Here is a 57,671-nt window from a genome sequence, read left to right as displayed (position 1 = left end):
GTTACCTCCATTCGGGAGCACAGGCGCTCGATATCGGGCAGTCCCTGAGCTACGGCGTGGAACGCTTCCGCACCAACCCCGGACCGTGGCTCGGCATCATCGGCGTCGGTGTGCTCATCTACCTCGGTGCGCTCGCGATCGTCCAGATCGTGAACCCCACCTCGCCGTTGAGCGTGCTGTTCCTGTTCCTGGTCGTGCTGGTTGCACTGTGGTTGCTGCAGGCGGCGATGGTGCGTGGAGCGCTGTACGAAACAGACGGATATCCACCGGCTTTCGGGTCGTTCTTCCGTTTCGTGAACGCGGGCAACGTGTTGCTCACGGCACTGCTGGCGTTCAGCGCGACCCTGCTCGCGTCCGCGCTGTGCCTGGCGCCGGGGGTGATCGTCGGGTTCCTGTGCATGTTCTCGCTGCACTTCGTGATCGACCAGGACTACGGACCGGTCGAGGCGATCAAGGCGAGCGGCATGCTGGTGCTGGCCAACCTGTGGGCCTCGGTGCTGCTGTTCCTCACCATCATGCTCGTCACCTTCGTCGGTGTACTCGCCTGCGGGATCGGCCTGTTCGTCGCGGGGCCGGTGTGCGCCATCGCGGTCACCTACGCCTACCGGATGCTCACCGCCGGGCCGGTCGCCCGCGTCTAGTGTTCGAGCGGGGTGCGCATCCCGATCGCCCGTTTGAAGCGGCCGATCGGGCCTGATTCGTCGCCCGCACGCGGTCGCAGTTCCAGCACGAGTACACCGGCAACCACGATGCCGATCAGGTTCACCGCGAGCTGACCCGCCGACTCGAACGCCCGGTGCCACTGACCGAGCGTCGCGGCCACCACCGCATAGCCTGCCGCGGGCACGGTGGTCACCGAGATGAACACCCCGATCAGGGCGGCCGATTTCGCGGTGACCAGCGAGAGCATGCCTGCCGCCCCGGCCAGCAGGGCCACGACCAGGGAGAACGGCCCGACCTGGTAGATGAAGTCGACATTGTGCGCGTCCATCACACCTTCGATGGTGATCCAGCCCAGCCGCTCCCACAGCATGGTGGCGAACAACGTGATCGTCATCGCGACGGGAAACGCCACGGCCAACGCGATCATCGACCGCCGGGCCAGCCGCCAATTGCGGCGGACGAGCGCGACCGACAGCGCGGCCAGCGGCCCGAACTCCGGGCCGACCACCATCGCGCCGACGATGGTGACGGGCGAATTCGTCGCCACCCCGATCGAGGCGAGCAGGCACGCGATGGTCAAGAACGCGAGGAAGGTGGAGTTGAGCGAGGACTCCTCGTGGGTCTCCACGAGCAGCTGCTCCCAGACCACGGCGTCGCTCGGATCGCCGGGCGCCGCGTGGACCGCGCGGTCGGCGGCGTCGGACAGCACCGCTTCCACCGGCCCCAGCGTGATGCCACCGGTGTGGACCAGTCCGAGCGACTTCACGTCGTCGAGGATCTTGTTGGCCGCCTCGCGGGCGATGTCGGCCTGGACGAGGTCGCCGCCGGGGTCGACCGCGATGCCGGGCGCCACCGTCAGATGGGTGACGCCCGCATCGGCTTCGAGGAGACGGACCAGCTCAGCGGTCTGCTCGGGTGGACTGATTATGCGCAGATGCAGCACCGATAGCCTCCTGGTCACCGGTCCCCCACGGGACCATCCCAGAAGCTACCGGTGCCGCTTTCCGGTCGCTACTTCTGCGCCGCAACAGCTTTCGGCGCGTCGCCGCCCTTGACCTCGGGCTTGGCGTCGATGCCCGCTTCCTTGCGCTGCTGGGCGGTGATCGGCGCGGGCGCGTCGGTGAGCGGGTCGACGCCGCCACCGGTCTTCGGGAACGCGATCACCTCGCGGATCGAGTCCTCCCCGGCCAGCAGGGCGGTGATGCGGTCCCAGCCGAAGGCGATACCGCCCATGGGCGGGGCGCCGTAGGAGAAGGCGTCGAGCAGGAAGCCGAACTTCTCCTGGGCCTCGTCGTGATCGATGCCCATCACCGCGAACACCCGTTCCTGCACGTCACGGCGGTGGATACGGATGGAACCGCCGCCGATCTCGTTGCCGTTGCAGACGATGTCGTAGGCGTAGGCCAGCGCCGAACCCGGGTCGGTGTCGAAGGTGTCCATCGACTCCGGCTTGGGCGAGGTGAAGGCATGGTGCACCGCGGTCCAGGACGAATGGCCCAGGGCCACGTCGCCGCTCGCGGTGGCCTCGGCGGCCGGCTCGAACATCGGTGCGTCGACGATCCAGACGAAGGCCCAGGCGTTCGGGTCGATCAGGTCGCACTTGCGGGCGATCTCGCCGCGCGCGGCACCGAGCAGGGCACGCTGTGCCTTAGTCGGTCCGGCGGCGAAGAACACGCAGTCACCGGGCTCAGCACCCACGTGCTTGGCCAGGCCCTCGCGCTCGGCGTCGGACAGGTTCTTGGCGACCGGGCCGCCGAGAGTGCCGTCCTCGTTGATCAGGATGTACGCGAGACCCTTGGCGCCGCGCTGCTTGGCCCACTCCTGCCAGGCATCGAGCTGACGGCGCGGCTGGCTCGCGCCACCAGGCATCACCACCGCGCCCACGTACTCGGCTTGGAACACCCGGAACGGGGTCTCCTTGAAGTAGTCGGTGCACTCGGTGATCTCGATACCGAAGCGCAGGTCGGGCTTGTCGGAACCGAAGCGGCGCATCGCCTCCGCGTAGGTCATGTGCGGGATCGGGGTGACGATGTCGTGGCCGACCAGCTTCCACAGCGCGGTGAGGATGTCCTCGGCCAGCAGGATCACGTCCTCCTGGCGCACGAAGCTCATCTCGATGTCGAGCTGGGTGAACTCCGGCTGACGGTCGGCGCGGAAGTCCTCGTCGCGGTAGCAGCGCGCGATCTGGTAGTAGCGCTCGATACCGCCGACCATCAGCAGCTGCTTGAACAGCTGCGGGCTCTGCGGCAGCGCGTAGAAGCTGCCCGGCTGCAGGCGGGCGGGGACCAGGAAGTCGCGGGCGCCTTCCGGGGTGGACCGGGTGAGCGTCGGGGTCTCGACCTCGATGAACTCGTGGGCGCCGAGCACCTCGCGGGCGGCGGCGTTGACCTTGGACCGCAGGCGGATGGCGTGGCCGGGACCCTCGCGGCGCAGGTCGAGGTAGCGGTACTTGAGGCGGGCCTCGTCGCCGGGGGTCTCGTCGAGCTGGAACGGCAGCGGCGCGCTCTCGTTGAGCACGACCAGTTCGCGGACGTCGACCTCGATCTGGCCGGTCGGCAGTTCGGGGTTCTCGTTGCCGTCGGGACGCTGCTCCACCACACCGGTGATCTGCACGCAGTACTCCGCGCGCAGCTTGTGGGCCTGCTCGGCCGCCTCGCCTTCGCGGAACACCGCCTGCGCGACTCCCGAGGCGTCACGCAGATCGATGAAGATCACGCCACCGTGGTCACGCCGCCGGGCCACCCAGCCGGTGAGGGTGACGGTCTGACCGGCGTGCTCGCTTCGCAGCGAACCAGCCAAGTGGGTGCGCAGCACGGTATTCCTTTCGACGATTTTTCGCACCGTGGAGAACACCCGGCGCACGACCATCGTAGTGAGACACGATGGGCGAGGGAAAACCGATATCTTCCGCGCCGTGTCAAGCTTGTCGCGCGCCCTGCGCGACGGCTGCGCGCGCGGTGGCCAATGGTGCTGCAGGGCAGTGGACAACCGAGCGAAGGCGAGTACCGCGATGACCTTCAACGAGGGTATGCAGATCGATCCGGGCCGGGCATCCTCGGGCGGCGGACCCGGGATGGGCGGCAAGCTGGCCGTCGGTGGTGGCGCGGGTGGGCTGATCCTGCTGGTGGTCGGCCTGCTGTTCGGCGTCGACCTGACCGGGTCCGGCAACGGAACCGGCCTGTCCGGCGGTCAGTACCAGGGCGGCGATGTCACCGCCGGGACGCCTGAACACTGCAAAACCGGTGCCGATGCGAACAAGTACGTCGACTGCCGGGTGGTGCTCACCGCGCAGAGCCTGGACGCGGTGTGGGGTGCGGAACTGCCCAAGCAGACCGGTCAGCGGTACGTACGGCCCGAACTCGTCCTGTTCACGGGGGCGGTGAACACCGGGTGTGGTAACGCGACCAGCGATGTCGGCCCGTTCTACTGCCCCGCCGATCGCACCGCCTACTTCGACACCAGCTTCTTCCAGGAACTCGTCGACCGGTTCGGCGCGAGTGCCGGGCCGCTGGCGCAGGAGTACGTGGTCGCCCACGAGGTCGGCCATCACATCCAGAACCAGCTCGGCGATATCGGCCGCGCGCAGCAGGATCCGCGCGGACCCGAATCCGGTGCGGTGCGCACCGAACTGCAGGCCGACTGCTATGCGGGCATGTGGGCGCATTTCGCCGACAAGCAGAACGCGCCGGGCAGCACGCAGCCGTTCCTGAAGCCGTTGTCGGACAATGACATCCGCGACGCGCTGTCGGCCGCCAACGCTGTCGGCGACGACCGCATCCAGCGTGCGGCGGGCCGTGGCGTGAATCCGGAATCGTGGACGCACGGGTCCTCTGATCAGCGCCAGAAGTGGTTCCTCGCCGGTTACCGAAGTGGTTCGGTGCAGTCCTGCGATACCTATTCCGCCACCGACCTGAACAATCCCCCCGGGTTACGCTGACCCTCGAACCCGATCCGACACAGCGTTTTTCATCGAGGGGAAACCATGCGCCTGCCCATCATCGGTCTGCTCGTCTGCGCGCTCGCACTGCCCGGTGCGGGCGCGCTCGCCCATGCCGAACCGGCGCCGCTACCCCTGATCAGTGTCACCACCATCCCCGCCGGGTGGTCGACACGCACCGATCTGCGGCCGGTGCTGCAGGTGTTCGACGACGGCACGGCCGTGTACCGGCCCGACGCGGTGAGTAAGGACCGCAAGGCCGAGACCGCGCCGAAGGAGGAGCGGGGAAAGGTTGCCGCCGACGTGATCTCGGCCGCGCGCGAGGAGATCGAGGCGCTGCAGGAGATCGACTTCGGCATCCCTGCCGGTGAGGGCAAGGGCGCCCAGATCGTCGACCTGCTCACCGAGGATCCGGCCGAGGACGCCCACCTGGTGGTCTACTCTCCCGACGCGGCCGACGGCCTCAACCCTGAGCAGCAGGCCGCGCGCAAGCGTTTCACCGACCTCACCAAGAAGCTGGTCGACGCCTTCAAGAAGTGAGTCGACGGCCGCCCGCGGCGCCGGGCCGCGGGCGAACCTCGATCAGAACCGGTCTTCGTCGGCGGTGCGTTCGTCCTCGTGGACGGCGCCGATGACCTCGGGCGTGGCTTCGCCGAGGAGACCGGTGAGGTCTTCGTTGCCGGTGCGGCTCTGGTAGGGCTGCACCGTGCGGCCGTGTTCCTCGTCGTTGGCGCGCTGGCCCGCGCCTGCCGCACCCGGGCTGCCGCCCATGAATCCGGAACCCGCGCTCGCGGGCGTGGTGCTCGCACCACCCATCCCGGTGCCGAGTCCCGTCGCCATCACGCGACCGGCGGCGGGCATCGCGGAGCCGGGCAGTGCCGTCGACTTCGGCGAGCCGGTGCTCGGAGTGCCGCTCGAGCTGCCGCCACCGCCTCCGCCACCGCCGCCACCGCGCGCGGTACCGAGGGCGCCGAGCGCGGCACTCGAGCCACCGCCGCCGCCCGTGCCACCGGTGCCCGCCGGGCTGGTGCCCGCCGGGGAGGTGGTGGTTCCACCGGTGCCGCCGGTGCTGGCCGCACTGGTCTCGGTGGCGCTGCTCAGCGCGTCCTCGGCCTGGGTGAGCAGCGGTTCGCCGATGTTCTCGGACGCGGCCGAGAGCACCTCTTCCGGCGAGGGCAGTCCGCTCTGGCTCGCGAGCTGACCGACCACACCGCTGAGTTCACCGGTGTACCCGGCCAATTGGCCGCGGGTGGCGTTGACGACCGTGACCGCCTCGCCGAGGTGGGTCGTCGCCAGGCCGATCAGCGTGGCCTGGGTGGGCGGCAGCATGATGGTCGGGGCGAGCGCCGTCGCCTGCGCGGCGAAGGTGGTGGCGATGGAGGTGAGCTGGGCGTTGCCCGTCTGCACGACCGCGGCCGCCTGCTGGGTGAGCGCGGAGATGTCGATGCCGCGCTGACTGGTCTCCTGCCCCTGGGCCTGCGCCTGCTGGCTGGCGGTGGTCGCGGCGTCGGCGGCCTGGCCCTCCCACAGTTGCTGCACGGTTTTCACGCCGCCCTGGGCCAGGGTCATGGCCTGTTCGATGACGGCCGAGGAGTTGCTCAGGATGGAGGTGGGGTCGAGCGAGCCGAACACGCCGGTGCCGAAGCTGCTGAGCAGGTCGAGGAACGGCTGGAACAGCGTCTCGATGCCGGGCAGCGCGGGCAGCGACAGGCCGTTCATCAGGGCCGCGACCGGGTCTTCGGTGAGGGTGGTCGCGGCGGCCGAGTTGCCACCGGCCCCGGTGTTCGAGGCACCACCCGCACCACCCGCGCCGCCCGTCGCCCCGGTGACGGCGCTCCTGGCCTGGTTCATCAGGGTCTCGGCGGTGCCGAACGGGTCGATCGTGGCCTGGCTCAGCGCGCCCTGCACGTCGGTGAGCGCCGAGGACGCGTCGTCCGAGATACCGGTCAGAATGTCCTGGGCGTCCGTGCCCGCACCGAGCCCGGAGAGGCCGGGCAGTCCGGTCGGCATGCCGACCTGCTGGGTTTCCTCGGTGATCTTCTGGGCGAGGGTGAAGACCGGTTCCTCGACGTCCTCGGGCAGCTGCACCAGCGGCACGTCGAGAATGGCCTGACCCGCCAGCTCCTGCGGCACGGCGCCGAGCGCGGACTGTGTCTCGGTCTCGGCGGTGGCCAGCGACGCTTCCGGGCTGATCACGCCGGTGTCCGCGCTCAGCGGCTTCATGCCGCGCCCCCGATCCCGGCGGCCTGGCGCGCGATCTGCGCCGCGTTGTCGATGTCGGTGGCGTCGAAGGTCACCGACGAGCGGAACGCCGCGTCCGACAGCGACCCGAACTTGGCGGACAGCTCATTGATGTCCTTGGCCTGCAACACCTGCGCGGCCGCGAACATCGCCAGGTAGTCGGCGCCGATGAGCCCGAACACGGGTGTCATCGCGGAGACATTGGCGACCAGGTCGAAATTGCCCGCCGCCGCGATCTGCCCCGCCACCCCGGCATTGGTCGTCGCGAACGCGTTGACACCTTCGGTTTGCACCGAGAGATCGGTCATGCGAATCCCCCACTCGTCGTGAAAAGTCGGTCTGGAGACCACGATCGGGTAGCCGCGCAACTCCCGACGCGACCGCCCGATTGCGCAGTGCGCCAAATATAGCCGAATACCCCGCGCGGTTTCGACTCGCGACGGACCCGATCTGCGGCATTCGATGGCAAAACTAGAACATGTTCTATATCCTCGGCCCCATGAAGGTCGCAGTGACCGGCGCAGCCGGCTACCTCGGTTCCAACCTGATCCCTCAGCTCGTGGAGCGCGGACACGAGGTGGTTGCCATCGACCGCGTCGCCCCCGCAACCACCGACCCGGCCGTCACCTGGGTCGAGGGTGATGTGCTCGACGCGGCGTCGATGCGCACGGCGCTGGACGGCGCCGAGGTGGTGTACCACCTGGTCGCCCTCATCACGCTGGCCAAGAACAACGATCTGGCCTGGCGGGTGAACACCGAGGGCGTGCGGGTCACGGCCGAGGCCGCGCTCGAGGTGGGCGCGCGCCGGTTCGTGCACACCAGTTCCATCCACGCCTTCGACCAGTACCGCGCGGGTGGGCACATCGACGAGAACTCCCAACGCTCCGACAATCCCGAACTGCCCGTGTACGACCGTTCCAAATGGACCGGCGAACTCTCACTGCGGCCCGCCATCGAACGGGGTCTCGACGCGGTGATCGTCAACCCGACCGGCGTCTTCGGCCCGATCGACAACCTGCGCCAGCTCTCCCGCGTCAACCGCACCACGGTGGACTGCGCGCGCGGTCGCGTCCCGGTGATGATCGGTGGCGGCTTCGACATGGTCGATGTCCGCGATGTGGCGCACGGCCTGATCCTGGCAGGCGAGAAGGGCCGCACCGGCGAGAACTACCTGCTGGGCGGGCACATGATCACCCTGCTCGAGTTGTGCCGGATCGCCGCCCGGCACGCGGGTGCCACCGGACCGCGTTTCGCCATCCCGGCGGGTCTCATCGGCGCGCTCATGCCGGTACTCGAACCGATCGGCAAGCGCCTCGGTTCGGACGTGCTCTCCAAAGCCGCTCTGGGCGCGATCATCTCGGCCCCCGTCGTCGACCACGGCAAAGCCGAACGCGAACTGGGCTACCACCCGCGCCCGATCCAGGAGAGCATCCACGACCTCGTCGACTTCGCGCTCGCACCGCAGCACGCTTGACACCCGATCGAACACATGTTCGACTCAAAGGGTGCGGTGGCAGTCCCAGACCCTCGATGCCGATGACGGTGCCCTGCCCGGTTTGAGCCGGGCGGGGCTCGTTCGTACCGTCCGCACGCCCGAGTTCGACGGCATCACCTTTCACGAGGTGTTGTGCAAGAGCGCGCTGAACAAGATGCCCGAGAGCGGCGCGTTGCCGTTCCGGTGGACCATCAATCCGATGCGCGGGTGTTCGCATGCGTGCCGGTACTGTTTCGCGCGCGGCAGTCACGAATATCTCGGGTTGGACGCCGGGCGTGATTTCGATTCCGAGATCGTGGTGAAAACCAATGTGGCGGCGGTGTTGCGGCGGGAATTGGGGCGCCGGTCGTGGCAGCGCGAGGCGGTGGCGCTCGGTACCAATACCGATCCGTATCAGCGGGCCGAGGGGCGATACCGGTTGATGCCCGGGATCATTCGCGCGCTCACCGATTCCGGGACGCCGTTTTCGATTCTCACCAAGGGTCCGCTGCTGCGCCGGGATCTGCCGCTGCTCACCGAGGCGGCGCGGCGGGTGGAGGTGAGTGTGGCGGTGTCGATCGCGATTCTCGACCCCGACCTGCACCACAGTCTCGAACCGGGCACCCCCGAACCCCGTGCCCGCCTGGACCTGGTGCGTGCGCTGGCCGACGCGGGCTTCTCCGTACATGTGATGGCGGCCCCGATCATTCCGTGCCTCACCGACAGCCGCGCCCACCTCGACGCCCTGTTCGCCGCGATCGCCGACGCGGGCGCCACCAGCGCCATGGCCTTCCCCATGCACCTGCGTGGCCCCACCCGCGATTGGTTCCTGGCCTGGCTCGATACCGAACACCCCGCCCTGATGCGTCGCTACCGCCAGCTCTACAACCGGGGCGCCAATGTCACCCCCGCCTACCGCGACTGGTTGCGCGACCGGGTGAACCCCCTGCTCACCGCTCACGGTCTCCGCCGCGAGCAGGGCCCTACGACTCCGCCGACCGCCGCGCCCGCACCGACGAACCCGCAACTCGCCTTGTTCGGCTGAGTGTGCGGCGTGAGTTCAGGCGCCGTCGAGCACCTCCTCGGGAGAAACGCCGGCAGCGGCTGCCTCGCGCTGCTCTCGCCCCGGCATCGCCGAGGTCAGCGCGGCGAGAAGCAAGGCGACACCGCAGATGGCACCCATCATCATGACAGCGCCGCCGAGGCTGTGCGAGCTGAAGAACACCGTGGTCAACACCGCCAGTCCGACCGCGTTGCCGACCTGTTCGATGGTCGGCAGTACCCCGGACGCCTCGGCCATCCGGTCGGCGTCCAACCCCGACAGCATCATCGGTTGTAGCTGCACGCCGAACACCCCGACACCGAACCCGGCCGCGAACACCGGTCCCGCGCACAGCAGCGCACTGGCCACGCCGTCGACCAGGTACAGATACACCCCGCCCGCGCCGATGCACCCACCGAACAGCGCTATCCCACCCGCGAGCGCCCAGATGTCGAAGCGTGGCACCAGGATCAGCGAACCGATGGCACCCGCACCGGCACCGAGGGCGAACAGAGTCATCACCATGCCGGTGAGCAGCGGCGAGTAACCGAGCACGTCCTGCATCGTGATCGATGCGGCGAACACGAACGCCGTGAACAGGCCGAAGAAGACACCGACCAGCACCGAGCCGACCCGGAAACCGTTGTTGCCGAACAGTTCCAGGTGCACGAGTGGTGACGTACCGCGTGCGGTCCGTCGACGTTGCTGGGCAAGGAACACCGCCGTGAGCGCCAGGCCGGCGCCGACGACCGCGACCAGGTCGAGGCGCCAGCCGTGCTGCTGGATCTGCGCCATGCCCGCGATCAGGGCGAACAGCCCGAGCCCGGACAATCCGGCGCCGACCAGGTCGAGGCGGTGGCGACCTTCGGGTCTGTTGCGGTCCAGGAACTTCCAGGCCAGTGCGAACGCGAAGAGCCCGATCGGCAGGTTGATCAGGAACACCGACCGCCAGCCCCAGCCACCGATGTCGAGGGTGAGCAACACTCCACCGACGATCGGACCGAGCATCCCGGCGAATCCTGCCACGCCCCCGTACAGCGCGAACACCAGCGGGTGGCGTTCGCGTGGGAACCCGGCGGTGAGGATCGCGATGGTCTGCGCGGCCATCCCCGCCCCGGCCGCGCCCTGCGCCACGCGTGCGATCACCAATTCCATCGCACCGTCGGCCGACCCGCACCAGACCGACGCCGCGGTGAAGGCCGCGACCGACACCAGGAACATCATGCGCCGCCCGACCATCGCCCCGATCCGGGCGGCGGTGAGCAAGGTGCAGGCGAAGGCAAGCGCGTACCCGGAGATCACCAGCAGCTGCGCCGAGCGTGACGCACCGAGGTCGGCGGTCAGGTTCGGCAGCGCGGTGTTCACGATCGTCACGTCGATCATCTGCATGAACACCGCGATCAGGCAGGCACCGAACGCCAGCCAGGCACCGAGTTCGGGCGTTCGCGACTGCTCGGTGACGGTCACGACACCAACTCCATCGTCGCGCGCGGAGCCGACATCGACATCTGCGTCGGGAAACTCAGCTGCACCAGCCGGTGCGGCGCCGCCACCTCGAAGTGTGCGAGGAACGGCGGCACCACGGACCCGACCATCTTGTCGAGCATCCCGTTCACGTGCTCGAAGCCCGGCCGCAACCGGACCTGCCAGCAGGAGAACACCCCTGCGGGCCCGGTGAGCACGACCTGTTTCTCCACCCGCACGAGCAGCGGCCAGTGCACCGAGAACGCCAGCCACACATCGACGGTCTCCATCAGCCCTTCGGCGAATTCCAGGCCGCGCAGCAGGGTGAGCCCGGCGGCGATCGGCATCACGTTCGCCGGGTAGGGCGCGGGCAGGCCACCGGGTTGCAGATGCACGGTGTCGACGAAGTTCGCCTCCTCCCGCGACACCAGCGTCGATCCCGAAAAGGTCTGCGCGCGATAGGTTTCCGCGTGCAGGCGCCCGTCGATGCGGCCGATGCGCTGTTCGATCGTCATGACCGGCTCGCGCCCGTCACGATGCCGCTGAGCGGGGCCGACCTCCAGCGTCGTGTGGTAGCCGCCCCGGTTGTGCACGACCACCTGGGACACCTCCATCCCGCCGGGCTGTCCGGTGATGCCGACGTGATAGGTCGACTTCTCGCCGTCGGGGATGAACGGGTCACGGAAGATGGAGGGGACGAATTCTTCTCGGATCACGGGATCTCCGCGGCGCTGTCGATGATGGCTCCGAAGACGGACTTCATGGTGTCGAGGTAGCGGCTCACGTTCTCCTGGGCGATCGCGGTGTCGGGGAAGATGACGCTCAGTGAGGTCTGTCCCGGCAACCGGTTGATCCAGATCAGCGCTTCCTCGGACGCGGCGCGGTTGGCGAACACCCCGGCGTGCAGGCTGTCGAACAGCTCGTTGCCGAGGAAGTCCCTGGCGTCGATGAAGGAGATCATCGGGGTCACCCAGCCGGGTTCGGCCTTGATCTCCGAATCGGCGGGCAGCAGTTCGAGGACGCGATGAAACGACGTGGGCGCCAACAGGAGTCCGCTGTCGTAGGCGCGCTGGGCGGTCCTGATCGCGCGCCCGATCGTCAGCCGTTGCGGGAGCGGGAACGCGACCGGAACCAGCGTCACATACCAGCCGACCGAATTGTTCTCCGCCGCCGAGGTTCTGGTGCTCACCGGGGTCATGCCGAAGTAGTAGTCCGACCCGACCAGCTCGCGTTCGGCCAGCGCGGCCGCGGCGAACACCCCGCCGGCGAAATCGGCGCTGTTGGCCCGGCAGACCTCCTCGAAGCGCTCACCCTGTTCCTCGTCGAGCAGCACGATGCCGCGGTGGGCGCTGCGGTGGTATCCGTCGGTCTTCTCGCCGAGGTCGAGCGGGAAGCTCGGCAGCCGGTTGTCGTTGCCGCGCAACAACGCCAGCCACTTCTTCACCCCGGCCGAGGCCAGAGTCTGCTGATCGCTGAGGAACCGTTCGTTGCGGCAATAGTCCAGGTAGCTCGCCGCGGGGGCGAGCGGTTCGGCGTCGGGCCACAGTTCGGCGGCGTAGAGCTGGGCGAAGTCGGCGGCCGAGAGGTACTGGCCGAGACCGTCGGTGTGCAGGTGGTCCACGGCCAGGTAGACGGTGGTCGAGTCCTCGTGCTCGATGGCGCCGAAGGTGAAGCAATCCCATTGGAACGGACCGGGTGTGGTCTTCTCGACGTGCCGGCAGATCGCCTCGGGGTCGTCGATGTAGCCGTAGTCGACCGGGAGGAACTCCACATCGGCCTCGGGAACGAGGTGGCGGCGCACCGCGCCACCCGGTTCGACGGTGAACCAGGTGCGGAAGGTGTCGTGGCGCAGCAGGAACTTGTGGATCGCCCGGGTGATGGCGTCACGATCCAGTTCGGTGGTGGGGATGCGCGCGGTCACCAGGCACAGGCCCGAGAAGCGGAAGTCCGCGCCCGCGTGCCGGGCGGCCAGGCGCAGATACTGTTCCTGTTGCAGCGACGGCGGCGCCGGATGGGCCGGCGCCCGCGCCGCGCGCGCGACCGAGTCCGCCGAGGCGAACCAGGTCACGAGCCGTCCCGGCGCGGGCCGCCACTCGTCGATCAGACCGAACTCGACCATCAGTGCGATCCCGCCATCGAGACCTCGGACGCGCGGTCGACGGTCCACTGCTCCGGCACCTCGGTCGGTGCGGCGTCCTCCCCTGGCACCGGCACGGCCTCCGGAAGTGGTGGTGTGGCAGCGGGTTCGGAGGCCAGAATCAACTCGGCGACCTTCGGTCCGGCCTGTTCCAGGCTGAACGAGCGGCCCATCTGCATCGACATCAGGTCGATGCCGAGCGTCTTGGTGACGCGTGCGCCCAGCTCGACCGCCATCAGCGAATCCAGCCCGAGTTCGGGCACCGGCACGGTCATGTCGATCGACTCCACGGGCACGCCCATGACGACCGCGAGCTCCTCGGCCATCTTCCTGGCGATGGCGGGCCCACGCTTGGCCTCCTCCATCGCGGCCAATTCGGCTCGGAGCCTGGCCAATTCGGAGGTGTCCTTGGCGGAGGACTTCGCGAGCCCGGCGGTGCGGCCGGTGCGGATCAGCTGGGGGAAGGTCCCGGTCAGCTTCACCCAGTCGGTGGGGATGATCGCGGCGTTGGTCGCGCCCAGACGCAAGGTCTGTTCGAGGTAGGCGGTGGCGTCGGCCATGTCGATCGGGCCGAAACCGACGAGGTCCAGGTACTTTTCGGCGGTTTCGTCCGACGCCATGCCACCCGAGGCACCGGACAGGTGACCCCAGCCGATGCACAGGGCCCGCTCCCCCGCCGCCGCCCAGCGCCGGGCCAGGGTTTCCACCGCCACATTGGCGGCGCAGTAGTTGTACTGGCCGTAGATCCCGTACATGGAACCGCCCGAGGAGCACAGCACGAACATGTCCAGGGTGATGCCCGCGTCGGCGACCGCCTGGTGGATCACCTGCGCACCATGGACTTTGGGCCGGTAGACGCGGTCGAGTTCGGCCAGTTCCATCTTGGCCAGCCGGTTGTCGGCCACCGCACCCGCCGCGTGGAACACCCCGCGCAACGGGTGCTCGTCGCTGTGCGCGCGGGCGATGATCGCCGCGACGGCGGCCGCGTCGGTGACGTCGGCGAGTTCCTCCACCACCTCGATACCGATCGAACGCCACACCTCGAGCTGACGCTTGGCGGTGTCGGTGCTCGCCCCACTGCGCCCGACCAGCACGAGGCGGCGCGCACCGCGCATGGCCAGCCACCGGCCGATCGCCATCCCGAAGCCACCGAACCCGCCGGTGATGAGATAGCTGGCGTCCCCGTCGATTTCGAGGGGCGGCAGGTAGGGGCGCACGGGTGGTCGCGGGTCGTCCATGCGCAGCGCGACGCGACCGACTCGCGAGGATCGCAGCGTCTCCTCGAAGGCCTGGCTCACTTCGTGTGTCTCGAACAGCTGATACGGCAGCGGGGTGTACACGCCCTCGGTGACCTTCTCGAACACCCGCCGCAGCAGCCGCGACAGGCGCTGCGGGCGCACCGCGACCAGGCGATCCAGGTCCATCGAGTAGTAGGCGAGGTTCTTGTCGAAGTTGGCCAGTTCCAGCAGCCCACCGGTGTAGATGTCGGCCTTGCCGACCTCGACGATGCGGCCGAATTCGGCGGCGGCATTGAAGTTCTGGCGCAGGATCTCGCCGGGAGCACTGCTGATGATCACGTCGGCGCCCGCGCCGCCGGTCAAGGCGAGCACGTCGTCGACGAAGTTGAGCGAGCGCGAGTTCACCGCGAAGTCGGCGCCCATCGCCAGCACGTGCTCACGGCGCTCGGGCGAGCTCGCCGTGCCGATGATGCGAGCGCCGATCGCCTTGGCCACCTGGATGGCCGCGGTGCCGACACCGCCCGCCGCGCCGTGGATGAGCACCGTCTCCCCCGGCTCCAGCCTGGCCAGATCGTGCAGGGCGTATTCGGCCGTGCCGAAGGCGATGGTGCTGGTGCAGTAGGCGGGATCGGTGTCGGGGGGAACCACCACCGCCAGTTCCCGGTCGACCGTGGCGAACCGGCGCATCATGCCCTTGGAGGCCACCGCGACCTTGTCGCCCACCGCCACATCGGTGACGCCCGCACCGACGCGCACGACGGTGCCCATGCCCTCCATACCGGGGACGGTGCCGAAATAGGTCGGGGCGAGCTCACGCTCACCGAGCAGACCGATGATCTTGAGCGGGTCCTTGTAGTTCAACCCGATGACCGCCATGGCGACCTCGATCTCCCCGGTACCCGGCGCCACGCGTGGGCACTGCCGCCAGGCCACCTGTGACAGCAGGCGGGTACGCGGCATGTCCAGTTCGAAGTTGGCCTCCTGGTCGGTGAGCGGGTGCGCTGTCTCGAGTTCCTCGATGCGCTCGGGCAGCGGTTTGGTCACCACCGGGGCGAGACGGACTCCGCCACGCAGCACTACCTCGTCGCTGTTGTCGAGCGAGAACGCTCCCGGCACACCGAGTTCGGTGACCAGATCAGCGATCGGCGTGCCCGGTTCGGTGTCGATCAGGCGCCAGCGCAGCGGGGTCTGCTCGTTGAGCAACACGCGTCGCGCGCCGGCGAACGCGGCCTGTCTCGGGTCGGGCGCGACGTCGCTGTCGGGCGTGGCGAAGGCGGATTCGGTGATCAGGGTGGCGTGGACGGCGCCGTCGCCGAAGTGGATCTGCGGTGCGGCGCCTTCGACGGTGGGGGTGACGTATTCCGAGATCGCGACCGCGATGCGCTTGAGCGTCCACAGGTCGGCGACATCGTCGGTGCCCGCACCCGCCACCACGCAGACGTGCACGCGGTCGGTTCCCTCGGCCTTTGCCGCGGTCAGATTCGCGACCAGGTCCGCTTCGAGCTGCTCGCTCGCCGGGTCGACGACATACACCCGGGATCCGGGGACGGCGGCGGCGAGCCGGGCCGTGCGTGGGCTCTCACCGAGCGCCACGATCACCGTCGACACCGTCCCGGCCTCGGCCAGCGCCGCCGGGTCGAGCGGCTCGCGTTCCTCGAGCGTCTCGGTGTAGTAGAAGTCGGCCATCCGGTGCAGTGGGTCGTCACCGGGTTTGAGCGCGCCGATCTGCAGTCCGGTCAAGCGCGCCACCAGCTTCCGGTCCTGATCGAGCAGGTCGACATCGGCACGCAGCCGGGCCTTCGGGTCGCGGCGGGCGATGACGGTGATCCGCGCGGGCAGGTCCGCGAGCAGGCGCACCGCCGTCACCCCGACGGGCACCATGACGCCCTCGTTGATCCGTTCGTCGGTGAACAGCATGGCCGCACACTGCATGGCGGCATCGACCACGGCCGGATGCGCCAGGTGCCCGGAGTCGGCGGCAATGCTGCCGTCGACGGTGGCCAGCACGACATCGCGGCCGACGCGCACCGAGGTCACCCGCCGGAAGGACGGACCGTACTGCAGACCCGCCGAGGCGAGCCCCGCGTAGAACATGGCCGGGTCGACATCGACGCCGACATCGAGCGTGGGCAGTTCGACCTCGGTCTGTTCGTGCGCGCCGGTCAGGGTGCGCCCGGTCGAGTGCACCGTCCAGGCCGTTCCGGTGGCGCTGCGGGAGCGGATCAGGAACCGGCCGCTGGCCTCCTCCACACTCATCGCGACCAACGGCACATCGGGGGCGCCCATGACGAGCGGCGCGACGAACCGGACCCCTTCCAGCGCGACCTGCTTGCTGCCGATCCGCTGCGCGGTGGCACTGAGCGCGGCATCGAGATAGGCCGCGCCCGGCATGATCTTGACGCCGTTGACCACGTGGTCGGCCAGCCAGGGCAGCAACTGGGTGCCGACCTGGAGCAGCCATTCGGGGCGGCCCTCCACGTCGGGGTCGCCGAGCATGGCGTACGTGCCGGGCGTGCCGAGGCGGGCCTGTTCGAACAGCGGCAGCGCCGAGTGCAGGCGGGTGCGCTGCCAGGGGTAGCGCGGCAGCGGCACGTGCGCGGCCGGAACAGCCGGGAACAGCCGTTCGCGGTCGAGGAAGCCGGCCGCGTGCAGGCCGATGAGGGTGCGCCGGAGGCTGTGCGAGTCGGACTGTTCGCGGTCGAGGGTCGGCACCGTGGTGCCGTTGACGTCCGCGTCGACCATGGCCTCGCGGATATTGCCCGACAGCACCGGGTGCGGGCCGACCTCGAGGAACACCCGGTTGCCCGCGGCGAGCAGTGTGCCGATCGCGGCGTGGAACCGCACGGGCTCACGGACATTGGACCACCAGTACTCGGCGTTCCAGGCGCCCTCGGTGACGAGTTCGCCGGTCACCGACGAGTACAGCGGCACGGTGGGCGCCTGCGGGGTCAGGTCGGCGAGCACCTCGCACAGTTCGTCGTGGATCGGCTCCATCAGGCGGCTGTGGTAGGGCACCTCCACCCGCAGCCTGCGGGCGAAGATGCCGTCCTCGGTGAGCTTCTCGGCGATCTCGTCGAGCCGGTCGACATCGCCGGACAGGGTGAGCGAGGTGGGGCTGTTGATCGCGGCGATGTCGACGCTCGGGTCGTCGCCGATCAGCGCGGTCACCTGGTCGGTGCTCATCCCGACCGCCAGCATGCCGCCGGTGCCCGCCGTGGTGGCCTGCAGACGGGCGCGGTGACAGGCCACTCGCACCGCGTCTTTCAGCGAGAGCATGCCGCTGACGTAGGCCGCCGACACCTCGCCCACACTGTGGCCGACGATGGCCGCCGGGGCGATGCCGTATACGGCCAGCTCACGCACCAGACCGACCTGGACGAGGAAGTTGGCCGGCTGCGCGACCTCCGTGCGGGTGACGCGCGACTCGTCCTCGGGCCGGTTCAGCTCCTCGATGATCGACCAGCCCGCCAGCGCACGGAACTCGGCGTCGATCTCGCGGGCGGTCTCGGCGAACACGCCACCGGCGGCGAGCAGTTCGCGGGCCATCTTCCAGTGCTGCGGTCCCATGCCGGAGAACACGAACACCGGTTCGGCGGCGGCCGAGGACACCGTGCGGGTCGCGTCGCGTCCGCCGCCCGAGGCGTATTCGTGCAGTTCGCGAACCACATCGCCGGTGTCGCCGTCGAGCAGCACACCGGTGCGGAAGGGGTGCTGCGCCATGCGGGTCCAGGCCGCCTCGGCCAGCCGCTGTGGGTCGGCGCCCGAGGTGATGAGGTCGGCGAACCGGCCGGCCAAGGCCCGCGCCGCGCCGGTGCTGCGCGCCGAGATGGGCAGAATGCCGAGGTGCCGTGGTGGTTCGGGCTGCGCCTGCGCCGGGGCGCGGAACTCCTGCAGGATGGCGTGCGCGTTGGTGCCGCCGTAACCGAAACCGTTGACGGCCACGGACATCGGTTCCCCGTCGGCGGGCAGGGGCCGCGCCTCGGTCTGTACGTGCAGGCCGAGTTCGTCGAAGGGGATGTCGGGGTTGGGGTTCTCGAGCCAGCCCTGCGGCGGCAGCGTGCGATGGCGAAGGGCCAGCGCCGCTTTGATCACGCTGGCCACGCCCGCGGCGGCCTCGGTGTGGCCGATCGTCGCCTTCACCGAACCGACACCGATGGTGCCCGAGCGGCCCGACGGTGCGCCGAAAACCCTGCCGAGGGCACGCAATTCGACCGGGTCGCCGACGAGGGTTCCGGTGCCGTGCGCCTCCAGATAGGTGATCCGGTCGGGGGCGATGCCCGAGCGCTCGCACACGGTGCGCGCCAGCGTCTCCTGGGAGTCGACATTGGGCACGGTGATCGCGGTGGTCCGCCCGTCCTGGTTCGAGCCCGTCGCCTTGACGACCGCGTACACGCGATCACCGTCGCGTACGGCGTCGTCGAGTTTCTTGAGTACCACCATGCCCGCGCCCTCACCTCGGCCGTAGCCGTCGGCGGTGGCGTCGAAGGACTTGCACCGGCCGTCGGCGGCCAGGAAGCCGCCCTTGCACATCAGGACGAAGGTCTCGGGCTGCAACATCACGTTGACCCCGCCCGCCACGGCGACCCGGCAGTCGTCGTTGTCGAGCGCCTGGCAGGCCAGGTGCAGCGCGACCAGCGACGACGAGCACGCGGTGTCGACCGTGATCGCCGGGCCGACCAGGTTCAGCGCGTAGGCGATGCGGTTGGACAGCATCGTGTAGGAGGCGCTGGCCGGGGTGTGCATGTCGGTGTGGAACAGCGCCGGTCCGACCACGCCGATCACCGACTGGTCGACCACGAAGCCGCCGACGTACACGCCGACCCGCTCGCCCGCGACCTGTCCCGCGATGCCCGCGTCGTCGAGCGCCTCCCAGGTCACCTCCAGCATCAACCGCTGCTGCGGGTCGAGCACGGTGGCCTCGCGCGGGGAGATCCCGAAGAAGTCGGGGTCGAACTGCCAGGGATCGATGGTCATGAAGGCGCCGTGCTTGGTGTAGCTGCGACCCGGCGTGCGTGGCTCGGGGTCGTAGTAGCGGCGCCAGTCCCAGCGATCGGCAGGCACCTCGACGACACCGTCGCGCTTGTCGACGACGAAGTCCCAGAACGATTCCGGCGAATCGATTCCGCCCGCGAACCGGCAACCGATTCCGACAATGGCAATATCCGACACGCAATTTCCTCCGGTTTCGACCGGTCTGCGGCAACTGACCGTTTGATGTCAACGTAGAAGCCCGGCACCGCGCCGATCGTTCGATAACCGACGTCTGCCATTTCTGACTGACACTCGCGCGTACTCCTGTGATCTGCCCCAGGAGGCGAGGTCACGGCTCACAGCGAAATTCCGGGATCGATTGTGACCGAACGCAATATCGATGTTTCACGACCGAAAAGTCGCTCGACAATGACAAGTTCGACGCCATCGCGAAATGTCGTTGGGAGCCGGATGTGTACGCCGAATTGAGGCAGTGGGGCGATACCGTCGTGCGGCGCAGGTACGCCGTCATCGTGACGGTGGTCGCGGGGTTGCTGGCGCTGGGAGCCCATGGTCTCGGCCTCGGCGCCGACCTGAGCTCGAGCGGGTTCGACGATCCTTCCTCCGAGGGGGTGCGCGCGGCGCACGTGCGCGACAACGCCTTCGGGCGCGATCACAGCTCGGATCTGCTGCTGGTGTTCCGCGCACCGGACGGCACGACCATCGACGACCCCGCCTTCGCCGCCACCGTCGTGGCGGGGCTCAACGACCTGCCGCAGCGGTTCCCCGACCGGATCGACCGGGTCAACGGCGCGTACTGGCCGACCGATACCGGGATGGCGTTGCCCGAGGTGTTCGGCTCGCCGGCGCGCGACAAGGCGTTCGCCTCGATCGCCGTCAAGGGCCTGAACCCCACCGAGCAGGGCCGCAACTATCGGGCGATCGCCGATGAGCTCACGATTCCCGGGGTCCGGATGGAGGTTGCGGGCGGGCAGCCGGTCGCCGCCGCGTTGAACGACACGATGGTCGAAGACCAGCGGCGGGTAGAACTGTTCGCCGTGCCCGTCGTGGCGGTGCTGCTGTTCTTCGTGTTCGGTGGGGTCGTCGCCGCCGCGCTGCCGCTGATCGTCGGTGGGCTGACCATGCTCGGCGCCTGGGGTCTGCTGCGCCTGCTCACCACCGTGACCGAGGTGAATTCCTTTGTGTCGCCGGTGGTCTCGATGATCGGGCTCGGCTTGGCCATCGACTACGGGCTGTTCGTGCTCAGCCGGTTCCGGGAAGAACTGGCCGAGGGCCGGTCGGTGGAGGACGCGGTGCGCAACAGCGTGTCCACCGCGGGGCGCACGGTGCTGTTCTCGGCGCTGATCGTGGTGGTCGCGGCGGCGGGCATCCTGGTGTTCCCCCAGGGTCTGCTCCGCTCGTTCGCCTACGGCGCGATGATCACCATCACGCTGGCCGCGCTGACCTCCATCTCGCTGCTGCCCGCGATGCTCGCCGTGCTCGGCAGGCGGGTCGACCGGTTCGGTGTCGACTGGTTCCGCAAGCCGGTCGCCCGCGACCCCGGCAACGCCTGGGGCAGGCTGGCCGCCGCGGTGATGAGACGCCCGCTCGCGGTGGCGGTTCCGGTCTGTCTGGGTCTGCTGGTGCTGATCTTCCCGATTCAGCACCTGGCCTTCGGATCCATCAACGAGAAATTCCTGCCGCCGACCCACCCCACCCGGCTGGCCCAGCAGCATTTCGACGAATCGTTCCCACTGCGCCAGATCGACCCGATCGACCTGGTCATCGTCACCTTCGATCCTGGGACCGCCGATGTCGTGCGCGCCGACGCGAACCGGGCCCCCGGCCTGGCCGCGCCGTTCGCCGAACCGATGCGGTCACCGTTCCAGCCCCAGGTGCTCACCACCGGCACCGTGCTGGCCGAAGCCGCCGATGCCGAGGCGACGATCGAGTACCTGCGATCGATGCCGCTGCCGCCGGGCACCACACTGCTGGTGGGTGGTCAGCCCGCCGTCGAGAAGGACAGCATCGACGCGCTGGTGACGCGGATGCCGCTGATGATCGCGTTCGTCTTCCTGGCCAGCACGCTGTTGCTGGCGCTGACTTTCGGCTCGGTGGTGTTGCCGTTGAAGGCCGCGGCGCTGAACCTGCTCGGGCTCGGTGCCACCCTCGGTGTCCTCACCTGGGTGTTCATCGAGGGCCACGGTGCGGGCGTGTTCGGTTTCACGCCACAACCCGTCATGGCGCTGGTTCTGGTGATCATCGTGTCGGTGATCTACGGCCTGTCCACCGATTACGAGGTGTTCCTGCTCTCGCGCATCGTCGAGGCCAGGGCAGCGGGCGCGTCCACCACCGAGGCGGTGCGGGCCGGGGTCGCCGGAACCGGGCGGATCATCACCGCCGCCGCGCTGATCCTGCTGGTGGTGACCGGCGCGTTCGCGCTGTCGGAGCTGCTGATGATGCAGTACATCGCCTTCGGGATGGTCACGGCGCTGCTGATCGACGCGACCGTGCTGCGGTTGGTGCTGGTGCCCGCGTCCATGCGGTTGCTCGGTGACGCCTGCTGGTGGGCGCCGCGCTGGTCGACCCGGCACCGACCCCAGTCCGAATCCGATTCCCCCACATCCGTTCCCGCACCGGTTGCCGTCCGCGAACGGGACTGACATGAACCTCCGCAGCCTCGACGCACCCGCGCCGACCGTCGGCGCACTGCCTGCCTTCGCCTGGCGGGAGGTGTCGGTGGTCGCGGCCGTGGCGGGGACACTGTTCCTGATCCATCTCGACCGCTACCGCATCGGCGGTGACGAGCTGTATTTCCTTGCGGCCGGGCGGCATCCGTCGGTGAGTTATGCCGATCAGGGGCCGCTGATTCCGTTGCTGGCCGCACTGTCGGATCAGCTGGCGCCGGGTTCGGTCCTGGCATTGCGCTTGCCCGCGTTGCTGTTCACGGTGGCGGCCGTCGTGCTCAGCGCGGTGATGGTGCGGGAGTTCGGTGGCGGACGACTCCCCCAGACCGTCGCCGCGCTGGCCTACGCGACCACCCCGATGGCGGTGATGCAGTCGGCGATGCTGAGCACCTTCGCCCTCGACATCACGCTCACGGCGGTGCTCGCGTGGCTACTGATCAGGTGGGAGCGCACACGCGCGGACGGGCTGTTGATCGCCGCGGGTGCCGTGGCCGCGCTCGACTTCCAGGTGAAGTGGCTGATTCCGATCATCTGGGCGGTGCTCGCGTTCGGTGTCGCGGTGTTCGGCCCGCGCGAGATGCTGCGGCGGCCCGCGTACTGGGTCGGCTCGGCGCTGTTGGTCGGCTCGGCGGTGCCGATTCTGTGGTGGCAGCACAGCAACGGCTGGCCGCAGCTGTCCATGGGCGCGGTCGTGCGCGACGAACAGCTCGCCACGGCCGGGATGCTCGCGGCGCCCTGGACGATGATCCAGGTCACCGGGGCGGGTGGGTTGCTGCTGCTCGCGGGGATGTGGGCGGGGCTGCGCTCGCCACGATTCCGGCCGTATCGGTTTCTGATCCCGATGATCGCGATCGGGCTGAGCGGTGTGGTGCTCGCGGGCCTTCGGCCCTACTTCGTGGCCGGGGCCTTTCCCGGCCTGTTCGCCACCGGCGCGGTGTATCTGGCGGACCGGGGGCTGTCTCGCCGGGAACTGGTGTTCGGCGGGGCGGTCGCCGGGCTGTCCACGACGATCTGTGTCGCCCTCGTGCTCGCCCTGCCCCGGCCGGAATCGGCGCTGCGGACGGCCACCGAGGACTACGCCCAGATCCATTCGCGCAGTGTGCTGTTCGGGCCGAGCGGCTGGGACGACCTGGTCGGCTCGGTGCGGCGAGCCTACGAGCAACTGCCGCCGCAGCAGCGCGCCGGTCTGGTGATCGTGACCCAGAACTATTGGCAGGCAGCGGCACTCGAGCACTACCGACCCGCGGCCGGTCTGCCCGAGGTGTACAGCCCCAATCGGGGCTACGGCTACTTCGGCGCACCACCGGACAGCGCGACCACGGTGCTGTACGTCGGGGTGGACGGCCCGGAGACGGGTCTGCGCACCGGTTTCGCGAGCACCGTCCCACTCACCCGCCTCGACGGACCGCTGGGCTTCCCCGGTGTGAACCGTGGTGTGGCGGTGTGGCTGTGCACCGGACCGAGCCGGGCCTGGTCGGCGCTGTGGCCAGACGCCAAAGAGCTGCGCCTGGTCGACGGAACGACAAGACACGCGCGATGAACGGAGCGATGACAGTGCTGTATTCGATGCTGCGACGGCTCGTCCTGTCGGTGGTGCTGGCCGCCGCGGGCCTCCCCGTCGCCGTGGCCGCGCAGGCGGCGCCGGACCTGGTAGCCGCCCGTGCCATGGACGCGGCCCGGCCCGCTCCGAACGGGTCGTTCGCGGTGGCCGCCGCGGCGAACGGCCCCGGCCGGGTGATCGACCTGACGGTGCACTCGGCGGCCATGAACCGCCCAGTCACGGTCGCGGTGATTCCGGCGGCCGATCCCGAAGCACCCGCCGGTGCGCTGTATCTGATCAACGGTGTCGACGGCGGCACCGACACCCCGGACTGGCGCGAGGGCAGCAACTGGTTCACCAAAACCGATGCCCTGGACTTCTTCGTGGGCAAGCAGGCCACCGTCGTGATGCCGATCGGCGGCGCGGGCACTTTCTACACCGACTGGCAGTCCGACGACCCCGGCACCGGCCGCAACCGGTGGCTCACCTTCCTCACCACCGAACTGCCGCCGATCATCGACTCCGCCTTTCACGGCACCGGCCGCGACGCCGTCGCGGGGCTGTCGATGGCCAGTTCGGCGGTGTTCCGGATGGCACAGGAAGCCCCGCGACGTTTCCGGATGGTCGGCTCCTTCAGCGGGTGCGTCCAGACCAGCAATCCGGCAGGTCAGGCGATGGTCGCCTCGATCGTCACCGCGCGCCGCGGCAATCCGCTGAACATGTGGGGACCGCCCACCGACCCGGCCTGGGTCGCCAACGACGTGGCACTCAATGCCGAGCGGCTGCGTGGGGTGGGGGTGTATGTGAGCACGGGCAACGGCATGCCCGGCCCGCTGGACACCCTCGACGGCCCTGGCATCGGGAACAGTCCGCTCAAACTGATCGATCAGCTGGTGATCGGCGGCGTGCTCGACGGGATCACCGTGGTGTGCACCGAGCTGCTGCGTGACCGGCTCGCCGCACTCGGCATCCCCGCCGACTTCGACTTCCGTCCGGCGGGCACGCATTCCTGGGGTTACTGGGAACAGGACATGCACACCTACTGGGAGCGCGTCGCCCCGCTGCTCGAGCCGTAGGGCTCAGACCAGTTCGGCCACTTGCGAATCCGTCAACACCACCGGCGACACGGAGTCCTGAGCGCGGACCAGGCGGACGCCGCGATACAGCGGTCGTTCCTCGAGCCCGGCATCGCGCGCCTCGGCCCGCAACTGGGCGACCAGCACTTCGGAGATGGCGACCGCGGCCACCAGTGGCGCCGAGGCCAGCGCGTCCGCCAGTTTGCGCAGCCCGAGCAGGTGCAGCTCGCGGCCGCTGCCCGCATCGGTGTACATGGCCAGCGGCACCAGCTGGGTTTCCTGGCCCGCCGTCACGCGCAGCACGATGCGGCTGAGCCGGCCGGGGAACACCAGCAGTTGCGCACCCGAGGTGCCGGCGAGGTCGATCCGACGCTCACCGACGAGGCGATGAGCGTGGATCACGGTGCCGTCCAACCACATCCGCCTGCGCTGGAACGCCATCGCGTACGCGAGCGTGGGGACCGCGACGATCAGGCCGAGCAGGACGGCGTAGCCCCAGCTCAACCAGATCGAGGTCACCAGCATCACCACGACGCCGACGGCGAACGCGCCGAGCGAGAGCTTGCGCAGCATCGGGGCGAAAACCTCGGGTGCGACCAGGTCGATGCCGATCGGTTCCGTCGCCGGTCGCCCGGAATCCCCGCTCACCACAGTCCCTCTCACCGCCGCCGGCCCGCCCGGCGTGGGGCGCGGTCAGATTACCGCGCCCCGTGCACGCCGTCTGCTAGCGGCCGAGACCCGCTCGCAGAACCCCGACGACCTCGCCGAGCGGCACCTGGCGTTGGTCGCCGGTGGCCATCTCCTTGACGCCGATCTCGTTGGTCTCGAGATCGCGGTCGCCCAGGACCAGCGTGAACTTCGCGCCGGACCGGTCGGCACCCTTCATGGCCCCCTTCATGCCGCGCCCACCGTAGGCCAGGTCGACGCTGATGCCCGCGCCACGCAGCTCACCGGCCAGCGTGACCATCCGCGCCTTGGCCGCGTCACCGAGGGCGACGCCGTAGACCTGGCAGCGCGCCGGATCGGCGGCCGACTTGCCCTCGGCCGCCAGCGCCAGCACGGTCCGGTCGACACCGATACCGAAACCGATACCCGACAGCGGCTGCCCGCCGAGCTCGGCCATCAGCCCGTCGTAGCGCCCGCCACCACCGATACCCGACTGGGCACCGAGCTGGTCGTGCACGAACTCGAAGGTGGTCTTGGTGTAGTAGTCCAGGCCGCGAACCATGCGCGGGTTCACCACGTACGGCACGCCGAGCGCGTCGAGGTGGGCGAGCACCTGGTCGAAGTGGGCCTTGGCCGACTCCGACAGGTGGTCGATCATCAGTGGCGCGTCGGCGGTGAGTTCGCGGACCTCCGGACGCTTGTCGTCGAGCACACGCAGCGGGTTGATCTCGGCGCGGCGGCGGGTCTCCTCGTCCAACGGCAGGTTGAACAGGAACTGCTGCAACAACTCTCGGTACTGCGGGCGGCAGGTCTCGTCGCCGAGGGAGGTGATCTCAAGACGGAAACCGTCCAGACCGAGCGCCCGGAAACCGGCGTCGGCGACGGCGATCACCTCGGCGTCGAGCGCCGGATCGTCCACCCCGATAGCCTCGATACCCACCTGCTGCAGCTGCCGGTACCGACCGGCCTGCGGCCGCTCGTACCGGAAGAACGGTCCCGCGTAGCACAGCTTGATCGGCAGCTGACCGCTCTTGTCGAGACCGTGCTCGATCACCGCCCGCATCACGCCCGCGGTGCCCTCGGGCCGCAGGGTGAAGCTCTCCCCCTTGCGATCGGTGAAGGTCCACATCTCCTTGCTGACCACGTCGGTCGACTCGCCGACACCCCTGGCGAACAGGGCGGTCAGCTCGAAGATCGGCAGCTCGATGTGCCCGTACCCGGCCAGTCGGGCGGCATGAACCAACCCGTCGCGCACGGCGACGAACTCGGCCGAACCGGGCGGCACGTAATCCGGAACCCCCTTCGGGGCACTGAAGCTGCTGGTCTTGGTCACGATCACCCAGTTTTCCCCACGGGCGCCCTCCGCGTCCAACCGGTTACCCTCTAGGCGAACCTGACGACACGGGAGGAACGCGGTAGTGCCGAGTAACGAACAGCGACGGGCGGCGGCCAAGCGCAAGCTGGAGCGCCAGCTGGCACGACGGGCCGAGCAGGAGAAGAAGCGTAAGCGCCTGACGATCGCCGGGTCGGTGCTCGGCGTGATCGTGGTCGCGGCCGCGGGCGTCGGGGTGTACTTCCTCACCAAGGGCGACGACTCGCCGTCGGCGAGCGCCGAGTCGTCGTCGGCGGTGCCGACGACCACGTTCGTCAACACGCCGCTCGACCTACCCGCACCGCCACCGCCTGCCCCCAAGCCCGCGACGGTCGACTGCTCGTACCCGGCCGACGCCGAGCCGCCCGCCAAGCCGGTGACGGCGCCCGCGGTGACCTCGGTGGCCACCGGCGGTCCCGAGGTGAAACTGTCGATCGACTCCACCCAGGGCCCGATCGGCCTGTCGCTGAACAGCGCGCAGGCGCCGTGCTCGGTGAACTCGCTCGTGAGCCTGGCCCAGCAGGGCTACTTCGACAAGACCAGCTGCCACCGCATCGTGGCCAGCCCCGGTTTCGGCATCCTGCAGTGCGGTGACCCGACGGCCACCGGCTCGGGCGGCCCCGGCTACAGCTTCGACAACGAGTACCCCACCGATCTGTACCCGAACGGTGACCCGGCGCTGAGTCAGCCGGTGAACTACAAGCGCGGCGTGATCGCCATGGCCAACGCGGGTATCTCCCCCGAGGGCAAGGGCACCAACGGCAGCCAGTTCTTCCTCGTCTTCGGCGACACCGAACTGCCCCCGAAGTACACCATTCTCGGCACCATCGACGAGGCGGGCCTGGCCACCTTGGACAAGGTCGCGGGCGCGGGCGTCGAGGGTGGCGCCCAGGACGGCGGCCCGGCGATGCCGATCTCGTTCAACACCGTCAAGGTGGGCTGACACCCCAGCTACCACGACACGGGCCGGACGCCTCGGAGTCCGGCCCGTTCGTCGTTTTCAGGGTAGGCTCAGATGTCCACTTCCACAGCGGCATCGGGGAGCAGTCATGGCGGAACTCGACGACATCGGCAGCGAAACGGCGGCGATGATGCGCACCATGCTGCAGATGGCCACCCTGGTCGCCCTCAAGTCGCGCGAACACGGCCAGAAAGAGGCCGAGTCCCGCGCCAAGGCGATCGAGGCGAAGATGAAGGAAGCGCGCGAACTGCAGATTCGCGAGGCGCGCGATCTGAAAGCCAAGGACCCGCGCAATATCGAGCTCAAGCAGATGATGACGATGGGTCAGACCAAGACGCAGGAGAAGGGTCTGTCGTTGCAGAAGGACCCGTCGTCTCCGTTCGCCGCGAGTTCAACGACCGCGACGGCGACCAAGGGCGTGGAAGCGCCGCAGCTCGGGTACGACTCGGCCGAACGCCGCGCGGCCATCGCCGCGCATCTGCAGCGGGCCGGTGTGGCACCGGAATTGAGCCAGGTGCGGATGCTCGTGGAGATGAGCCAGGGCATTTCGCCCGAGGAAGCGCTGCGGTTGCGCGATGCGCCGACCCGCCACGTGGGTACTCGTGAGCGCGGGATCGAGTCGCGCGGGATCGAGCGCGGCCGCTGATCCGGGGCGGGTTACCGCCCCGGACCGTCGACACGGTTCACGACGCGAAGGGGTCGCCCTTCTCCCACGCGCTGCGCGGAACGTGGGCGAACTGCTGATCGTCCGTCGGGTTCTCCACCGGCAACGATTTCAGCATCTCCTTGTGCCCGTTGCGGACACTGCAGTACTTGAACGGCCCACGCGGATCGAACAGTTTCGTCATGTGCGGGTCGGCGTGGTCGAGAAACCACACGCTCAGGCCCGTGCCGCCCTTCTGCCGGTAGTACTCCCATGCCTGCCACAGCGCGAGCAGACGCACGGCGGCCTCGGGGTGGCGCCACCATTCCGGGCACCACACCGTGTCGCTGATATCGGTGACCTGCCGCCGATAGATCTCACTGAGATACTCGTTCACGAACGACACCAGATCGGCGTAGGCGTAGTCCTGCGTCTCCGGATTCGATTCCTGGTCGTTCACAGCGGCTTGACCTCCTCGATTTCACCGATCTCGTCCGGTGGCGGATTGTTCTTCGACAGTGATGCCGGCGGCTGGGCGCTGAGCACCAGATCGTCGATGCGGGTCTTGCGGGTGGGGTCGTTGTCGTCGATCGAGCGCCGGACCGCCTCGTTGTATTCCGATTCCCACCACGGCACGGTGCGCACCAGCACCGCGGGCTGACCGGAAGTGAACACCACGGCCCGGCCACGCGGCAGGGTGGCCAGGCCCTGGGCGGTGAAGGTTACCGACGAGCTGAGCGAGCGCGAGTAGCTCTTGCTGTTGCCCGACTGCGACACCGACGCCGAGATGGAGTCGTACTCACCGATCGCCTCGGACCGGTCACGCAGGAACGCCATGTCGTCGACACCGCTGCCGAGCACCTTGATGTTGGCGGCCGACCACAGCGCGTTCATCCCGTCCTCGCCCCAGCAGCGCGCACCCTGCGCCCACGACTGCAGCACCGTCATCACGACGATCCCGCGCGAACCGAAGTGGCTGTACTGCTTGGGCAGATCCTTCCAGCGCACCACGTTGGCTGCCTCGTCGAGGACGGCGAGCAGCGGGATCGGCAGGCGCCCACCCGACGACATGGCCGCCTTGCGCATGGCCACATCGATCACGGCCTCGGTGAGCGCGCTGACCAGTGGTGCCGCCGACCCACGACCTTCCAGCGACAGGCAGTACAGCGTGCCGTTGCGTTCGATGAACTCGAGTTCGTCGAACTGCAGGCGTTCGCCGCCACCACGGGTGATCCACGGGTGCACATTCGACAACTGCAGGCAGCGGATCATTTTCTTCGCCGTACCGAAAATGCCGCTCTTGGTGCGTTGTTCGGCGTTGTATTGCATGGCCAGACCGGCTGCGGTGAAGTCGTGGCCCGCGTTGCGCAGGTGCTGGATCGGTTCACTGTTCTGCGAGTCGGTGACCCACTCCCAGACCTGGGTGATCGGCCTGCCTGCGATCGCCGCGGCGAGGAACAGCCCGGCCAGCAAGTCCTCTGCCTCGGGGTCGAAGAAGCTGTCACCGGAGTCGGCGCCACCGGACTCGGCGTCGGCGAAATGCCCGGCCAGGCGGGCGGCACGCATCTCGCACCCCTCACGCCGGAAGTCGACCCAGGCCAGCGGATCCCAGAACCAAGTGGGCCGCTCACCGGCGACGCCCTGCGGGTCGAACACGAAGGTGGCGCTGCCCTTGGCTTCTCGAACGTTGCGGGTGGCGTCGACCACGTCACGCTTGTTGGAGGTGGCGAGCACCGGCCCGATGGCGGACAGGATCGCCGGGATCACCCGCGACGTCGATTTGCCCTGACGGGGACCCCAGATGTCGAGGTGCAGGTCTTCATAGGAGCCGTAGAGAGGCGTCCCGTCGGCCACGGCGACACCGATCGGCACGCCGGGCGCGTCGTTGGTGCCGAGCCGCACTCCGAGGTCCTTGGCCTTCTGCCGGACACCTTCCTCGGTGATCGAGGCGATCGCACTACCGGTGCCCATGTAGTCGGCCTTGTCGTCGATCGCCAGCCGACCCGCGACCGCCCGCTTCTTCATCTGCTTGCGGATGTAGAAGTACGCGAAGACCGCCGCGATCACCAGCAGCACGATCACCGTCGACGCGCGCGGCCAGTGCAGTTTGCCCCGGGCGAGGTCGGCCACCACCGCGATCGGGTTGGCCGGCACATTCTGCGGCTGCACCGCCAGGGCGTTGCCCAGGTGCAGGGCGGCGGCGAGGACGCCGAGCGTCGCGAAGCCGACCACGATCAGGATGAGCGTCGTGTCGGGCCCGACCGCGGCCGGGTCCTTCACCTTTTTCTTCGCCACGTGTGCCTCCTCGAGGACCTTGTCGGATATGGATCTCAGCGGAATCCGTCGAGGCGCCAGCCTTGCGGCGTCTGCACCACGGTCGCGATGACCGTGCTCGGCGGTAGGTCTTCGGTGCGCCCGTCCGGGTAGACGACGGTCTGCTCGATGCCGATCTTGAACTGCGTCACGGCCGGATCGGCGCTCGGCGGTGCCTTCTCCCCCGAGGCGAAGGTGAAAGCCGTCACCTCCGCCTTCGCCTTCGCCCAATCGGCCCATTGCAGCGACGGTTTCGGTGCCGCCGTGCCGGTCGGTGCGTCAAGCATACGTAACATGCTCGGCCCCAGCCATTTTCGCGCACGTGCCAGCGAATCACCGGGTTCCTCGGTGACCGGGTGCCAGGTGTACACCTCGCGCAACGCCACCACCGCTACCCCGTCGGGAGTGGTCGGGTCGACGGTGGCCGCGGCCTCGAGCAGCCGGGTGGTCGAACTCGCCTGGGGGCGCGCGGGATCGGCGTCGCCACCGCAGGCGACGAGCGCCGTACTCAGAAACGCCACGAGCATCACCGCCGGGGTCGTGCGGATTCGTGTTGTCTTCCACCAGGTTATCCCTGGTCGGGCCGCCCGTGTGGTCACACAACCCTCCTCGCCCGCGCGTCACCGGGCATCGCCACCTCGACGACGCCGCCGCCACTGCGTCCGCTCGGCGCGACCGCCTGGATCACCTGACCGTTGCCGGCGTAGATCCCCACCTGCGCCGGTCCCTGCGGACCGAAATCACTGAACACCAGGTCGCCCACCGAGATTCGTCCGAGCGGCACCTCCGTGCCCGCTTCCCACTGCTGTTCGGCGGTGCGCGGCAGGTCCACCTCGCCCGCCGTCGCCGCGAACACCGCCGCGGCCGTCAGACCGGGGGCGTCGAATCCGCCGCCGCTGGGCCCCTGCGGACCGCCACCACCCCACACGTACGGCACTCCGAGCCAGTCGTGGGCGGCCTCGGCGATCTGTGGTCCCTCGGCGCCGGGTTCGCGGGTGAACCGGCCCTGCGCGCCCGGTGCCCGGTACTGCGGTTCCATCGCCAGGATGTTGGTGACGTACGGCCGGGTCTCGGAGTAGTGCGCCGCATACCGATTCGGCATGCCGCCCGAGGACAGCACCGCGCCCTCACCGGCGTTGTAGCCGGCGAGGGTGAGGGCGGCCAGGTCGCCGGAGACCTTGCCCTGCGCGATCCAGCCCGCGATCTTGTGGGCGATGGCGCACATGTAGCGGGCCTGGCCGATGATGGCGTCGCCGTCGTCCCACACGCTGGCGGTGCCGTTGCCGTCGGCGTCGATGATGTAGGGCTGCCCGTCGTCGGGGTTGATACTCACCGCCGTGCCGGGCAGGAACTGGGCCAGGCCCTGCGCGCCTGCCGGTGAGGTGAGCCCGCGCCGGAAACCCGACTCCTGCTTGGCCTGCGCGGCCAGCAGCGAGGAGGAGATCTCCGGGCAGACGGTGCCCGCGCGCCGGTACCAGATCTCCAGCTCGGCGGGCACTTTCCCGTCGGCGAGCAGGCCGCCCGCGCTGCCGAATCCACGCACACAGCTCGGGTCGTTCGAAAAGGCGCGTGCCCCACCGACATCGGGGGTCGGCGCGCCGTCGAGCCACGGCATCGGGTCGATCTGGCGACCACCGGTGAAGCGACCACCCGGCACGATCTCGAAATGCAGGTGGGGGCCGCTCGATTCGCCCGCCGAACCGACCATGCCGATGGGCTGACCGGCGGTGACGGTGTCACCGGTGCGCACCTTCACGCCGTGATCCCACATGTGTCCGTAGACCGCGGAGTAGGCGCGGCCGTTGTAGTCGACCGAGTCGACGACGATCCAGTTCCCGAACCCCGACGCGGGCCCGGCGGCGACGACCCGGCCGTCGGACACCGAATAGATCGTGGTCCCGTCGGCGGCGGCCATGTCGATGCCCTTGTGCCCGCCGCCGCGGGAACCGAACACATCGGAGATGGTGAAGGTGCCGACCTCCATCGGCAGCGTGCGCCGCAGCGGCCCGACCCCGGCGGCCAGCGACGGTGTGCCGGTGACGGTCGCGTTCGTGGTCGTCGCCGCGGTGGTGGCGCCCGCGCGGGTGTCGGCGCCGAGTTCGGGCAGCGTCGGCGCCGAGGAGCCGACCAGCACGTCACCGGTCTCGCAGGTCTCGTCCGAGGACGGCAACACGATCACCAGCACCATGGCCACCAATCCGATGACCGCGCCGAAGACGCCGATGATCATCGAGCGGGCGTTCATCGGCCACCGCCCCGGGTTGCGCGCCGGGCGGCGAGGACAGGCTCGTCCGCCGCGGCGGTGTTCACGTGCGGCGCCGGGTTTCGTTGAGCGTGTCGGCGAGGGTGCGGTTCATCTCGGCGGCCGCGGCCAGCTGTTGCTGCAGCAGCACCACTTTGCGGCGCAACGCGGTGGCGTCCATCCGGTCCAGGCTCGGTCCCTCGGCCGCGCGCACCCAGTTGCGCACCGAGTTCGCGTGCACGCCGATCTGTTCGGCGACAACCCGGCACGCCTCGGACTCGCTGCGCAGCTTGTCCGTGAGCGCGATGACCTGCTCGACGGCGGCGTTGCGCACCTCGGGCGAGACGCGGCGGTAGGACCGGTGCGGCATCATGGTTGGTCCTCCTCCGGTGCCTGGCCTCTCGGGTGGTCGCCGAACTCGCTGAACCGCTGGTTCGTGTCGTGGATTCCGCTTTCTTTCTCCGACACCGTGAACTCCATGTGGAAGGGGATGCCGGGACGGCGATCCTCACCGATCTTCAGCAGAAACTTGCCGGTACCCGGCGGCGACGGCCGCTGCTGGCCCGGTTTGAGCGCCTCACCGGTGAGCGCCTGCGGCGCCGACCATCCGGTGACCATCTCCTGTTCGGCGGCCGTGAACGGCACCGTCGAATCCAGTCGCGAGATCTCTTCGGCGGGCAGGGCGCCGAAGATCTTGGCGCGGGCGCGTTCCAAGAAGCCGATGGCCTTGGCGATGGCGGCATCCGAACCCAGCGCCTGCAGGTCCTTGATGGTGTGGCTGATCATGATCAGCGCGGTCGCCAGACCACGTTGCAGACGGGTCAGCTCGTCGACGCGGTCGACCATGAAGTCGCCGAGCCCGAGCACCTGCCACAGCTCGTCCATCACCACCTGGAAGTAGCGCTGCGGGCCGAGTTTCGCGTCGGCGAGCACGTGTGCCGCCTCCACGGAGGCGAAGCCGTCGGCCCAGCAGGCCAGCATCACGGCGGCTTTGAGCTTCTTGTCGCCGGTGGGGATGTGGGACACGTCGATGCACACGGCGACGGCGCCGGTGTCGATGGGCACGCTGGTCTGGCCGTTGAAGATGGCGCCGAACGGGCCCTGGGTGAGCGCGCGCAGCGAGCGGCGCAGATGCTTGATGGCGTGGGCGTATTCGTCCTCGTCGTCGGCGCCCGCGTCCAGCATGAGTTCCGGTCCGCCCGCGACGATCACCTCGAGGAGGTTCTCCATGATCGGCGGTTTGTCCGGGGCGTAGCCGCTGCCCGGCTGGTACAGGATGCGAAGGGCGGTGGCGATGAGCGTTTCTTCGAAGTCCGCCACCCGAGCGCCGCGGACCAGTTCCACGAGACCCGCGATCAGGGTGACCTGGCGGGCGCGCAGATCCTGGAGCACCTGCAGTTGCAGCGCCGGGAATTCCTCCAGCCGCGGCACCACCGAGCCGAGCACACCGGCGGCGAGCGGGTTGAGTTTGCCGTGCCCGTAGCCGAGGTCGATGACCTGTCCGCCGACGAGTTCGACCATCTTGCGGTAGTCGGGTTTCACGTCGGCCAGGATCAGCGGGGTGATGCCCTGGGCGATGCCGCCGAGCACGATCCGGCGCACCAGCGAGGACTTACCGAAACCGTTGAGCCCCAGTACGAAAAGGCTCGGCGCGGTGATGAAACTGCCGCGCATGAACCAGTTCATCGGATCGAAGCACACCGGGGCGCCGGTGTGCAGATGCGAACCGAGCGGGGTGCCGATCAGCGGTGCGCCCGCGCCGACGGACCACGGCCACAGGCCCGCGACCTGCGCGGTGGTCGCCCGGTACTCCACGGGGCGGCCGACCACGTTCATCTTGCCGCCGCCCGCGCCCGAGTAGCCCCGGTCGGTCAATTCGGCGGTTGTACGGTCGAATCCGTCCTTGACGACGGCCTCGGTGCGAGCCTGGGCGTTGTTGCGGCGCAAGTCGTCGGTGTGGATGCGGAAGGTGGCCCAAGCCGCGCGCAGACCGGACTGTTCGCGCGCGATCATCTCGTAGCGGGCGCGGGTGGCGTCGTCGAGCAGCGGGGGGCCTTGACGGCGTTCGGGTTTGGCCTTCGACCGCGCCGAACGCCCCGCGCCCATGGCGCGGTCGGCGGCGTCGTCGGGGCGGATCGGACGCGCTGCCTTGGTGGGGCGCGCGACCTTGGCCGGACGCTGCTTCTTCAGCTTCGGGGGCTGCTTCGTCCTTCGCGGCGAATCTGGTTGTGGGCGTTCGTGTTCCAGTCGAGGCCCGTGGTCCTCGTCGCGCAGACCGCTGATCCGACGCCGCTCGGCGTCGCGACGCGGGTCACGGCCCCGCCGCTCCCCGGCTCCGCGCCGCCGCTCGCCGCGATCCCGGTCGCCGCCGCGCGTGCCCTCACGCATACGCAACTCGTCACCGCGCACACGTGGATCCGCACCGTGCCCACGCAGGTCGTCCCCGCGCCCACGCACATCGTCGCCGCGGCCACGGATCTCGTCATCCCGCCGCCCGCGCCCATCATCGGGGCGCGGTCGGCGCTGATCCGCGCCACGGGCTCGCTCGCGATCCGACCTAGTCGGATCCTCGCGCGACCTGCGCTCCCCCGCCGAACGTTCCTCACCCGCGCGGGAGCCCCGCGACGGGTCGTCGCGGTCGGTGCGCTCGTCGAGGCCGAGCACGTCGTCGCTCACGCGCGACGTGCTCCCCGCGGGGCGTGGCTCGCGTTCGCCGCGGATGCGTGGTGGCCGGTGGACCGGGCGCAACGCGATGTCGTCGCGGTCGCGCACCGGGGGTTCGTAGTCGCGTCCCATGATCGCCTCACCCCGCCAATGCCTTCGGAATGGTCGCGTGTTCGGGCAGGATCACACCGCAACCGAGAGAGGCCGCGAACGCCGCGGACTGGTACCGGTAGCACCGGCGGATCTTGAGGCGAGCCTGTGTCGACAGGTCGCGCGTGATGGCCTCGATGCGCGGCAGGTCACCGCGCAGCGGTTCGGTGATGGTCACCAGCGCGCCGAACCGGGTGACACCGTGACCGCGCGCCTGTTCCTCGCGCGCCTGCTGGGTCGCGCCGACGCGCAGCGTGGCCGCCGCCGACACCACACCGCGTTCGCTCTGCTGGGCGACGAGCGCGTTCTTGAAGTCGTCGTCGACGATCTCGGCGGCGTCGGCGGCCGAATGCGGCCGGTAGACGATCGCGATGCGTTTGCGTGGCACTTCGGGATTCGGCGCGAGCAACCGCTGCAGCACCCGTTCGTCCACGGCGCCTTCCGGTGCGGCGTCCATCTCCCAGGTCACCGAGCGGCCGCCGTCGTGGATGAAGTGGTCCCACTTCTCGTCGTAGGACACCGGGCCCGCGTCGTCCCAGCCGAGGCCGTGCCCGCCGGGGTCGGCGGCGGCCACCTCGAGGTCGGCCTGGGATGCCGGGTCGTAGCTGCGCCGGATGAAGGAGATGACCTCCTCGGCCGACATCGGCTGCGCCCGCACGCCCGCCTCGGCCAGTGCCGCACAGATACCGGGCAGCCGTCGCCCGATCTCCACAGCCTCTTCGGCCGGGTTCTTGCGGCGTTCGGCGGTGGTCGCCTTGAACGTGATCGCCACGCGCGGCAGCAGTTGCACACGCTCCTGCGGCAATTCGGTGGCCAGCTCGTACATCACCTGCTGGGCCAGATCGGGGGCTTCCGGCCGGGTGATCGTGGAGACCTCGTTGAGCAGGCGGTTACCGGTCTCGGGCACGGTGTCGATCACCGGGACCACCGCGACGATGTCGCTGGTCTGGCCCACCGACGCCAGGAACGTGCCCCAGGCGGCGACCCAGCGGTCGATCACCGGCTGGTCGACCGCCTCGTGACCCTGCGGCCAGGCGCGCAGCACCACCGTGTACTGCGCGAAGGCGGGCAGGTGGATCATCCCGAAGTGGTAGCCGCCCGCGTCGATGCCCTCGTAGAGCTTCGACGGGGCGAGCAGCCCCGGCAGTTTCGTGACGCCGCCGGGGATCCGGGAGAACCGGCCACCGCGGTACACGTGCTCGCCGTTGCGGCGCGAACGCATCCAGTTGAACATCATCAGTCCCGTCTCATAGCCCGAACGGCCCCCCGTCCGCCACACCAGCGGCACCATCACCAGCGCGCCGAGGCCGCCGACGATGAAACCCCATTTGAATCCGCCGACCATCGCACAGACCAGTGCCGTGATCACCACGACGAAACCGATGACGGTCTCTTCCCAGCGCAGGCCGAAAAGGCCGGCGCTGCGCGGTTTCTGCCACAGGCCGTAGGAGCGGCGCTCGTAGGTGTCGGTCGCGGAGGTGCTCATCGCGGAATCGTGCTCCTGCCGAGGTCGGGTGAACGGTTGGCCCAGCGGTCACCGGCCACGTCGCCGGCCCGTTCGTCGGCGCGGGCGGTGGAGGCCGCCGCGGCCCGGGCGGCGGCCATGTTGCGGGCCGCGCCCGAGGGCACCGATCCCGAACTGGCCGGTGGCGGCGCGGATCCGCCACCGCGGGGCGGCGGCGTGGGTCGTGGAGCGCCGCCGCGCTGGGCGGCCGCGCCACCGGCCCCGCCTGCCTGGTTGCCGAAATAGCCTGCCGTGCCGGGTGCCGCGACGGGTCGCGCGGCCACGGCCTTGGTGCCGACCGCGCCGAGCGCCATCGCACCGAGCGCCACACCACCCGTGGCGATCAGACCCGAGCCGCCGGTACCGACAGTGGCCACGGCGGGCGCGACCAGACGCATCAGCGCGGGCAGCACGAACGCCACGCTGCACAGCAGCACCAGCGCGACCAGCATCCGCTGGGCGTCCTCACCGCTGGGCAGCCCACCCGAGGCGGTGGTCTCGTCGGTATGCCCCGCCGTGGTGAACGCGATCATGTACACGATCGCCGCCACCGGTTTGAACAGCATGAACGCGATGATCCAGCCGACCAGTTTCTGATACGACTGCTTGCCGGTACTGGTCGCCGACGCCGCCGCGGCCAGCGGCAGCACACCCGCCGCGACCACGAGCAGACCTTGGCGCACGATGGCGAGCACGATCTGGGCGAGCGCGCCGAGCAGGCCGACGATCGCGATGATCAGCACCAGACCCGGCGAAAACGCTTGCAGCTTCGAGGTTTTCACCATCAGCTCGGCCATGTTCTTGGCGTTGCCGCCGGTGGCGTCGGCGATGATCCACTCGGAGAACTTGTCCGAGGCGCGCGTACCCGCCACGATCACCGCGCCGAGCATCCACGAACTGAACACCACGCGGGCGAACAGCCGGAACGACTCGGCGGCCTCGCTCACGGCCGCGCCGCGTCTGGCCTCGGCCAATCTGCCACCGGTGATGATGACCGAGGCGATCAACAGCAATATCTGGATCTGATACGTGTAGTCGTTGATCTTGGTGAACAACGCGCCCGAGTCGCTCACCGCCTCGTTGGGCACCTTCATCCAGAAGGTCAGGGCGAGGATCAGCGCCTCACCGAGACCCTTCATCAGCGAGTCGACCACCTTGCCGAAGGTGGAGTCCCACGCCTTGTCCTTGACCGCCGTCGCGGCATCACCCGGATGCGTGGCGGCATTGCCCGCCTTGCAGACCGCCGACGCGGCATCACCCAGCGAGACACCGGGAATGGCGACGCTGTCGAGCGTGTCGTGCAGTTCGTTGCACGCCTCGTCGAAGCCGTAGGTCTGACCGTAGGCCACGGTCGGGGTCGCGATCATCACGGTGAAGATCACCGCGAATATTGTGACGATCCGCCTCAGCATTGTCGGCACCCCTCGATGGTTGGTCACCATGTCGTCCACCCCGCCAGCGATTCCACGTATTCGGTCCGGTTGTTGGTGGTGGTCGACGGTTTCAGCCGCCAATCACCGTCGTCCCACACCACGATCAGCCGCATGGCCGCGTACAGCTGTTTACCGTCGACCACCGGACCGCGCGAGGCCAGTCGCACGATCGCCATGTCGTCGGCGTAGTCATCGATGCGGAAGGCGTCGGAGGCGACGAAGTAGCGCGTCACCTTCTCCGGCTGCTGCTCGGGCAGTTTGTCGGCGGCCAGCGCCGAGTCGTAGGCGGCCAGCTGGGTGGAACTCACCCGCAGCTGCGTCACGTACAGGTCGCGATCGGCGGGCCTGGCGTTGAGCCGGTAGGTGATCTGCGCGGCGGCCAGCGCGGCACCCTGCGGGGTGTGCGCGTAGCCCACGGCCAGCCCGGCCTCGATCCGTGACGGTCCGTCGGAGGTGGAGAACGGCACCGACGCGCCGTAGACCCGTTGCCATCCGTGCGGTTTCGTGGTGCCCGCGGGGGCGGCGGTGAGCCAGTCCGGGTCGTCGGGTGTGCGCCGCGTGCTCGGGTCCTGGGCCAGCGGTTGCCCGGCCGGGTTGTTGGGGACGTCGACGCGCCTGCCGAACAGGTCGACCTCCGGTTCGGCGAAGCCCGTACCGCCCGCCGCCTGCGGTGGCGGCGGACCGGCGTCGATCTCCCCCTCGCCGCTGCTGGTGAAGTACACGACCGCGCCGACGACCAGGATGAGGGCGAGCAGGGCACCGGAGGCGATCATGCCGAACGACGCGCGGTCGCGCGTCGACGCCTCCTTCTCGCTCACTGCGGTGCCTCCAATGTCACGATGTCGGGTGGTAATTCGTCGATCGCGTCGACGGGTCGGGTGGTGGACTCCGGGTCGGGTAAGCGCAGTCGCCAGTCTTGTCCGTACCAGCTCACCGCGGTGTGGTTCACCGCGCGGGAGCTGTCCGAGTACTCGGTGTAGACGTCCACACGGGCTTGCTCGTCACGGTATTCGGTGATTTTGTAACCCAACAATTTCGGCGCGTACTCGGGCGCGGCGGGCCCGGTGATCGACAGCTGCACCCGGTTGATCGCCCACTCGTCGCGTGCCGGTCCGGGGACGAGGCCCCGGTTGACGACGGTGGCCCAGTCGTCGTCGGGTGCCACCGACAGCCGGATGGTGTGGGTGAGTGCGGCCAGCCCCGCCCCGCGCGGTGAGTTCTCGAATCCGATTGCGGCGCCCTGCTGTAGCTGGGCGGGCCCCTGATCGGCGTGGGGCAGGGCGATGCCCTGGTAGTGCTGCCAGCGCACACCGGTCGGTGCCGAGGACAGATCGGGGCCCGCGTCCTGCTCACCGCAACCCGCTGCGGCGGTGAGCAGGGCGATACCGACCAGCACCGGTCGTGTCACTGTGGAATTCATGGTCGTGCCTTCGTCGTCCGCTGCCTCACGCCGGCAGGAATGCCAGCGCGATCGCCGACGCGGTGCTGGCGACCGCGGCGCCGATCAGGCTCATGAGCACACCGTGTGAGGCATCGTTGACGGCGAGGTCGCTGCGGAACGCGATCCACAGCCGACCCGCCGACAGGATCATCCAGGCCAGGCACGACAGCAGCACGAACCACAGCAGCCAGTTGAGCAACTGCATCAGCGGCGCGAGCACGTCGGCCGGGATCTGTTTGTAGGCGAGCACGGCGATCACTAACCGATGACCGCGTTCATGATCGTGCCCGCGCTGGTGGCGACGACACCGCCGATCATCGCGCCTGCGACCATCTTCGGCGACTCGAGGCCGCCGCCGGTCCAGCGCTCCCACGCGAACTTGCCGCCCGCGTAGGTGATGCCGCAGATACCCGACAGCAGCACGAACCAGGTGAGGTATCGCACCAGCTGCAGGATTTTCTCCGAGCCGGGGGGAGCTTCCGGGGTCGGGTTACCGACCTGGGCAAGCACGGTGCCGTACGTGTCCTGCACGGCGAGGAGGAGCATGCTCATCGGGTGCCTTTCTCCCACTGTAAAGGTGTTGTGCCACAAACACTTCGACGCCGACACACGTTTGTACACCACAGACGGCCGACGCGCCCGGCCGTCATGATCGACCCCGCTGCGCCGCCGAGGAGATCGGCGAACCGAGGCTTGTCCTGATGGCGGCGACCAGATCGGTTCCCAGCTCACCGATCTCGATCGGGACCTCTTCGAGCGGGTCCGGCCTGCGCTTGCGGGCCACCACCTCGTCGCCCGGGGACCACACCGGCAGTGCCTCGGATTCGACGAGAGTCCATTCCTCGAACCACGGCACCTGCCAGACGTGCCCGGCCAGCGAACCGACCACATCGCGGTAGCGGCGGATCTCGGCGGGCATCCGACCGGGCCGCGCGGCGACGGTGATCAGACCGAGCACCAGCGACGGTCCGGCCAGCCCCGCGTGATGCTGGCGCAGCAGATCGTGGGCACGGGTGAGTCCCGAGATGGTCTCGCGCGCGACGAGCACCACGTAGGGCGATTCCCGATCGAAGACACCCGGCCAGCGGCCACGGGCGTCCGCGGCGGGCGCGAGGACATGCGCGAGCGTGGTGGCGCCTGCCCCACCGTGCACGCCGAGCAACCAGACCAGCGGCGCCCGTCCCACCCCGGGGACCGGGCGCTCCCAGATCTTGGCGCGCAACGATTCAGGCGGCGCGACGACACCGGCGGGCGCGTCCGGTTCACGACGACGACGTAGATTCATGGCTGCCGTCATGATGCCACTCCCGCGAGCAAGCTCCCATATGCCGCACGCGTCGCCTCGGCGAGCTCGCTGTGGCGAACCAGTTCGCCGCGCGCCAGATGCGAGTCGTAGGGGATCTCGACGACCTCACGCACCCACCCCGACAAGTGCTCGCGCAAATGCTCCGCAACGCGCGAATCGTCCTGCGAATACTGGTGGGAGACAACGATGGTGGTGTCGGCCACGACTCCCGCGCCGTCGTCGCCGTAGTGGTCGTCGAGCCATTCCAGGGTCACCCGCAGCCGGTTGGCGGCGTCGACCCGGGCCGGAATCGTCAGGACGAGCGCGATATCGGCGTCGTCGAGCAGGGGGCGTAGTTGCCGTCCGGCAATCGGGTTGCCGCCGTCGTAGACGGCGGTGTAGCCACCGGCGTCCAATGCTCTGGCGACAGTGAGATATGTCGCGCGCCGCCGCAGCGGGGTCGCGTCGCGCCAGAGCAGCCCGAATCCGGAGGTGGACCGCGACAGGCAGTCCTCGATCGGGGCCGGTTCGTCGTCGCCGCGCCCGTAGACCCACGACTGCAGGTTCACCGGGTGCAGGTGTTTGTCGGCGCCGCGCAGGGCGAGGTCGCTGCCCGCGGCGGTGGCGTCGACGGCGACGGTCACCGCACCGTCGACCGCCGAGGCGGCGGCCAGGCCGAGAGTGGTTGTCGTGGTGCCCGCGCCGCCGCAGCCGCCGACGACGAGGATCGGCCTGCGTGCCCCGCCGGAACGCGCGCCGCCCCTGCGCCGCAACCGCACCACCGGAGCCGGATCACGCGCGAGGTCGTCCGACGGGTCCCCCTCGGGGGCCTCGTCGAGCCATCGGCTCCAGTCGTCTGTCATCGCCTTGCTCCTTACCCTGCCGCGATGCCCGCGATGAGCGTGCGATCGCCGACGCGCGTCGTTCGCACCAACTGCTTGGTGTAGGTGGCCGGCGCCCCCGCGGGCCGGAATTCGGTGACCTCAACGGTGTACCGCTCGGGGGCGATGGTGGTGATCCGCACGCAGTGCGTCGTGCCGACCGGAATGGAATCGATGCCGCGCTGGATCACCGCGGCCGAGGACACTTCGGCGTCGGGGGTGACAACCGCGCGCGCCTCGGCACCCGATCGGGTCACGTAGTAGGCGTACTGGAAGGCGAGCACCGCGTCGGGGCCGGAGCCCGTGCCGCCGGGTTCGGCGCTGCGGACCACGAGTTCGGTGCGTTCGGTCGGGCAGGCGCCGCCGGCGTCGGCGGTGAGGTTGCCCGCCGTGAAGTGCAGCGGGGTGGCCGGTTGCGCGGCGTGGGTGCTGCCGCGTCCGAACAGCAGGAACATCACACCGGTCGCGGCGACCACCAGCACCAGCACGGCGATCGCGAGCACGACCCACGAGCGGTTGCGCTGCCGGTCCCGGCGTTCACGCAGGGCGCCGGAGGGTTCGAGCACATGCGCTTCGTCGTAGTCGTCGGCGGCATCGGCCCACGGGAACTGGACGAGTTCGGCGTCGTAGTCGTCGTCGGGACCCGGCGCGTGTTCCACCCAGTCCGACCAGCCGCCGGTGAATTCGCTGCGCCGCGCGGCGTGTTCGGCCAGCGGCACGGGTTCGGGCACGTAGGGCCGCGTTTCCATGATCGGCGCCGGCTCGCGCTCCTCCGCGTAATAGTCGACGGCCGGTTCATCGCGGGGAGTCGTGTGGTCCGCGAGCGATTCGGAATCGTCCTCGGCGAAGCGCGCACGGTCCCGATCGGCGGCGACGAACGAGTCGCGCTCGCGCGTCCGGAATTCGGCGATCGGGGCGGGATGGTGCTCAGCGTGCCGATCCGGAGCAGGATCGTGCCCCTGCTGCCGGTCCTCGGTACGGGGCGTGGGGTCGAACCCGGCTCGGCGGTCCTCGGCACGCACCGGCGTTTCCTGCTCCGCCGAGCGCGGTGCCGGGTCGGCACCCGGGTCCGATTTCGTGAAGTCGCGGGCGGTGAAGTCCTCGGCGGAGGCTTCGTCGACTTCGGGGGCCGGCTTGGTCCAGGGCTGTCCGGAGCGCTCGACGGGCGTGGCCGGGTGGTCGGCCGTCGGGATGCGCTCGGGGCGCTGCGAATATCGGGCGGGGGCCTCGTCGTCGCCCGCCACCTGCTCGGTGGTGTCCTGGCGCGCAGGGTCGGCCGTGTCGGTTTCCGGCTCCAGCGCCGAGTACCAGCGCGACAGTTCGTTGTACGACTTCAACATTCCCCCCTTTCCGCTACGCCGGGCACATGGATTCGCATCGATACCTCTCGGTACTCAGTTCACTGAGAACAGTCTGGTAGGTGATGGTTCGGGTGTCGCGGCAGGCGGAGTCGTCGCGCCGCCGGATGAGGCGCCATCGGCTCCTGTCCCGAACGGAAATTGTCCCCCATGACCGGGTTTCGATGGCGTAGGCTCGCCGGTTCGGCCGGTGAACAGGCCGGGGTCGGGCGTGTCGGGCCCACCGAGCGGTGTCGCGCCGCGCCCGGAGGTTGCCGCGACGTCGCGGGCGATCGCGGCGAACCAGTCGGCCACGTACTGGGTTGGCGTCGCGCCCTGGGCGCCGACCCCGATCTGGGAGTAGGCGACGTGACGCTGCATGGAGTCCCAGTAGCGCACCCAGGTGGTCACGTCCAGCAGTTCCCGGTTGTCGGTGATGTTCTGCGCCACCGCCGTGAAGGCCTCGTTCACCAGGCGTACGCCGGTGGTCGGCGGGATCAGTTGCGCGACGGCGCCGACGAGCTTCGTCCCGAGCAGCGTGAGCCCCGCGAGCGGGTTCGACAGTGCCGCCGTGGCCAGTTCGGCGATGCTCGCCGGCGTGAGCACGGTCTTCACCACGGTCGCGACGGAGTTGAGGCCGATCATGCCCACCTTCAGCAGCGCCTGGAACGCGGCGTTCACGTCGAGGGTGGCGCGCGGGTCGGCGGCGTCGGCGAGACGCTGGGAGATCGACTTCTTCGGCGAGAGCGACACATCGGCCGGCGTGCTGCCCGCGATGTCCTCGTTCACCACGGTCGAGGCGGTTTTGATCGAGGTGAAGGCCAGCGCCTGCGCGATCGAGACCAGCGAACCGATGGGGTCGCCGCCGGACAGCTTCACCTGACTCACCAGGCTGGTGACCGCCCGCATGAGTGGCGCGTTCTGCGGTGCGTCGCACGCGAGATCGCCTGTGGCACAGAAGCTTGCGACGCGACCCGTGAGTTTGCCGTAGTCGCCCGCCCGGTCGTAGCGGGAACCGAGCCCGCCGCCGGGGGCCGGGGCCTGACGAACCTCGCCGAGGTCGGCGACAGCGGTGCCGTCGGTGCCGGGTGCGGCGAGCGGGGTGGCGCGGTCGGGCGCGCCCGGGAACAGCGGCGCGTTCTCGCCCCGGGTCGGATCGGCGAACAGCGCGACCGCGGCGACCTTGTCGGCGGGCAGCACGCCGGTGCCGGAACCGACCTCCTGCGCGAACAGCGAAGCCACATGGGCGCCTTGCGAATACCCCACCACGGCGATGCGCGAGTCCGGGCACCGCTGAGCTACCTGCGTGGCCATCGACCGCAAGCGCTCGAGGCCCCCGTCGACCGATTCGGTGTAGGGCACGGCTCCGCCGGGAACGGCACCGCCGAAGCCCGCCTCGTAGGGGACGTAGGCGCGGTCGACGAGTCCCGGTTCGGCGGCCGCGGCGAACAACGGCCGGAAGACGGTGCTCAGCATGCCGGTGTCGGTGCTCGGCGCGGCATCGGGCGAGGACTCCCCCGTGCCCTGAATTCCCAAGGCGTACAACGCAGGACAGGCATCGATGGCCACGCGTGTCGACGGTGCGACGGGGGTGACCTCTTCCGCGGCGGCCACCCCCGCCGACACCGACGCCGAGGCAACGGTGATCGCGATCATCGTCACCGTGAGTCGTGTCGTGCACCGAGCCATATCGATCCGCATCACAGTCCGTTTCGGCTGACCAGTGGAACGTTGAAACGCAGTAAACCGTAACAGATTCCGGGTATCCGAACCCCTGCCCTAACCGGCCCTTCCGCTGCCCCCAGCAAACCCTTGCGCGCCAGCAACTTTCTGGCGATCCATCAGAACGAAGCGAGCACAGCGAGCGGCCCGGGCACCGCGAATAGCGTGTGCCCGGGCCGAGAAGCCATGGTCAGGCTGCTGAAGTCACCCGGTAGACGTCGTACACGCCTTCGACATTGCGCACCACGTTGAGCAGGTGACCCAGGTGCTTGGGGTCGCCCATCTCGAAGGTGAATTTGCTGATCGCCACCCGGTCGCCGTGGGTGGCCACCGACGCCGACAGGATGTTGACCTTCTCGTCGGCGAGCACCTTGGTGACGTCGGAGAGCAACCGGGTGCGATCGAGCGCCTCGATCTGGATCGCGACGAGGAACACCGACGACGGCGACGGCGCCCACTCCACGTCGATGATCCGTTCGGACTGCGACTGCAGCGAGCCCGCGTTGGTGCAGTCGGTGCGGTGCACACTCACCGCACCACCACGGGTCACGAATCCCATGATCTCGTCACCTGGTACGGGCGTGCAGCATTTCGCGAGCTTGGCGACGGTGCCGGGGGCGCCGGGGATGAGTACGCCCGCGTCGCCGGTGACCCGCTGTCTACTCGGCGTGGTCGACGGCGTGGACCGTTCGGCCAGCTCGTTCTCCACATCGCCGATGCCACCGAGCTGGGCCATGAGCCGCTGCACCACGTGGTGCGCCGACACCTGGTGTTCGCCGACGGCGGTGTAGAGGGTGGAGATGTCGGTGTAGTGCAGTTCGTGGGCTACCGCGGTCATCGCGTCGACGCTCATCAGCCGTTGCAGCGGCAGTCCGACGCGGCGGACCTCCTTGGAGATCTGCTCCTTGCCGCTCTCGAGCGCCTCCTCGCGCCGCTCCTTGGCAAACCACTGGCGAATCTTGGCCTTCGCGCGGGGCGAGACCACGAAGTTCTGCCAGTCGCGGCTGGGTCCGGCGTTCTGCGCCTTGGAGGTGAAGACCTCCACGACCTCGCCGTTCTCGAGCTGACGTTCCAGCGCGACGAGCCTGCCGTTGACGCGGGCGCCGATGCACTTGTGGCCCACCTCGGTGTGCACCGCGTAGGCGAAGTCGACCGGTGTCGACTTCTGCGGCAGCGTGATCACGTCACCCTTGGGCGTGAAAACGAAGATCTCCGGCGACTTCAGGTCGAAGCGCAGCGACTCGAGGAACTCGGCCGGGTCGGCGGCCTCACGCTGCCAGTCGAGCAGCTGACGCATCCACGCCATGTCGTCGACCTCGGCGGCGTCACCGGAGTGCTTGCCCTTGGTCTCCTTGTAGCGCCAGTGCGCGGCGATGCCGAACTCGGCGGTCCGGTGCATGTCGTGGGTGCGGATCTGCACCTCGAGCGGCTTGCCGTCGGGGCCGACGACGGTGGTGTGCAGCGACTGGTAGACGCCGTAGCGCGGCTGGGCGATGTAGTCCTTGAACCGGCCCGCCATCGGTTGCCACAGCGAGTGCACCACGCCGACGGCGGCGTAGCAGTCGCGGACCTCCTCGCACAGGATGCGCATGCCGACCAGGTCGTGGATGTCGTCGAAGTCTTTGCCCTTGACGATCATCTTCTGATAGATCGACCAGTAGTGCTTGGGCCGTCCCTCGACGACGGCGTTGATCCGCGACGCGGCGAGAGTGTTGACGATCTCGGCGCGCACCTTCGCCAGGTAGGTGTCGCGCGACGGGGCCCGGTCGGCGACCAGGCGCACGATCTCGTCGTACTTCTTGGGGTGCAGGATCGCGAACGCGAGGTCCTCGAGCTCCCACTTGACCGTGGCCATCCCGAGCCGATGCGCCAGCGGCGCGATGACTTCGAGGGTTTCCTTGGCCTTCTTGGCCTGCTTCTCCGGCGGCAGGAAACGCATGGTCCGCATGTTGTGCAGGCGGTCGGCCACCTTGATCACGAGCACGCGCGGGTCGCGGGCCATCGCGATGATCATCTTGCGGATGGTCTCGGCCTCGGCGGCCGCGCCGAGGTTGACCTTGTCGAGTTTGGTCACCCCGTCGACGAGGTGGGCGACTTCCTGGCCGAATTCCTCTTTGAGCTGGTCCAGCGAGTAGCCGGTGTCCTCGACGGTGTCGTGCAGCAGGGCCGCGACCAGGGTCGTGGTGTCCATGCCGAGTTCGGCGAGGATGTTGGCGACCGCGAGCGGATGGGTGATGTACGGGTCACCGGACTTGCGGAACTGCTTGGCGTGGCGTTCGTCGGCCACGTCGAAGGCGCGCTGCAACAGCGCGAGGTTGGCCTTCGGGTACAGCTCCCGGTGCACCGTCGCGAGGGGTTCGAGCACGGGCTTGACGGCCGCGATCCCGCGCTGACCGGTCATCCGCCTGGCCAGCCGGGCACGCACGCGCCGTGATGCCGAACTGGGCACCGAGGCGGTGGGCGACTGCTTCGTGGGTTCGGGCTTGCCCTGGGCATCACCGGTTGGCGCGGCGCCGGTGGACCCCTGCCCAACCTTCGCCTCGCCGAGTTGTCGAGTCATGCCACCACCTCTCACGCCGCATTCGACCTTGTCAGCCGACTGCTGCAACCGCCCGGACCACCAACTTTAGTCCCCACACCGACCTGGTGTTCGATTCCCCGGGGTCACAGACACGCGACGGTAGTACGACGCTCCGACACGAACCGATCCGACCGCCCACCACGCGCCCTTTCGCGATGATCTACCGCGCTGTTGACAGCGGCGATCCACTGTGGCCATCTCGGTGGGTGGGGAACAAAGCACCAGTCCGTATCGCCGCCACCGCCGATCTGCACATGCGTCCGGCCGTCGCGGGAAAGTTCCGATCCGACCTCCTCGAGCTGGGGAACAAGGCCGATCTGCTGTTGCTGGCCGGTGACCTCACCGACGGCGGCACCGTGGCCGAGGCCGAGCTGCTCTGCGCCGAACTCGCGGGACTGGCGGTGCCGATCGTCGCGGTGCTGGGCAATCACGACCACGACGCAGGCGCGGTCGATGTGATCGCGGGCATGCTCACGGGCATCGGGGTGCGGGTGCTCGACGGCGGGGCGACGGTCTGCACCGTGCGCGGGCACCGGATCGGTATCGCCGGGGTGATGGGCGGCTCCGGCGGCTTCCCGGCGTACCCCGGCGACCCGGACTCCGGGAGCGAGGAGCACCGGACGCTGATGCGTCGTGGGGCCGTCGACGCGCTCCGGCTCCGGGCGGCGCTCGAAGCGCTGGACACGCCGACGCGGATCGCCCTCACCCACTTCTCCCCGACCGTCGACACCCTGGCGGGCGAGCCGATCTCGATCTATCCCGGTCTCGGTTGTCAGGCGCTGGGCGACGCGATCGACGCCGCGGGCGCTACGCTCGCGCTGCACGGACACGCACACGCGGGCACCGAAGACGGCCGGACCACGGGAAACATTGCGGTGCACAATGTTTCGTATCCGGTGCTGCGCCGCACGTATGCGCTCTACGACTTGGCGACCACTGCCGCTTCCGGCTGAATCCGCGCGTGATCCGCGCCGTGGCGCGGATCAGTTGTCGAAGGCCCACACGACAGCCGGGCGGCCGGTGGCCCGGACCCGGCGGCGTTCGCCGGTGCGGTGCAGGCCGGGGATGGTGGCGAGGGTGCGGTTGAGGTTGGCGGGGTCGGGGCGGGTGCCGTGCAGGGCGGTGGTGAGGTCGACCGCGCGGGTGGCGGGGAACTCGGCGCCTGCCAGGGCCCGGGTGAAGGTGGGGTCTTTCCAGAGGAGGGCGGCCAGCGCGGGCCGGGTGGTCTCGATGATGTGGTTGTGGTCGAAGGCCAGCGGGGGCACCTCGTCGAAACCGACCCATTCGGCGGGGCCCTCGTGTTCGGCGACGACCGCCCACATGGCGATCGCGAGGGTGGGGCCACGGGGGTCGCGGTGCGGTTCGTCGAAGGTGCGCAGCTGGCCGACCGCGACGATCGCGGTGTCGGGCACGCCGAGTTTGCCCAGGACCGCGCGACGGGCGGCCTCGACCAGCCGCTCGCCCCGCCCCAGCAGGACGCCCGGCAGGGCCAGCTGACCGGTGAAGGGTTCGAATTCGCGGGCCGCGATGCCCACGCGCACGCCGGTGTCGCCCTCCCAGCATCGCAACGTCACCACGTCGATCGACACAACGGACTGCTCCACGTCACCCCATCTGTTCGTCGTCCCCGGGCGAACGCCGCGGGTATCGGTCGTCCCCGATCATGCCCCTGCCTACTCGACCAGCCCGTCGGGGGTGAGTTCGAGCCTCCGGGTGACGCCGATGTCGTCCAGGAACCGCTGATCGTGGCTCACCACGAGCAGCGCACCCTCGAAGCTTGCCAGGGCCTGGGTGAGATGCGCCAGGCTCGGCAGGTCCAGATTGTTGGTCGGTTCGTCGAGCATCAGCAGTTTGGGCGCGGGTTCGGCGAGCAGCAGCGTCGCCAGCGCGGCCCGCAGTCGTTCCCCGCCCGACAGCGCCGAGGCCGGGATGCCGGCGTCGGCACCGCGGAACAGGAAGCGCGCCAGCTGTCCCCGGATCTGCTCGGCCGAAGCGTGCGGTGCGGCATCGGCCACGTTCTCGAACACCGTTCGCGCGTCGTCGAACACGTCGAGCCGCTGGGGCAGCAACCGCCACGCCACCTTCGGGCCCTCCGCGACGATCCGCCGCAGCAGGGTGGTCTTGCCCGCACCGTTGCGTCCGGTGAGCGCGATCCGTTCCGGCCCACTCACCCGCAGATCGACGACGGGACCGTTGGCCAGACGCACCTGGTCGAGGGCGATCACGTCCTGCCCCGGGTACAGCCGGGTGCCGGGCAGTTCGATCCGGATCTCCCGGTCGGCGCGCACCGACTCCTCGGCCTGGTCGAGGGTTTCGCGAGCGGTGTCGAGTTTGTCGATGTGGGAATTGCGCAGCTTGCCCGCCGACACCTCGGCACTGCGTTTGCGGTTGCCCATCACGATCTTCGGCTCACGCTTGGTGTCGGACATCTTCTGTCCGTAGCGCTTTCGGCGGTCGAGTTTGATCCTGGCCGCTTCCAGTTCACGTGCCTGTTTGCGGACGTCGCTGCGCGCGTCGCGCACGGCGGCGAGCGCGGCCTGCTGTTCGGCCTCGACGACGCGTTCGTAGTCGGTGAAATTGCCGCCGAACGACCGGATTTCACCCGCCCGGAGTTCGGCGATACCGTCCATCCGGTCGAGCAGTTCGCGGTCGTGGCTGACCACGATCACCGTGCCGGTGAACTGGCGGATCACCGTGTAGAGCCGTGCCCGCGCGACCGAGTCGAGGTTGTTGGTCGGTTCGTCGAGCAGCAGCACATCCGGTTCGCGCAGCAGTTCGGCGACCAGTCCGAGCAGCACCGTCTCCCCGCCGGAGAGGGTGTCGAGAGTGCGGTCGAGGTCGGCGACGGATCCGGCCACGTAGTCGAGGCCGAGTTTGCCGAGCAGCGCGATCGCCTCGTCCTCCACCTGCCACTGGTTGCCGACGGTGTCGAAGTCGGCGGCATCGGCCGTGCCGTGCTCGATGCGGTGCAGTGCCGCCCGCAGCGTGTCGATCCCGAGCACGGCATCGACGCGCTGACCGGTGCGCATGCCGAGATCCTGCCGCAGATAACCGAGATCACCCGGCACGGCGATCGATCCGCGCATCGGGCGCAGTTCGCCGGCGATCAGCCGCAGCAGCGTGGACTTCCCGGCGCCGTTGGCACCGACCAGACCGATCTGGCCGGGTCCCATGGTGGCATCGAGGCCGTCGAAGACGACGGTGCCGTCGGGCCAGTGGAAAGTGAGATCGGAAAAGGACAGCGTAGACATGCGGACCACCTCGAGGTGCGACGGATACGCGGTGCGCACAGTGCGGACCGCCCGAAAGCGCTACCTCAAGAAATCAACGCATGACTCCGATCGTCGGGGACAAGACCCTTCATTGATAACACCGGTTCCCCGGACCACGCCACTCTATTTTTTTCCGCGCGTGAGCCCGCTCACCTGCATACCCTCGCTGCGCGACAGGTCACTATCGTGAAAGACGAACGCGGACAGAGGGGGTCGTAGATGAAGGCCGACGTGGTTGTCCTCGGCGGCGGGTACGCCGGGATCAGCGCCGCCAAGCGCCTGGCCCGTCACCCGGGCGTCCAGGTGACGCTGCTGAATCCGGGCACCGACTTCGTGGAACGCATCCGGTTGCACCAGTACATCGCGGGCACACACCGAGCCCATCGGCCGCTGCGCAGCGTCCTGCCCGACGCCGTGCGCATCGTCACCGCCACCGCGCAGGTCATCGACGCCCGGCACCACCACGTACGGACCGATTCCGGCGACGAGATCGGTTACGACCACCTCGTCTACGCCCCGGGTAGCCACACCGACGACACCGGTATCGCGGGTGCCGAGCATGCTGTCTCGCTCGGCAGCCGCGCCGAAGCCGACCGCGCCCGCCTGCGCCTGGCCGACCTGCCCGCCGGCGCCACGGTGACGGTGATCGGTGGCGGCCTCACCGGCATCGAAACCGCCGCCGAACTCGCCGAGACCGGTGCTGTGCGGGTGCGATTGGTGACCGGCGAACTGGGCCACAGCCTGTCCGCACGAGGGCGTGTCCGCGCGCGTACCGCCTTGGCGGCACTCGGGGTGACGGTGGTCGACCAGGTGGCCGTCACGGCGATCGCCCAGGACAAGATCACCCTCACCGACGGCACGGTCCTCGACACCGACCTCGCGATCACCACCACCGCCTTCGCGCCCTCGGACCTGGCCCGGTCGAGCGGGCTGGAAGTGGACGCGGCCGGGGCCATGCTCGTCGACGACACCCTGGTCAGCACAACGAGTCCGAACATCGTCGGCGCCGGTGACGCGGTCGCCCTCGGCACGAACCCGTTGCGGATGAGCTGCCAGGCCGCAGTGCCCTGCGGCGTACACGCGGCCGAGACCGTTCTGCGAGCCCTCACGGGCCGTGAGCCGAAACCCCTGCGCCGCAAGTACATCGGCCAGTCCGTGAGCCTGGGGCGCCGCGACGCGCTCATCCAGTTCTCCGACCTCACCGACCGCCCGCTGCCCGCGGTCCTCACCGGCCGCACGGCCGCTCTGCTGAAGGAACAGGTCTGCCGCGCGACGTTGCGCGGTGGGCAGCTCGGGCCGCTGCGGACGAGCTGGACATGGTGAACCGGACGGGCGGTCGACAAACCGGCGGGCGAGCAGCGCCCACCGTCAGTGGAAGGTGACAGATGTGTTGACCACAGTGCGCGCGGCCAAACAGGCCGACGTGGGGGCGCTGGCCGAAACCTTGGCCTCGGCGTTCCGGCACGACCCGGTGATGAGCTGGATCCTGCCGGACCCGCAGCGGCGGGCGGCCGGTCTGCCGTGGTTCTTCGGTGCGATGGCCAGGCACTACTTCGTTCCGCTCGGCGCCTGCGAACTCGCGACCCGACCCGACGGCACCATCGGCGGTGCGACCCTGTGGGCTCCGCCGGGACCATACGGTTCCTTCGGCGCCGACCTGCGTGCCATGCCCGGGCTGTGGCGGGCGTTCGGCCGCCGGATCCTGTCGGGCAAGACGGTCGGCGACCTGCTGAAGAAGCACCATCCGAGCCGGCCGCACTGGTACCTGTCGGTGATCGGCACCGCCCCCGACGTGCGTGGTGGCGGCTACGGCGGGGCGCTGCTGCGCTCACGCCTGGACCGCTGCGACGCCGAGGGCACCGCCGCCTACCTCGAATCGAGCAACGCCGACAACATCGCCTACTACGAACGTTTCGGCTTCGTCGTCACCGGGGAACTGCACCTGCCCGAAGGGCCGTCGGTGTGGCCGATGTGGCGCGAACCTAGAGCTTGACGATCGAGGTCAGCGGGTAGTCACCCTGGTGCTCGCGGCCCTTCAGGAACTCCAGTTCCAGCACGACCGCCGCCGCGACCACCTCGGCACCGACCTCGGTGAACAGGCCCGCCGACGCGGCGAGGGTGCCGCCGGTGGCGAGGACGTCGTCGAGCAGCAGGATGCGCTTGCCCGCGAGCTCCACCCCGTCGGCGGGGATCTCCAGTGCGGCGCTGCCGTATTCGAGCTGGTACTCGCGCGAGACGACCGGCGGGGGCAGCTTGCCGCCCTTGCGGATGGCGAGCACCCCGGTGCCGAGGGTGGCGGCCACTCCGGCGCCGAGCAGGAAGCCGCGCGCGTCGACCCCGGCGACCAGGTCCACGTCGGTGGCGACGGCGGCGAAGCAATCGATGACCGCGCGGAAGCCCTCGGCATCGGCGAAGACGGGGGTGAGATCGGCGAAACGCACGCCGGGGGTGGGGAAGTCGTCGTGCCAGCGGGTGAGCCGGGCGACCGCGTCGGCGGCCTTGCCGGTCCGTTCGCCGACCTGATCGGCGGATTCGACCACCGCGTGCTTACTCATCGCCACCTCTGTCTCACGTCCACGACTCACCGCTGCAACACCCAGCGATCCATATTCCACCCGGTGCCCGCCTGCGTCGGCCCGGGGATCCCGTTCTGCATGCCGTTACCGAACGCGATGGTGCGCGGAGTGGCGAACAACGGGATGCTCGGCAGCTGCGCCCACAGCAGGTTCTCGGCCTCGGTCAGCAGATTCAGCGTCGCGGTCGAATCGGTCTCGCCCGCAAGCTGATCGGTGATGGCATCGTAGCGAGCGTTCCCGAAACCTCCCGCATCGAGCCCGTTACCCGCCCGCAAAGCGGCGAACGCGGCGACACCGGTCGCCGATCCGGCCGGTCCCGGAACCGCCGCCGTACTGCCGAGCACCGCGTCCACCGCGCCCTCGCCGAGCTTGGCCGGCGTGAAATCCGGTGCGCCCGCGTCGACGACCGTGATGCCGGCCCCACGGCAGGATTCCGCGATCATCGCCACGGTCTTCGCCCGGCGGGCATCGGGGGTCAGATAGCCGATCCGGATGGTCGGCTGGGCGGTCCCCGCCGAGGCGAGTGTCGCCGTGGCACCGGGAATATCGGTGCCGCGATAGCGGTCGCCGGCTCCGGACACAGCACCGTAATACAGCGAATCCTGTTGCACCACCCGCGAATTCAAAGTTCCCGAGCCGAGGCCGCGCGGCGGCACCTCACCGGCCTTGCCGAGGGTGTCGAACAGGGCCTGGCGCGGGACGCACTGGGCGAAGGCACGCCGCGTCTCCACCCGGGCGAACACCCCACCCGTGCCGAGCACGAGCTGTTCGGCGCCGCGGCCGGGGACGGTCTGCTCGTCGAATCCCTCCAGGGCCAGGTCGGTCACCGAGCCCGCGCCGAGGTCGACCACGCCGAGCGCGTTCTCCTTGGCCTTGGCCGCGTAGTCGGTACCCTTGGGCCAGACCACGATACGGCTGGTCTCGGGTGCCGATCCCCACCACTTCTCGTTGGCGACGAGCACCAAACCGTCGGCCGCGGTGAAGGATTCGATGCGGTACGGACCCGACGACGGGAACCTGGTGAGATCCAGTTCGCCCGGTGCCATGGTCCAGCCCGAGTTCCAGAAGTCGGCGATCCGGCCGATCACCGCGCCGTCACCGGACTGCAGCGCGTCGACCACGTTCGGTACACCGACCGCCTGGGCCACCACGTGGGCCGGCATCAGCTCGGCGGCGGTGAACAGGGTGCGCCACGGCAGGTAGTGCCTGCCCGGACGGAACACCACGGTGGCGTCCTTGGACCCCGGCTGGCAGTCCACCCGCTCGATGTCGTCGTAGCCGTCGGTGCTCGCGGCGTCGAACATCGGTGCCTGGCCGCGGTCACCGGACCGGGTGAACCGGCCCGACCGGGCCGACCAGGCGAGCACCAGATCGTCACAGGAGGTCGCGACCCCGTCGGAGTACACCCCGTCGGGATTGAGCCGGTACTGCACGGTCTGGGTCTCGCCCGGCACCTCCTTGGCGGTGCCCGCGTCGGTGTCGGCCACCTGCTGACCGTCGGGTCCGGTGTAGAAGAACCCGGTGAGCACGCGCCCGAACACCGCCGCCGCGCCGCTGCTCGCGCCGAGGGTGCTGCCGCCGTTGTAGCTGGCGACCGCCGCGTCGACGGCGTAACCGATCGAGGGCACCTGGTTCTTGGTCGAACACCCGGTCACCAGACCGGCGCCGACGCCTGCCGCGGCGAGGACGGTGATCAGCCGAATCGTGCTGCGTCGCATGATGAGACCCCTGCTCGTGCCGTCAGTGCCTGCCCTTGTGCCGCTTCCCGCTCGGCCGCGCGCCGGGCCTGGGCGCACCGGCGTCGGTGGGCCGGGGACCGCGCGCCGCGCGGGCTCCCGCCGTCACCGGCACGCGTGCGGTGCCGCCACCGGCGCGCTTGTCGAGCACCTTCTTGGTGTGCGCGGCGACCGGGCCCCAGCGTTCCTTGATCGACACCAGCACCGGAACGGCGAGGAAGATCGAGGAGTAGGCGCCGACGATCATGCCGACCAGCTGTACCAGCGCGAGGTCCTTCAGCGTGCCGACACCGAGCATCCACACCGCGATCACCAGCATGCCGATGATCGGCAGGATGCCGATGACGGTGGTGCTGATCGAGCGCATCAGAGTCTGGTTGGCGGCCAGGTTGGCCTGTTCGGCGTAGGTCCGCTTGTGCAGGTGCAGGACACCGCGGGTGTTCTCCTCGACCTTGTCGAAGACGACCACGTTGTCGTAGAGCACGTAACCGAGAATCGTGAGCAGACCGATCACCGCGGCCGGGGTCACCTCGAACCCGACCAGCGAATAGATGCCCGCCGTGACGATGAGGTTGAAGAACAGCGACACGATCGCCGCGATCGACATGTCGCGTTCGAAGCGGATGGCGATGTAGATCATCGTCAGCGCCACGAACACCGCGAGCGCGATCAGCGCCTTCTGGGTGATCTGGCCACCCCAGGTCTCGCTGATCTCGGCGATGCTGATGGCTTCCAGGCCGACCGAGGTGCCCGACTCCTGCTCGAGCATCGCGCGCAACGCGCTCTGCAGCTGGTCGGTCTGGTCCTTGTCGAGGGTCTCCGAGCGCACCTGGATGGTCGCGGCGGAACCGGAACCGACCTCCTGCACCGTCACCGGGCCGTGGCCGAGGGTCTCGGCGTAGACGTCCTCCACCTCCTGGGTGGTGACATTCGCGAGCGCCGGGACCTGGATGCGCGAGCCGCCCTCGAAGTCGATACCGAGGGTGAACCCGCGCACCGCGATGCTCAGCAGCGAGATCAGCAGCAGCACCGCCGACATCGTGTAGAAGAACTTGCGCCTGCTGACGATCGGGAAGCCACCGGTACCGGTGTAGAGCCGTTCGAAGAACCCGTGCTGCGGGGACGCGGTGGGCTCGGCCTTGTCCAGGTTCAGCGATTCAGTCGTCGGATCGGCATTTCTCATCGTGACATCTCCTTCGGCCGGACCTGGCCCGCGCCACGTTCCCTGGCGATCTGCTGCACCGAACCCAAGCCGTTCACCGACGGTTTCGCCCAGAACGGCGAGCGCGAGGCGAGCATCAGCAGCGGGGCGGTGACCAGGTAGAGCACGATCACGTCGAGCACGGTGGTGACACCGAGGGTGAACGCGAAGCCCTTCACCTGACCGGCGGCGAGCAGGTACAGCACGACCGAGGCGATCAGGCTGACCGTCTTACCCGAGAGGTTGGTCCGCTGCGCGCGGGCCCAGCCGCGCGGCACGGCCGAACGGAAGCTGCGGCCCTCGCGCATCTCGTCCTTGATGCGTTCGAAGAACACGACGAAGGAGTCGGCGGTCAGACCGATACCGATGATCAGACCGGCGATACCGGCCAGGTCGAGGGTGAACCCGATCCAGCGCCCGAGCAGCACGATGATGCCGTACACGGCGAAACCGGCGGCGATCAGCGAGAACCCGGCGAGGAAGCCGAGCATCCGGTACACGAACAGGCAGTACAGCAGCACCGCGAGCAGACCGACCGCACCGGCGAGCAGACCGGCCTTGAGCGCGGCCAGGCCGAGCGTGGCCGACACCGTCTCCGCCTCGGAGGTGGTGAACGACAGCGGCAGCGAGCCGTACTTGAGGGTGTTGGCCAGCTCGCTCGCGCTGTCGGCGGTGAAGCTGCCCGAGATGGAGGTGCTGCCGCCGAGCTGCGGGCCCTGCTGCACCTGCGGGGCGCTCACGACCTTCGAGTCGAGCACGAACGCGACCCGCTTGTTGACGTACTCGCCGGTGAGCGCGGCCCAGGCGTCCGTTCCGGTGGAACGGAACTCGAGGTTCACCTCGTGGCGGGCCTGCTGGGCGTTGAAGCCCGACGTGGCGTCGGCGATCTCCTGGCCGTCGATGCGGCTCGGGCCGAGCAGGAACACCTCCGTGCCGTCCTGCGAGCAGGTGACCAGCGGCAGGGCCGGGTCGTCGTTACCGGCCAACGGGTCGGGCTTGGTGCAGTCCATGCTCATGACCGCGACCTGCTGCATGTTCTGGTCGGTGCTCTGCCGCAGCGCCTTGGCGTCGGCGATCTCCTTGGCCTGCTGCTGGGCGGGCGTGAGATCGGCGGGCGGCGGGGTCGGCGTCGGCGGGGCCTGAGCCGGGAACACACGCGACTGCGGCGCCGGGGTGGTCGCCTCGGGCGCGGGGGTCGCGGGATCGCCGGTCGCGGGGGCG

The 57,671-nt window shown here is 69.3% G+C and carries 46 protein-coding genes (1 of these 46 running past the window's edge); 13 read left to right on the top strand and 33 right to left on the bottom strand.

The genetic code is table 11. The features are described 5' to 3' along the window. On the top strand, nt 1–641 hold the 3' portion of the coding sequence (locus NI2_RS21915; protein ID WP_067493558.1) for a DUF2189 domain-containing protein. Its footprint begins 379 nt before the window's first position; 641 of the gene's 1,020 nt are visible here — the last part of the coding sequence; the start codon falls outside the window, past its left edge; the stop codon is at nt 639–641. Here the strand turns inward: NI2_RS21915 and NI2_RS21910 are convergent. Both NI2_RS21910 and aspS read right to left on the bottom strand, forming a co-directional pair. Beyond that, nucleotides 638–1,606: a DUF389 domain-containing protein gene (locus NI2_RS21910; protein WP_067493556.1), complete on the bottom strand. Its 969-nt coding sequence runs from the start codon at nt 1,604–1,606 to the stop codon at nt 638–640. The two genes, NI2_RS21915 and NI2_RS21910, sit on opposite strands and share 4 nt — an antisense overlap. Nucleotides 1,607–1,674: 68 nt before the next feature. Next, nucleotides 1,675–3,477: an aspartate--tRNA ligase gene (gene aspS / locus NI2_RS21905; RefSeq protein WP_067493834.1), complete on the bottom strand. Its 1,803-nt coding sequence runs from the start codon at nt 3,475–3,477 to the stop codon at nt 1,675–1,677. Nucleotides 3,478–3,673: 196 nt separating this feature from the next. Here aspS and ypfJ point away from each other — a divergent pair, with 196 nt between their 5' ends. Both ypfJ and NI2_RS21895 read left to right on the top strand, forming a co-directional pair. After that, a complete protein-coding gene (gene ypfJ, locus NI2_RS21900) occupies nt 3,674–4,600 on the top strand; it encodes a KPN_02809 family neutral zinc metallopeptidase (RefSeq protein WP_067493554.1) in 927 nt (308 codons plus the stop codon). A gap of 45 nt (nt 4,601–4,645) precedes the next feature. After that, complete coding sequence (locus tag NI2_RS21895; RefSeq protein ID WP_067493552.1) at nt 4,646–5,140, top strand: hypothetical protein; 495 nt, start codon at nt 4,646–4,648, stop codon at nt 5,138–5,140. A gap of 42 nt (nt 5,141–5,182) precedes the next feature. Here NI2_RS21895 and NI2_RS21890 read toward each other — a convergent pair whose 3' ends face one another. Both NI2_RS21890 and NI2_RS21885 read right to left on the bottom strand, forming a co-directional pair. Further along, entirely contained in the window at nt 5,183–6,823 is a 1,641-nt protein-coding gene (locus NI2_RS21890) for a hypothetical protein (RefSeq protein ID WP_067493550.1), read from the bottom strand. Continuing rightward, a complete protein-coding gene (locus tag NI2_RS21885; RefSeq protein WP_067493548.1) occupies nt 6,820–7,149 on the bottom strand; it encodes a type VII secretion target in 330 nt (109 codons plus the stop codon). The genes NI2_RS21890 and NI2_RS21885 overlap by 4 nt, the downstream gene beginning before the upstream one ends. Nucleotides 7,150–7,340: 191 nt before the next feature. Between NI2_RS21885 and NI2_RS21880 the strand changes: the two genes are divergently transcribed. Both NI2_RS21880 and NI2_RS21875 read left to right on the top strand, forming a co-directional pair. Further along, a complete protein-coding gene (locus NI2_RS21880; RefSeq protein WP_067493833.1) occupies nt 7,341–8,315 on the top strand; it encodes an NAD-dependent epimerase/dehydratase family protein in 975 nt (324 codons plus the stop codon). Nucleotides 8,316–8,346: 31 nt separating this feature from the next. Further along, nucleotides 8,347–9,360, top strand: a complete 1,014-nt coding sequence (locus tag NI2_RS21875) for an Rv2578c family radical SAM protein (RefSeq protein ID WP_067493546.1) — start codon at nt 8,347–8,349, stop codon at nt 9,358–9,360. A gap of 15 nt (nt 9,361–9,375) precedes the next feature. On the opposite strand, the gene NI2_RS21870 is transcribed toward NI2_RS21875, so the two are convergent. From NI2_RS21870 to NI2_RS21855, 4 genes are read right to left on the bottom strand one after another with little or no spacing between them, the layout of a single operon-like run. Then, the gene (locus NI2_RS21870; protein ID WP_067493544.1) at nt 9,376–10,824 is read right to left on the bottom strand and encodes an MFS transporter; all 1,449 of its coding nucleotides are present in this window, start codon (nt 10,822–10,824) and stop codon (nt 9,376–9,378) included. Then, on the bottom strand, nt 10,821–11,537 hold the full coding sequence (locus tag NI2_RS21865; protein WP_243749685.1) for a hypothetical protein: 717 nt from the start codon (nt 11,535–11,537) through the stop codon (nt 10,821–10,823). The genes NI2_RS21870 and NI2_RS21865 overlap by 4 nt, the downstream gene beginning before the upstream one ends. Beyond that, nucleotides 11,534–12,940: a condensation domain-containing protein gene (locus NI2_RS21860; protein WP_067493829.1), complete on the bottom strand. Its 1,407-nt coding sequence runs from the start codon at nt 12,938–12,940 to the stop codon at nt 11,534–11,536. The genes NI2_RS21865 and NI2_RS21860 overlap by 4 nt, the downstream gene beginning before the upstream one ends. Further along, a complete protein-coding gene (locus NI2_RS21855) occupies nt 12,940–19,365 on the bottom strand; it encodes a type I polyketide synthase (RefSeq protein ID WP_084476600.1) in 6,426 nt (2,141 codons plus the stop codon). Before NI2_RS21855 ends, NI2_RS21860 begins: the two co-directional genes overlap by 1 nt. A 275-nt stretch (nt 19,366–19,640) precedes the next feature. Between NI2_RS21855 and NI2_RS21850 the strand changes: the two genes are divergently transcribed. Genes NI2_RS21850 through NI2_RS21840 form a run of 3 tightly spaced genes read left to right on the top strand, consistent with a single transcriptional unit; the run spans nt 19,641 to nt 24,470 of the window. Beyond that, nucleotides 19,641–21,830, top strand: coding sequence for an MMPL family transporter (locus NI2_RS21850; RefSeq protein WP_067493542.1), 2,190 nt, complete (start codon nt 19,641–19,643; stop codon nt 21,828–21,830). 1 nt (nt 21,831) lies between these two features. Next, entirely contained in the window at nt 21,832–23,394 is a 1,563-nt protein-coding gene (locus tag NI2_RS21845) for a glycosyltransferase family 39 protein (protein WP_067493540.1), read from the top strand. Between the two features lie 8 nt (nt 23,395–23,402). After that, nucleotides 23,403–24,470: an alpha/beta hydrolase gene (locus NI2_RS21840; RefSeq protein WP_243749686.1), complete on the top strand. Its 1,068-nt coding sequence runs from the start codon at nt 23,403–23,405 to the stop codon at nt 24,468–24,470. A gap of 3 nt (nt 24,471–24,473) precedes the next feature. Here NI2_RS21840 and NI2_RS21835 read toward each other — a convergent pair whose 3' ends face one another. Then, nucleotides 24,474–25,118 (bottom strand): hypothetical protein, encoded by a 645-nt coding sequence (locus NI2_RS21835; RefSeq protein WP_067493536.1) that lies wholly within the window; start codon nt 25,116–25,118, stop codon nt 24,474–24,476. A gap of 76 nt (nt 25,119–25,194) precedes the next feature. Continuing rightward, entirely contained in the window at nt 25,195–26,469 is a 1,275-nt protein-coding gene (gene hisS, locus NI2_RS21830; protein ID WP_067493827.1) for a histidine--tRNA ligase, read from the bottom strand. Between the two features lie 85 nt (nt 26,470–26,554). Between hisS and NI2_RS21825 the strand changes: the two genes are divergently transcribed. Continuing rightward, nucleotides 26,555–27,451, top strand: a complete 897-nt coding sequence (locus tag NI2_RS21825) for a peptidylprolyl isomerase (protein ID WP_067493534.1) — start codon at nt 26,555–26,557, stop codon at nt 27,449–27,451. 106 nt (nt 27,452–27,557) lie between these two features. Further along, nucleotides 27,558–28,115, top strand: a complete 558-nt coding sequence (locus NI2_RS21820) for a hypothetical protein (RefSeq protein WP_067493532.1) — start codon at nt 27,558–27,560, stop codon at nt 28,113–28,115. Nucleotides 28,116–28,152: 37 nt separating this feature from the next. Here NI2_RS21820 and NI2_RS21815 read toward each other — a convergent pair whose 3' ends face one another. The 17 genes from NI2_RS21815 to NI2_RS21735 form a co-directional block, all read right to left on the bottom strand. Then, nucleotides 28,153–28,572, bottom strand: a complete 420-nt coding sequence (locus tag NI2_RS21815; RefSeq protein WP_084476598.1) for a DUF4913 domain-containing protein — start codon at nt 28,570–28,572, stop codon at nt 28,153–28,155. Next, nucleotides 28,569–30,407: a type IV secretory system conjugative DNA transfer family protein gene (locus tag NI2_RS21810; protein WP_067493530.1), complete on the bottom strand. Its 1,839-nt coding sequence runs from the start codon at nt 30,405–30,407 to the stop codon at nt 28,569–28,571. The genes NI2_RS21815 and NI2_RS21810 overlap by 4 nt, the downstream gene beginning before the upstream one ends. A gap of 35 nt (nt 30,408–30,442) precedes the next feature. After that, a complete protein-coding gene (locus NI2_RS21805; protein WP_243749687.1) occupies nt 30,443–31,024 on the bottom strand; it encodes a hypothetical protein in 582 nt (193 codons plus the stop codon). Then, nucleotides 31,021–32,670, bottom strand: a complete 1,650-nt coding sequence (locus NI2_RS21800; protein WP_067493525.1) for a peptidoglycan DD-metalloendopeptidase family protein — start codon at nt 32,668–32,670, stop codon at nt 31,021–31,023. The genes NI2_RS21805 and NI2_RS21800 overlap by 4 nt, the downstream gene beginning before the upstream one ends. Nucleotides 32,671–32,731: 61 nt before the next feature. Next, complete coding sequence (locus NI2_RS21795; RefSeq protein ID WP_067493524.1) at nt 32,732–33,040, bottom strand: transposase; 309 nt, start codon at nt 33,038–33,040, stop codon at nt 32,732–32,734. Further along, entirely contained in the window at nt 33,037–35,463 is a 2,427-nt protein-coding gene (locus tag NI2_RS21790) for a hypothetical protein (RefSeq protein WP_084476597.1), read from the bottom strand. The genes NI2_RS21795 and NI2_RS21790 overlap by 4 nt, the downstream gene beginning before the upstream one ends. A gap of 7 nt (nt 35,464–35,470) precedes the next feature. Then, nucleotides 35,471–36,967: an SCO6880 family protein gene (locus NI2_RS21785; protein ID WP_067493522.1), complete on the bottom strand. Its 1,497-nt coding sequence runs from the start codon at nt 36,965–36,967 to the stop codon at nt 35,471–35,473. Next, on the bottom strand, nt 36,964–38,367 hold the full coding sequence (locus tag NI2_RS21780; RefSeq protein WP_255284032.1) for a hypothetical protein: 1,404 nt from the start codon (nt 38,365–38,367) through the stop codon (nt 36,964–36,966). Before NI2_RS21780 ends, NI2_RS21785 begins: the two co-directional genes overlap by 4 nt. A gap of 53 nt (nt 38,368–38,420) precedes the next feature. Further along, a complete protein-coding gene (locus tag NI2_RS21775) occupies nt 38,421–39,236 on the bottom strand; it encodes a DUF8175 domain-containg protein (RefSeq protein ID WP_067493520.1) in 816 nt (271 codons plus the stop codon). After that, nucleotides 39,233–39,838: a DUF8175 domain-containg protein gene (locus tag NI2_RS21770; protein WP_067493518.1), complete on the bottom strand. Its 606-nt coding sequence runs from the start codon at nt 39,836–39,838 to the stop codon at nt 39,233–39,235. Before NI2_RS21770 ends, NI2_RS21775 begins: the two co-directional genes overlap by 4 nt. Nucleotides 39,839–39,863: 25 nt before the next feature. Then, the gene (locus NI2_RS21765; RefSeq protein ID WP_067493516.1) at nt 39,864–40,118 is read right to left on the bottom strand and encodes a hypothetical protein; all 255 of its coding nucleotides are present in this window, start codon (nt 40,116–40,118) and stop codon (nt 39,864–39,866) included. After that, complete coding sequence (locus NI2_RS21760; protein WP_067493819.1) at nt 40,118–40,411, bottom strand: hypothetical protein; 294 nt, start codon at nt 40,409–40,411, stop codon at nt 40,118–40,120. The genes NI2_RS21765 and NI2_RS21760 overlap by 1 nt, the downstream gene beginning before the upstream one ends. A gap of 94 nt (nt 40,412–40,505) precedes the next feature. Then, entirely contained in the window at nt 40,506–41,156 is a 651-nt protein-coding gene (locus NI2_RS21755; RefSeq protein ID WP_067493514.1) for a hypothetical protein, read from the bottom strand. Next, nucleotides 41,153–42,007, bottom strand: a complete 855-nt coding sequence (locus NI2_RS21750) for a MinD/ParA family ATP-binding protein (protein WP_067493512.1) — start codon at nt 42,005–42,007, stop codon at nt 41,153–41,155. Before NI2_RS21750 ends, NI2_RS21755 begins: the two co-directional genes overlap by 4 nt. 11 nt (nt 42,008–42,018) lie before the next feature. Then, on the bottom strand, nt 42,019–43,365 hold the full coding sequence (locus tag NI2_RS21745; protein WP_067493510.1) for a DUF8176 domain-containing protein: 1,347 nt from the start codon (nt 43,363–43,365) through the stop codon (nt 42,019–42,021). 54 nt (nt 43,366–43,419) lie between these two features. Further along, nucleotides 43,420–45,018 (bottom strand): cutinase family protein, encoded by a 1,599-nt coding sequence (locus NI2_RS21740; protein WP_067493508.1) that lies wholly within the window; start codon nt 45,016–45,018, stop codon nt 43,420–43,422. Between the two features lie 256 nt (nt 45,019–45,274). After that, nucleotides 45,275–47,644 carry a RelA/SpoT family protein gene (locus NI2_RS21735; RefSeq protein WP_067493506.1) on the bottom strand — a complete coding sequence of 790 codons (2,370 nt, stop codon included), beginning with the start codon at nt 47,642–47,644 and terminating at the stop codon, nt 45,275–45,277. A 227-nt stretch (nt 47,645–47,871) separates the two neighbouring features. On the opposite strand from NI2_RS21735, the gene NI2_RS21730 reads away from it, so the two are divergent. Further along, nucleotides 47,872–48,618 carry a metallophosphoesterase family protein gene (locus NI2_RS21730; RefSeq protein WP_133733779.1) on the top strand — a complete coding sequence of 249 codons (747 nt, stop codon included), beginning with the start codon at nt 47,872–47,874 and terminating at the stop codon, nt 48,616–48,618. A 30-nt stretch (nt 48,619–48,648) separates the two neighbouring features. Here the strand turns inward: NI2_RS21730 and NI2_RS21725 are convergent, their stop codons facing one another. Beyond that, a complete protein-coding gene (locus tag NI2_RS21725) occupies nt 48,649–49,269 on the bottom strand; it encodes an NUDIX hydrolase (RefSeq protein WP_067493504.1) in 621 nt (206 codons plus the stop codon). Between the two features lie 69 nt (nt 49,270–49,338). After that, a complete protein-coding gene (locus NI2_RS21720; RefSeq protein ID WP_067493813.1) occupies nt 49,339–50,916 on the bottom strand; it encodes an ABC-F family ATP-binding cassette domain-containing protein in 1,578 nt (525 codons plus the stop codon). Nucleotides 50,917–51,156: 240 nt separating this feature from the next. On the opposite strand from NI2_RS21720, the gene NI2_RS21715 reads away from it, so the two are divergent. Both NI2_RS21715 and NI2_RS21710 read left to right on the top strand, forming a co-directional pair. Continuing rightward, nucleotides 51,157–52,260 carry an NAD(P)/FAD-dependent oxidoreductase gene (locus tag NI2_RS21715; RefSeq protein WP_067493502.1) on the top strand — a complete coding sequence of 368 codons (1,104 nt, stop codon included), beginning with the start codon at nt 51,157–51,159 and terminating at the stop codon, nt 52,258–52,260. Between the two features lie 64 nt (nt 52,261–52,324). After that, nucleotides 52,325–52,930: a GNAT family N-acetyltransferase gene (locus NI2_RS21710; protein ID WP_243749688.1), complete on the top strand. Its 606-nt coding sequence runs from the start codon at nt 52,325–52,327 to the stop codon at nt 52,928–52,930. On the opposite strand, the gene NI2_RS21705 is transcribed toward NI2_RS21710, so the two are convergent. The 4 genes from NI2_RS21705 to secD all read right to left on the bottom strand — a co-directional run. After that, complete coding sequence (locus NI2_RS21705; protein ID WP_067493811.1) at nt 52,920–53,492, bottom strand: adenine phosphoribosyltransferase; 573 nt, start codon at nt 53,490–53,492, stop codon at nt 52,920–52,922. The two genes, NI2_RS21710 and NI2_RS21705, sit on opposite strands and share 11 nt — an antisense overlap. A gap of 26 nt (nt 53,493–53,518) precedes the next feature. Next, the gene (locus NI2_RS21700; RefSeq protein WP_067493498.1) at nt 53,519–55,231 is read right to left on the bottom strand and encodes an ABC transporter substrate-binding protein; all 1,713 of its coding nucleotides are present in this window, start codon (nt 55,229–55,231) and stop codon (nt 53,519–53,521) included. Nucleotides 55,232–55,253: 22 nt separating this feature from the next. After that, on the bottom strand, nt 55,254–56,432 hold the full coding sequence (secF, locus tag NI2_RS21695; RefSeq protein ID WP_067493496.1) for a protein translocase subunit SecF: 1,179 nt from the start codon (nt 56,430–56,432) through the stop codon (nt 55,254–55,256). Continuing rightward, a partial coding sequence (secD, locus tag NI2_RS21690) for a protein translocase subunit SecD (protein ID WP_067493494.1) occupies nt 56,429–57,671 on the bottom strand: 1,243 nt, incomplete at its 5' end. The genes secF and secD, both read right to left, overlap by 4 nt.

It is taken from the genome of Nocardia ignorata NBRC 108230, assembly GCF_001612905.1.
GTDB classification, from domain to species: Bacteria; Actinomycetota; Actinomycetes; order Mycobacteriales; family Mycobacteriaceae; genus Nocardia; species Nocardia ignorata.
The sequence above is the reverse complement of the archived record's forward strand: the minus strand, read 5'-3'. Positions and strand labels throughout refer to the sequence as shown.

What these genes read in the sequence shown, in the direction of transcription:
- NI2_RS21760 (WP_067493819.1), bottom strand. Translation starts at nt 40,411, where the DNA reads ATGAGCATGCTCCTCCTCGCCGTGCAGGACACGTACGGCACCGTGCTT.
- NI2_RS21795 (WP_067493524.1), bottom strand. Translation starts at nt 33,040, where the DNA reads ATGATGCCGCACCGGTCCTACCGCCGCGTCTCGCCCGAGGTGCGCAAC.
- NI2_RS21750 (WP_067493512.1), bottom strand. Translation starts at nt 42,007, where the DNA reads ATGACAGACGACTGGAGCCGATGGCTCGACGAGGCCCCCGAGGGGGAC.
- NI2_RS21800 (WP_067493525.1), bottom strand. Translation starts at nt 32,670, where the DNA reads ATGAACGCCCGCTCGATGATCATCGGCGTCTTCGGCGCGGTCATCGGA.
- NI2_RS21860 (WP_067493829.1), bottom strand. Translation starts at nt 12,940, where the DNA reads ATGGTCGAGTTCGGTCTGATCGACGAGTGGCGGCCCGCGCCGGGACGG.
- NI2_RS21770 (WP_067493518.1), bottom strand. Translation starts at nt 39,838, where the DNA reads ATGAATTCCACAGTGACACGACCGGTGCTGGTCGGTATCGCCCTGCTC.
- secF (WP_067493496.1), bottom strand. Translation starts at nt 56,432, where the DNA reads ATGAGAAATGCCGATCCGACGACTGAATCGCTGAACCTGGACAAGGCC.
- NI2_RS21890 (WP_067493550.1), bottom strand. Translation starts at nt 6,823, where the DNA reads ATGAAGCCGCTGAGCGCGGACACCGGCGTGATCAGCCCGGAAGCGTCG.
- ypfJ (WP_067493554.1), top strand. Translation starts at nt 3,674, where the DNA reads ATGACCTTCAACGAGGGTATGCAGATCGATCCGGGCCGGGCATCCTCG.
- NI2_RS21755 (WP_067493514.1), bottom strand. Translation starts at nt 41,156, where the DNA reads ATGACGGCAGCCATGAATCTACGTCGTCGTCGTGAACCGGACGCGCCC.
- NI2_RS21895 (WP_067493552.1), top strand. Translation starts at nt 4,646, where the DNA reads ATGCGCCTGCCCATCATCGGTCTGCTCGTCTGCGCGCTCGCACTGCCC.
- NI2_RS21705 (WP_067493811.1), bottom strand. Translation starts at nt 53,492, where the DNA reads ATGAGTAAGCACGCGGTGGTCGAATCCGCCGATCAGGTCGGCGAACGG.
- NI2_RS21880 (WP_067493833.1), top strand. Translation starts at nt 7,341, where the DNA reads ATGAAGGTCGCAGTGACCGGCGCAGCCGGCTACCTCGGTTCCAACCTG.
- NI2_RS21845 (WP_067493540.1), top strand. Translation starts at nt 21,832, where the DNA reads ATGAACCTCCGCAGCCTCGACGCACCCGCGCCGACCGTCGGCGCACTG.
- NI2_RS21840 (WP_243749686.1), top strand. Translation starts at nt 23,403, where the DNA reads ATGACAGTGCTGTATTCGATGCTGCGACGGCTCGTCCTGTCGGTGGTG.
- NI2_RS21885 (WP_067493548.1), bottom strand. Translation starts at nt 7,149, where the DNA reads ATGACCGATCTCTCGGTGCAAACCGAAGGTGTCAACGCGTTCGCGACG.
- NI2_RS21700 (WP_067493498.1), bottom strand. Translation starts at nt 55,231, where the DNA reads ATGCGACGCAGCACGATTCGGCTGATCACCGTCCTCGCCGCGGCAGGC.
- NI2_RS21735 (WP_067493506.1), bottom strand. Translation starts at nt 47,644, where the DNA reads ATGACTCGACAACTCGGCGAGGCGAAGGTTGGGCAGGGGTCCACCGGC.
- NI2_RS21790 (WP_084476597.1), bottom strand. Translation starts at nt 35,463, where the DNA reads ATGGGACGCGACTACGAACCCCCGGTGCGCGACCGCGACGACATCGCG.
- NI2_RS21740 (WP_067493508.1), bottom strand. Translation starts at nt 45,018, where the DNA reads ATGATCGCGATCACCGTTGCCTCGGCGTCGGTGTCGGCGGGGGTGGCC.
- NI2_RS21820 (WP_067493532.1), top strand. Translation starts at nt 27,558, where the DNA reads ATGGCGGAACTCGACGACATCGGCAGCGAAACGGCGGCGATGATGCGC.
- NI2_RS21715 (WP_067493502.1), top strand. Translation starts at nt 51,157, where the DNA reads ATGAAGGCCGACGTGGTTGTCCTCGGCGGCGGGTACGCCGGGATCAGC.
- NI2_RS21720 (WP_067493813.1), bottom strand. Translation starts at nt 50,916, where the DNA reads ATGTCTACGCTGTCCTTTTCCGATCTCACTTTCCACTGGCCCGACGGC.
- NI2_RS21745 (WP_067493510.1), bottom strand. Translation starts at nt 43,365, where the DNA reads ATGTTGAAGTCGTACAACGAACTGTCGCGCTGGTACTCGGCGCTGGAG.
- NI2_RS21785 (WP_067493522.1), bottom strand. Translation starts at nt 36,967, where the DNA reads ATGAGCACCTCCGCGACCGACACCTACGAGCGCCGCTCCTACGGCCTG.